General features: G+C 42.3%; 48 protein-coding genes and 3 pseudogenes (1 of these 51 running past the window's edge). 18 read left to right on the forward strand and 33 right to left on the reverse strand.

Annotation, left to right across the window (positions count from 1 at the left end; translation table 11 throughout):
- The coding region (locus tag HUS61_RS04780) for a helix-turn-helix domain-containing protein (protein ID WP_175081354.1) at nucleotides 1-452 on the reverse strand (452 nt) is incomplete at its 3' end.
- Between the two features lie 59 nt (nucleotides 453-511).
- Here HUS61_RS04780 and HUS61_RS04785 point away from each other — a divergent pair.
- On the forward strand, nucleotides 512-763 hold the full coding sequence (locus HUS61_RS04785; protein WP_175081355.1) for a LexA family transcriptional regulator: 252 nt from the start codon (nucleotides 512-514) through the stop codon (nucleotides 761-763).
- Between the two features lie 427 nt (nucleotides 764-1,190).
- Here HUS61_RS04785 and HUS61_RS04790 read toward each other — a convergent pair whose 3' ends face one another.
- The 4 genes from HUS61_RS04790 to HUS61_RS04805 all read right to left on the reverse strand — a co-directional run bounded on the left by HUS61_RS04790 (nucleotide 1,191) and on the right by HUS61_RS04805 (nucleotide 4,963).
- Nucleotides 1,191-2,009: a nuclear transport factor 2 family protein gene (locus HUS61_RS04790; protein ID WP_175081356.1), complete on the reverse strand. Its 819-nt coding sequence runs from the start codon at nucleotides 2,007-2,009 to the stop codon at nucleotides 1,191-1,193.
- A 71-nt stretch (nucleotides 2,010-2,080) separates the two neighbouring features.
- Nucleotides 2,081-2,821, reverse strand: a complete 741-nt coding sequence (locus tag HUS61_RS04795) for a ferredoxin--NADP reductase (protein WP_175081357.1) — start codon at nucleotides 2,819-2,821, stop codon at nucleotides 2,081-2,083.
- Between the two features lie 211 nt (nucleotides 2,822-3,032).
- The gene (gene deoD, locus HUS61_RS04800; RefSeq protein WP_036972525.1) at nucleotides 3,033-3,734 is read right to left on the reverse strand and encodes a purine-nucleoside phosphorylase; all 702 of its coding nucleotides are present in this window, start codon (nucleotides 3,732-3,734) and stop codon (nucleotides 3,033-3,035) included.
- Nucleotides 3,734-4,963 (reverse strand): phosphopentomutase, encoded by a 1,230-nt coding sequence (locus HUS61_RS04805; protein WP_063528418.1) that lies wholly within the window; start codon nucleotides 4,961-4,963, stop codon nucleotides 3,734-3,736. Before HUS61_RS04805 ends, deoD begins: the two co-directional genes overlap by 1 nt.
- Nucleotides 4,964-5,154: 191 nt before the next feature.
- On the opposite strand from HUS61_RS04805, the gene udk reads away from it, so the two are divergent.
- From udk to HUS61_RS04820, 3 genes are all read left to right on the forward strand, one after another.
- Nucleotides 5,155-5,784: a uridine kinase gene (udk, locus tag HUS61_RS04810; RefSeq protein ID WP_054553619.1), complete on the forward strand. Its 630-nt coding sequence runs from the start codon at nucleotides 5,155-5,157 to the stop codon at nucleotides 5,782-5,784.
- 18 nt (nucleotides 5,785-5,802) lie between these two features.
- Entirely contained in the window at nucleotides 5,803-7,026 is a 1,224-nt protein-coding gene (locus HUS61_RS04815) for a NupC/NupG family nucleoside CNT transporter (RefSeq protein ID WP_054563193.1), read from the forward strand.
- Between the two features lie 157 nt (nucleotides 7,027-7,183).
- Nucleotides 7,184-7,915: an ABC transporter substrate-binding protein gene (locus HUS61_RS04820; RefSeq protein ID WP_175081358.1), complete on the forward strand. Its 732-nt coding sequence runs from the start codon at nucleotides 7,184-7,186 to the stop codon at nucleotides 7,913-7,915.
- Here the strand turns inward: HUS61_RS04820 and HUS61_RS04825 are convergent.
- From HUS61_RS04825 to HUS61_RS04890, 15 genes and pseudogenes are all read right to left on the reverse strand, one after another.
- Nucleotides 7,912-8,607: an ABC transporter substrate-binding protein gene (locus HUS61_RS04825; RefSeq protein WP_252950150.1), complete on the reverse strand. Its 696-nt coding sequence runs from the start codon at nucleotides 8,605-8,607 to the stop codon at nucleotides 7,912-7,914. The two genes, HUS61_RS04820 and HUS61_RS04825, sit on opposite strands and share 4 nt — an antisense overlap.
- 171 nt (nucleotides 8,608-8,778) lie before the next feature.
- Nucleotides 8,779-8,988, reverse strand: coding sequence for a cold-shock protein (locus HUS61_RS04830; protein ID WP_119852743.1), 210 nt, complete (start codon nucleotides 8,986-8,988; stop codon nucleotides 8,779-8,781).
- A gap of 253 nt (nucleotides 8,989-9,241) precedes the next feature.
- Entirely contained in the window at nucleotides 9,242-9,946 is a 705-nt protein-coding gene (locus HUS61_RS04835; RefSeq protein WP_175081360.1) for a hypothetical protein, read from the reverse strand.
- Nucleotides 9,934-10,683: an iron transporter gene (locus HUS61_RS04840; protein WP_258535935.1), complete on the reverse strand. Its 750-nt coding sequence runs from the start codon at nucleotides 10,681-10,683 to the stop codon at nucleotides 9,934-9,936. Before HUS61_RS04840 ends, HUS61_RS04835 begins: the two co-directional genes overlap by 13 nt.
- On the reverse strand, nucleotides 10,667-10,987 hold the full coding sequence (locus HUS61_RS04845; protein ID WP_175081707.1) for a cupredoxin domain-containing protein: 321 nt from the start codon (nucleotides 10,985-10,987) through the stop codon (nucleotides 10,667-10,669). The genes HUS61_RS04840 and HUS61_RS04845 overlap by 17 nt, the downstream gene beginning before the upstream one ends.
- 19 nt (nucleotides 10,988-11,006) lie before the next feature.
- A complete protein-coding gene (locus tag HUS61_RS04850) occupies nucleotides 11,007-12,317 on the reverse strand; it encodes an ATP-binding protein (RefSeq protein WP_175081361.1) in 1,311 nt (436 codons plus the stop codon).
- The gene (locus HUS61_RS04855; protein ID WP_063528423.1) at nucleotides 12,317-12,976 is read right to left on the reverse strand and encodes a response regulator transcription factor; all 660 of its coding nucleotides are present in this window, start codon (nucleotides 12,974-12,976) and stop codon (nucleotides 12,317-12,319) included. The genes HUS61_RS04850 and HUS61_RS04855 overlap by 1 nt, the downstream gene beginning before the upstream one ends.
- Before the next feature lie 3 nt (nucleotides 12,977-12,979).
- Nucleotides 12,980-13,627 carry a tetratricopeptide repeat protein gene (locus HUS61_RS04860; protein ID WP_062565412.1) on the reverse strand — a complete coding sequence of 216 codons (648 nt, stop codon included), beginning with the start codon at nucleotides 13,625-13,627 and terminating at the stop codon, nucleotides 12,980-12,982.
- A 20-nt stretch (nucleotides 13,628-13,647) separates the two neighbouring features.
- Nucleotides 13,648-14,424, reverse strand: coding sequence for an SDR family oxidoreductase (locus HUS61_RS04865; protein WP_175081362.1), 777 nt, complete (start codon nucleotides 14,422-14,424; stop codon nucleotides 13,648-13,650).
- On the reverse strand, nucleotides 14,421-15,110 hold the full coding sequence (locus tag HUS61_RS21505; protein ID WP_208855495.1) for a TenA family transcriptional regulator: 690 nt from the start codon (nucleotides 15,108-15,110) through the stop codon (nucleotides 14,421-14,423). Before HUS61_RS21505 ends, HUS61_RS04865 begins: the two co-directional genes overlap by 4 nt.
- 12 nt (nucleotides 15,111-15,122) lie before the next feature.
- Nucleotides 15,123-16,580: pseudogene (locus HUS61_RS04870) on the reverse strand (AMP-binding protein); the annotation flags it as partial.
- Nucleotides 16,577-17,218, reverse strand: coding sequence for a thermostable hemolysin (locus tag HUS61_RS04875; protein ID WP_175081364.1), 642 nt, complete (start codon nucleotides 17,216-17,218; stop codon nucleotides 16,577-16,579). The pseudogene HUS61_RS04870 and the gene HUS61_RS04875, both read right to left, overlap by 4 nt.
- A 186-nt stretch (nucleotides 17,219-17,404) precedes the next feature.
- The gene (locus HUS61_RS04880) at nucleotides 17,405-19,564 is read right to left on the reverse strand and encodes a S46 family peptidase (RefSeq protein WP_175081365.1); all 2,160 of its coding nucleotides are present in this window, start codon (nucleotides 19,562-19,564) and stop codon (nucleotides 17,405-17,407) included.
- 124 nt (nucleotides 19,565-19,688) lie between these two features.
- Nucleotides 19,689-20,573 (reverse strand): GTP cyclohydrolase FolE2, encoded by an 885-nt coding sequence (folE2, locus tag HUS61_RS04885; protein WP_175081366.1) that lies wholly within the window; start codon nucleotides 20,571-20,573, stop codon nucleotides 19,689-19,691.
- A gap of 11 nt (nucleotides 20,574-20,584) precedes the next feature.
- Nucleotides 20,585-21,916, reverse strand: coding sequence for a dihydroorotase (locus tag HUS61_RS04890; RefSeq protein ID WP_175081367.1), 1,332 nt, complete (start codon nucleotides 21,914-21,916; stop codon nucleotides 20,585-20,587).
- A 426-nt stretch (nucleotides 21,917-22,342) separates the two neighbouring features.
- Between HUS61_RS04890 and HUS61_RS04895 the strand changes: the two genes are divergently transcribed.
- On the forward strand, nucleotides 22,343-24,508 hold the full coding sequence (locus HUS61_RS04895; RefSeq protein WP_175081368.1) for a M3 family metallopeptidase: 2,166 nt from the start codon (nucleotides 22,343-22,345) through the stop codon (nucleotides 24,506-24,508).
- Between the two features lie 319 nt (nucleotides 24,509-24,827).
- Complete coding sequence (locus HUS61_RS21860) at nucleotides 24,828-25,133, forward strand: pentapeptide repeat-containing protein (protein WP_404936086.1); 306 nt, start codon at nucleotides 24,828-24,830, stop codon at nucleotides 25,131-25,133.
- A gap of 27 nt (nucleotides 25,134-25,160) precedes the next feature.
- On the opposite strand, the gene HUS61_RS04905 is transcribed toward HUS61_RS21860, so the two are convergent.
- Nucleotides 25,161-29,174, reverse strand: a complete 4,014-nt coding sequence (locus HUS61_RS04905) for a rhombosortase-dependent M36 family metallopeptidase (protein WP_175081369.1) — start codon at nucleotides 29,172-29,174, stop codon at nucleotides 25,161-25,163.
- Nucleotides 29,175-29,301: 127 nt separating this feature from the next.
- Between HUS61_RS04905 and HUS61_RS04910 the strand changes: the two genes are divergently transcribed.
- Nucleotides 29,302-29,796 (forward strand): hypothetical protein, encoded by a 495-nt coding sequence (locus HUS61_RS04910; protein WP_175081370.1) that lies wholly within the window; start codon nucleotides 29,302-29,304, stop codon nucleotides 29,794-29,796.
- Nucleotides 29,797-29,979: 183 nt separating this feature from the next.
- Here the strand turns inward: HUS61_RS04910 and HUS61_RS04915 are convergent, their stop codons facing one another.
- Both HUS61_RS04915 and HUS61_RS04920 read right to left on the reverse strand, forming a co-directional pair.
- Nucleotides 29,980-30,681: a M15 family metallopeptidase gene (locus HUS61_RS04915; RefSeq protein ID WP_175081371.1), complete on the reverse strand. Its 702-nt coding sequence runs from the start codon at nucleotides 30,679-30,681 to the stop codon at nucleotides 29,980-29,982.
- A 52-nt stretch (nucleotides 30,682-30,733) separates the two neighbouring features.
- Nucleotides 30,734-32,389 carry a sensor domain-containing diguanylate cyclase gene (locus HUS61_RS04920; RefSeq protein ID WP_175081372.1) on the reverse strand — a complete coding sequence of 552 codons (1,656 nt, stop codon included), beginning with the start codon at nucleotides 32,387-32,389 and terminating at the stop codon, nucleotides 30,734-30,736.
- Between the two features lie 330 nt (nucleotides 32,390-32,719).
- On the opposite strand from HUS61_RS04920, the gene HUS61_RS04925 reads away from it, so the two are divergent.
- A complete protein-coding gene (locus HUS61_RS04925) occupies nucleotides 32,720-33,907 on the forward strand; it encodes an acyltransferase family protein (protein WP_175081373.1) in 1,188 nt (395 codons plus the stop codon).
- A gap of 58 nt (nucleotides 33,908-33,965) precedes the next feature.
- On the opposite strand, the gene HUS61_RS04930 is transcribed toward HUS61_RS04925, so the two are convergent.
- Nucleotides 33,966-36,830, reverse strand: coding sequence for an FAD-binding and (Fe-S)-binding domain-containing protein (locus HUS61_RS04930; RefSeq protein WP_175081374.1), 2,865 nt, complete (start codon nucleotides 36,828-36,830; stop codon nucleotides 33,966-33,968).
- A 350-nt stretch (nucleotides 36,831-37,180) separates the two neighbouring features.
- Between HUS61_RS04930 and HUS61_RS04935 the strand changes: the two genes are divergently transcribed.
- Genes HUS61_RS04935 through HUS61_RS04955 form a run of 5 tightly spaced genes read left to right on the forward strand, consistent with a single transcriptional unit; the run spans nucleotide 37,181 to nucleotide 42,281 of the window.
- Nucleotides 37,181-38,989 (forward strand): glycoside hydrolase family 3 protein, encoded by a 1,809-nt coding sequence (locus tag HUS61_RS04935; protein WP_175081375.1) that lies wholly within the window; start codon nucleotides 37,181-37,183, stop codon nucleotides 38,987-38,989.
- Nucleotides 38,990-39,037: 48 nt separating this feature from the next.
- Complete coding sequence (locus HUS61_RS04940; RefSeq protein WP_063528520.1) at nucleotides 39,038-39,835, forward strand: putative hydro-lyase; 798 nt, start codon at nucleotides 39,038-39,040, stop codon at nucleotides 39,833-39,835.
- Nucleotides 39,836-39,841: 6 nt separating this feature from the next.
- A complete protein-coding gene (locus HUS61_RS04945; protein WP_175081710.1) occupies nucleotides 39,842-40,573 on the forward strand; it encodes a 5-oxoprolinase subunit PxpA in 732 nt (243 codons plus the stop codon).
- Nucleotides 40,558-41,421 (forward strand): glutamate cyclase domain-containing protein, encoded by an 864-nt coding sequence (locus HUS61_RS04950; protein WP_175081376.1) that lies wholly within the window; start codon nucleotides 40,558-40,560, stop codon nucleotides 41,419-41,421. Before HUS61_RS04945 ends, HUS61_RS04950 begins: the two co-directional genes overlap by 16 nt.
- Before the next feature lie 2 nt (nucleotides 41,422-41,423).
- Nucleotides 41,424-42,281, forward strand: coding sequence for an aminotransferase class IV (locus HUS61_RS04955; protein WP_175081377.1), 858 nt, complete (start codon nucleotides 41,424-41,426; stop codon nucleotides 42,279-42,281).
- 56 nt (nucleotides 42,282-42,337) lie between these two features.
- Here HUS61_RS04955 and HUS61_RS04960 read toward each other — a convergent pair whose 3' ends face one another.
- The 4 genes and pseudogenes from HUS61_RS04960 to HUS61_RS04975 form a co-directional block, all read right to left on the reverse strand.
- Nucleotides 42,338-43,321, reverse strand: a complete 984-nt coding sequence (locus HUS61_RS04960) for a WD40 repeat domain-containing protein (RefSeq protein WP_175081378.1) — start codon at nucleotides 43,319-43,321, stop codon at nucleotides 42,338-42,340.
- A 330-nt stretch (nucleotides 43,322-43,651) separates the two neighbouring features.
- A complete protein-coding gene (locus tag HUS61_RS04965) occupies nucleotides 43,652-43,912 on the reverse strand; it encodes a hypothetical protein (RefSeq protein ID WP_054553385.1) in 261 nt (86 codons plus the stop codon).
- 451 nt (nucleotides 43,913-44,363) lie between these two features.
- Nucleotides 44,364-44,462 (reverse strand): annotated as a pseudogene (locus tag HUS61_RS21865) (hypothetical protein); the annotation flags it as partial.
- Between the two features lie 33 nt (nucleotides 44,463-44,495).
- Nucleotides 44,496-44,873 carry a VOC family protein gene (locus HUS61_RS04975; RefSeq protein ID WP_175081379.1) on the reverse strand — a complete coding sequence of 126 codons (378 nt, stop codon included), beginning with the start codon at nucleotides 44,871-44,873 and terminating at the stop codon, nucleotides 44,496-44,498.
- A gap of 161 nt (nucleotides 44,874-45,034) precedes the next feature.
- On the opposite strand from HUS61_RS04975, the gene HUS61_RS04980 reads away from it, so the two are divergent.
- Together HUS61_RS04980 and HUS61_RS21870 are read left to right on the forward strand one after the other, a co-directional pair.
- Nucleotides 45,035-47,056: a S9 family peptidase gene (locus tag HUS61_RS04980; protein ID WP_175081380.1), complete on the forward strand. Its 2,022-nt coding sequence runs from the start codon at nucleotides 45,035-45,037 to the stop codon at nucleotides 47,054-47,056.
- A 147-nt stretch (nucleotides 47,057-47,203) separates the two neighbouring features.
- A pseudogene (locus HUS61_RS21870) lies at nucleotides 47,204-47,383 on the forward strand (pentapeptide repeat-containing protein); the annotation flags it as partial.
- A 666-nt stretch (nucleotides 47,384-48,049) separates the two neighbouring features.
- On the opposite strand, the gene HUS61_RS04990 reads toward HUS61_RS21870, so the two are convergent.
- On the reverse strand, nucleotides 48,050-49,651 hold the full coding sequence (locus HUS61_RS04990; protein WP_054563156.1) for an isocitrate lyase: 1,602 nt from the start codon (nucleotides 49,649-49,651) through the stop codon (nucleotides 48,050-48,052).
- A gap of 230 nt (nucleotides 49,652-49,881) precedes the next feature.
- On the opposite strand from HUS61_RS04990, the gene HUS61_RS04995 reads away from it, so the two are divergent.
- Entirely contained in the window at nucleotides 49,882-52,056 is a 2,175-nt protein-coding gene (locus tag HUS61_RS04995; protein ID WP_181447677.1) for a malate synthase G, read from the forward strand.
- 197 nt (nucleotides 52,057-52,253) lie between these two features.
- Here the strand turns inward: HUS61_RS04995 and HUS61_RS05000 are convergent, their stop codons facing one another.
- The 4 genes from HUS61_RS05000 to HUS61_RS05015 form a co-directional block, all read right to left on the reverse strand.
- Complete coding sequence (locus HUS61_RS05000) at nucleotides 52,254-52,979, reverse strand: YebC/PmpR family DNA-binding transcriptional regulator (protein ID WP_054553380.1); 726 nt, start codon at nucleotides 52,977-52,979, stop codon at nucleotides 52,254-52,256.
- Nucleotides 52,980-53,109: 130 nt separating this feature from the next.
- Entirely contained in the window at nucleotides 53,110-53,727 is a 618-nt protein-coding gene (locus HUS61_RS05005; protein WP_054563153.1) for an HAD family hydrolase, read from the reverse strand.
- Between the two features lie 124 nt (nucleotides 53,728-53,851).
- The gene (locus tag HUS61_RS05010) at nucleotides 53,852-54,355 is read right to left on the reverse strand and encodes a DUF6702 family protein (protein WP_175081381.1); all 504 of its coding nucleotides are present in this window, start codon (nucleotides 54,353-54,355) and stop codon (nucleotides 53,852-53,854) included.
- The gene (locus tag HUS61_RS05015) at nucleotides 54,355-56,793 is read right to left on the reverse strand and encodes a M1 family metallopeptidase (RefSeq protein ID WP_175081382.1); all 2,439 of its coding nucleotides are present in this window, start codon (nucleotides 56,791-56,793) and stop codon (nucleotides 54,355-54,357) included. Before HUS61_RS05015 ends, HUS61_RS05010 begins: the two co-directional genes overlap by 1 nt.
- Before the next feature lie 271 nt (nucleotides 56,794-57,064).
- On the opposite strand from HUS61_RS05015, the gene HUS61_RS05020 reads away from it, so the two are divergent.
- Together HUS61_RS05020 and HUS61_RS05025 are read left to right on the forward strand one after the other, a co-directional pair.
- Nucleotides 57,065-57,301, forward strand: coding sequence for a hypothetical protein (locus HUS61_RS05020; RefSeq protein WP_054563150.1), 237 nt, complete (start codon nucleotides 57,065-57,067; stop codon nucleotides 57,299-57,301).
- Nucleotides 57,302-57,435: 134 nt separating this feature from the next.
- On the forward strand, nucleotides 57,436-57,671 hold the 5' portion of the coding sequence (locus HUS61_RS05025; RefSeq protein WP_054553375.1) for a hypothetical protein. Its footprint extends 1 nt past the window's final position; the window shows 236 of its 237 coding nt (coding positions 1-236); its start codon is at nucleotides 57,436-57,438; the stop codon is cut by the window's right edge — 2 of its three bases fall inside, at nucleotides 57,670-57,671.

Here is a 57,671-nt window from a genome sequence, read left to right on the forward strand (position 1 = left end):
ATCTTTTTTTGCCATGGTTTTAGTGCATTCTCTTTAAGACGTCTCCGTATTGTTTCATACGAGATACTATCTAAATCTGTTAATGTAACTAATCGCTCTCCAAGTAAAGATAATGTCCATCTAGAGTGACCTGTTGGCGGCCTAGTACAAGCTGTGGCGATTAACGTTGCGTCATCTTTTGCAGAGGTTTTTCTCATTGCACCACTTCGTGCACCTTCATTCATAGCTGCCGCTAGATTCTCTTCAACGAACTGGCGTTTGACTCGAAATACGGTTGAAGAACTCACTTGAACTGCTTCACATATTTGCTCTGTTGTATATCTACAACGGTCTGCTTTTAACAAAATAGCAGCACGCTTGTACTTTCGAACATTGACCATGCCTTTTTTGCAATAGTCTACTAATTCTTGTTTTTCTTCTTCTGATAATTCAACAATATACTTTCGGTTCATAACAATATTAAGTAAGTTTATATGAGTTAAAGGATCGCTGATTAGGGTAAAAGTTCATTATGAATAAAGAAGAGTCGTCACTGTTTACAGCAAAGCAAGGTCAGTATTTAGCATTTATTTATTACTACACAAAAGTGAATGGGGTTGCGCCTGCTGAAAGTGATTTTGAGCGCTACTTTGGAACCGCATCTTCGAGTGTTCATTCAATGATTTCAGTTCTTAAGAAGAAGAAATTTATAACATCAGTTACTGGAAAAAGCAGGAGTATTGAATTATTGATTGAAAAAGATCAGTTACCTGAATTTAAGTAAGGGCAACTGATCAAAATATATGTGAAAGAGTACTAGGCGCTAGGACGCGATGTAAAATCGCTGGTTTCTAGTCTTTAGAGGTCAGATATTAGATGTCAGCAGATCTGTGGTGTTATTTAGGTCGAGTGTTCTTCTCAGCATTCGACCTTTTCACTTTCCAGGTAGGTTGGGTCGAGCGGAGCGACACCCAACATATAGAAGCCTTCAGCGATCAGACGCGCGAAACAAGTTTCACGCCTACATGAAGCAGCGGGTTTATCCCGCGTCATAGGCGAGTTCTGGGTTCTAGGTGCTAGGCGCTAGGACGCGATGTAAAATCGCTGCTACCTCGAAACTCGCTAACTTTACTCTCGCTAACTTTACTCTTGTAGCTCGCTAACTTGTAACTTGACCCCATAAAAAAAGAGCAGCTGGGCTGCTCTTTTTTCTAACGGAAGAATAACACTTTGGTTATTTTGCCATTCTCTATTTTGTAGCTGGTGACGAACTCTGAGCGCTTGTCGACGACTTTTGGGTCTTGTGAACAGGTTTCAGAGAGTTCGTGATCAATCACGATGTTGCCAAGTACAATGCGTTTAATCGGCGATGATTTAATGCACTTTAGCTTTTTAAACATGATGCCGTATCGTGCAATGAGTTTTTCTTTACCGGTGAACATCAACTCATTCGGGAATGTATAAAACTCAACGTTTTCATCGTACATCTTAATAAAAGCATCAATGTTACGAGCATTATAAGCAGCAATCAGCTGTTCAATCACTGCCATTGATTCACGTGACTGACGAGCTTTTTCTTGCTGCTTCGCTGTTAGTGCTTCTTTAGCTTGGTTAACGGCTTTTTCTGCTTCTGCGACGGCTTGCTGTTTTTCGGCAACTGTTTTTGGTTGCTCTGCAGGTGCAGGGGTTTGTGTACCGAGTACTTTGCTATCATCAACTTCTGCAACCGCTTTTAAGGCTGCGGCTGTCGCTTTTTGTTCGTCGCTGCTTGTCGTTGTTTCACTCGTTGCCTTCGCAGCTTCTTCAGCTTTTTCTTCTACTTGAGCGGCTTCTACAGTCGCTTTTTCAGTTTCAGACGCTGATTTTTGCTCTGTAGCTGGCTTTTCTTCAATAAACTCTAAGCTAGGTACGTCCTTCTTTTCGGCTTTTTGTTCATTGCTCGTTTGAGGTTGGGTTTGTTCGGTGGTTTCGTCACTTGCAATTGACTGCCAAGAGAATAATAAACTGATTGCAAAAAATAACGGTTTCATACTTTTCCTAAATGCATCATTCCTGATTTGAGGCGCTAAGGTAGCAAATTCTAGCTATTTGGCATAGTTTTTTACCAATATTGCTCTACTGTAATCTGCCCTGGTTCACGGCGTCTGTTGCGGCTAAAACCAAGCTCTAGCAAAATAGCCGTAGTATCTTTTACCATTTGTGGGTTACCGCAAATCATAAATTGTACGGTATCAGGTACAGTTGGGCGCCCTATTACATCAAATAAACGATGATCTTTAATTACGTCTGTGATCCGGCCATTAAAACCGATTGTGGCTGACTCTCGGCTGACTACCGGTGAATAGCAAAGATTTGGGTACTGCTGCTGTAGCGCTTTAATGCGCTCTTGATAACTTAAGTCCTCATTAAAGCGAACTCCATGCACTAAATGAACATGCTCAAACTTTTGCCACACTTCGCCCTGCTCTAATATTGAAATAAAAGGGCCAAGCGCAGTACCTGTACTCAGCATATAGAGCTGCTCACTGCTTGGTACTTCATCAAGGGTAAAAAAACCTGTCGCGCGGCGCTCTATAGTCACAGAGTCACCCGGCTTTAATTGTGCGAGTTGTTGAGAAAGTTGCCCGTCTTTCACATTAATCAGATAAAACTCGAGGTCGGGATTGTTCGGCGCATTCACATAAGAATATGCACGAGCTACACGTTTATCACCTACTTGCATCGCAAGCTTTGTAAACTGCCCCGCCGTGAATGGCTCAACATCGGCATTAACGATTAAGCTAAATAATGAGTCAGTCCACCATTTAACGTCTTTTACCTTAGCTTCAACCCAATTAGACATACACATCCTCAATTGTTGTTCCTCTATTAAAAGTGGCAACAATTAGTTGAATTTTCAAGTTTTAAAGGGCGGTTGCGAGATGCGGGCAGGATTTTACGCGAGGTAAATAAGTAGCTATAAAAAAAGCCGCATAAATGCGGCTTTGAGGTTAGTCTCACTTCACTTTGGGCGTGTTTCCAAATTTCAGTGAATACGTTACCAAGGAACTTATTTAAATTGATTCTAAAGCAATTTTAACCATTTCGTTAAAGGTGCTTTGACGCTCTTCACTTGGTGTCGCTTCACCAGTGATTACGTGGTCACTTACAGTAAATAGTGCCATCGCTTTTGCGCCATATTCAGCAGCTACGCCGTACATGCCAGCTGTTTCCATATCAACAGCAAGTACGCCTAGCTTGTCTAATTCTTGATAGAATGTGTTATCTGCTTGGTAAAATGTATCGGTTGTAAATACATTGCCTACTTTCGCTTCAATGCCTAATTCTTTTGCTGCGTTTACGCCGTTAAGTAATAAACCAAAATCAGCAATTGCAGCAAAGTCGTAACCACGTACGCGCGCACGGTTTACGTTTGAATCTGTGCTTGCACCTTGTGCAAAGATAACGTCACGGATTTTGATATCGCTACCAATACCGCCACAGGTACCAATACGGATTAGATTTTTAACGCCGTAACTAACGATCAATTCACGGGCATAAATTGACATTGATGGAATACCCATACCAGAGCCCATAATACTAACTGGTTTACCTTTGTAGGTACCGGTAAAACCATACATATTACGAACGCCTGTTACTTGTTTTGCGTCATCTAAAAAGTTTTCAGCAATGTATTGAGCGCGAAGCGGATCACCCGGCATTAATACCGTTTCTGCAAATTCGCCTACATTGGCGCTGATATGAGGAGTACTCATTATTGGTTTCCTTTTTTGTTCGCTAATAGCTTGTCGTTAAAACTATCACCGTATTCAAGTGCAGGAAGGTTAAACCACTGGGCAAGGGTTTGACCTATGTCTGCAAAACTAGCTCGTTCTCCAAGCGGGGTGTTTGTCATTCCCGGTTGGTATGCAAGTACTGGCACGTATTCACGTGTATGGTCAGTACCTGCTGCTGTTGGATCACATCCGTGATCGGCTGTGATAATTAACACATCATCACTATTTAGCTGATTTAAGATGGTCGGTAGGTAATCATCAAACTCTTTTAATGCTTTAGCATAGCCAACTGCATTACGGCGATGACCGTACTTTTCATCAAAATCAACTAAGTTTGTAAAAATCAAACTATGGTCAGGTGCGCTTGCGATTACTTCTGAGGTTTTCTCAAGTAAGTTCATTAGCCCTGGCGCTTTGTGTTTTTGGGTGATGCCTTGGTGCGCATAGATATCGGCAATTTTACCAATACTGATCACTTCACCGCCGTCTTGCGATAATTTATCAAGCAAGGTTGGCGACGGTGGCAGCACCGAATAGTCACGACGATTGCCTGTACGGGCAAAATCGTCACGGCTCGAACCCAAAAATGGCCGCGCAATCACTCTTCCTATGTTCATTTCATCAAGCAGCGCCCGTGCGATTTCGCAAACCTGATAAAGTTTCTCCAGTCCAAATGATTCTTCGTGCGCGGCTATTTGAAACACGCTATCAACTGAGGTGTAGCAAATCGGCATACCGGTTTGCATATGTTCTTCACCTAGCTGTTCTAAAATGGTTGTTCCTGAGGCATAACAGTTACCTAAAATGCCAGGAATGCCTGCGCGAGCAATTAGCTCATCAACAAATTCTTGTGGAAAACACGGCTGTGTATTAGGGAAGTAACCCCAATCAAATAACACAGGTACACCGGCCATCTCCCAGTGCCCTGAAGGCGTGTCTTTACCACTTGATAACTCTTTAGCGTAACCCCATGCGCCAATAGGTGCTTGGCGGTCACTAACTAAACAAGGTTCTTTACCTGCGGCTTCGCATGCATCAGCTAAACCTAAACGGGTAAGATTAGGCAGCGATAAGTGCTCACCTGTTTCTTCTGCGTAGGCTTTAAGTAAATGAGCAAAGGTATTTGCGCCTACATCACCAAACTTCTCTGCGTCAGGTGCTGCGCCAATTCCTAGGCTATCTGCCATTAAGATGAGTGCTCTTGCCATGGGTACCTCGTTATCAATATGTGAATACTTTATATGCTCTTCGAATTTTTGGTACAGGACATAAGTCCTGTTTCATAAAACAGAAACATTATAAATTTGCATCTCTAAGCGAAGCAAAAGAGATTAATCGTGTCTTTTTTGCTATTGTGATCTACCTAACAATGTTTCCTTCTGTGTGGGCGAGAACTTTAGTGACACGAACAATTATAGCTATTGCTGGCGCATCTGCGTCGGGCAAGTCTCTTTTTAGCAAGACAATTTATAACGAATTAGTCAATGAGCTTGAACCGGGCGCGATCGCAGTGATCGAAGAAGATGCTTATTACAAAGACCAGTCGCATTTGCCGTTTGACCATCGAACGCAAACCAATTACGACCATCCTGATGCTTTCGAGCATGAGCTTTTGCATGAGCACTTACTTCAATTGCGCGCTGGAAAATCAGTAGACGTACCAACTTATGACTATGCAATGCATACTCGTAGCGATGAAACGCGCCGAGTGGCACCTGCAAAAGTACTTATCGTTGAAGGTATTTTGCTATTGAGTGATCCGGCACTTCGAAAAGAATTTGATATTAAGGTGTTCATTGATACACCGTTAGATATCTGCCTTATGCGCCGTATGCAACGAGATATGGAGCAGCGTGGCAGAACATTACAGTCCGTTGTTGATCAATATCAAGCGACAGTGCGACCTATGTTTTATCAGTTTATTGAGCCATCTAAGCACAAAGCTGATCTCGTAGTCACACGCGGCGGTATGAATCGCGTTGCCATTGATATAATTAAAAGTAAAATAAAATATTTACTGCAACAATAACAACGGGAAACAGTCAGTATGACAACATTTATGAGCTTAGTAGGCATTGTTGTGCTACTAGGCATTGCTTTTGCGGCTTCTACGAACCGTAAAGCAATTAATTTAAGAACTGTGGGCATCGCCTTTTTACTTCAAGTGTTAATTGGTGGCTTTGTCTTGTTCTTTGAAGTGGGCAAAAACGTACTGGCAAGTATGTCTCGAGGAGTCTCATCAGTTATTGGTTATGCCAATGACGGGATTAGCTTCTTATTTGGCTCACTGGCATCACAAGATACTTTAGGGTTTATTTTTGCGATACAAGTATTGCCCGTTATCGTGTTCTTCTCAGCACTCGTTGCTGTGTTGTATCACATCGGGGTGATGGATTGGATAATCAAGATTCTAGGCGGTGGCTTACAAAAGCTATTGAAAACCTCGCGCCCTGAATCGCTTTCTGCAACCGCCAATATTTTCGTTGGCCAAACAGAAGCACCATTGATTGTTAAACCATTTATCGCCAGCATGACTAAGTCAGAGCTATTTGCGGTAATGGTAGGTGGCCTTGCTACCGTAGCCGGTTCTGTTATGGCAGGTTACGTAACAATTGGTGTAGAGCTTAAATACTTAATTGCAGCCAGCTTTATGGCAGCACCAGGTGGTTTCTTAATGGCAAAAATGATTGTGCCAGAGACCGAAACACCGAAAGAAGATTTAGCTGATTTAGACGTACAAGAAGAAAAACCGGTTAACGTAATTGATGCAGCCGCATCAGGTGCCGCAAACGGTATGCAACTAGCACTTAACGTAGGTGCGATGTTACTTGCTTTCGTAGCACTTATTGCACTTCTAAATGGGTTATTAGGCGGTATTGGTGGTTGGTTTGATCATCCAACATTAACGCTACAAGAAATTTTAGGTTACGTATTCGCTCCAGTTGCATGGTTATTAGGTGTACCGTGGAACGAAGCAGTAATCGCAGGCAGTTTTATAGGTCAGAAGGTTGTAGTTAACGAATTTGTTGCTTACCTCGACTTTATTAATTATCGCGATACGTTAAGTGCGCACACACAAGCGATTGTCACATTCGCGTTATGTGGGTTTGCTAACTTATCATCGATAGCAATTTTACTAGGTGGATTAGGCGGTATGGCGCCTAGTCGGCGAAAGGATATCGCACGCTTAGGGCTCAGAGCAGTGTTAGCAGGATCTATGGCTAACCTCATGAGTGCAGCAATTGCAGGTTTTTTCCTCTCGCTAGCTTAGAAACTTAATGAGATGAGCCGTAGTTGCAAAACAATAGGATAGGACTTTAAGGGGTTAAAGGTCTATCTGACTTGAACGATACTTCACCAAGGGCCGCAAGGCCCTTTTATCGTTTTATGTGCTAAGATTTATTTACTAAGTCCTTTTAAGTACATAAATGAATTATTTTCGACTTTATTTGCTAATTCTTTTCTTAAGTTGGCCAGCACTGTGCACGCCGACCCTAACCGTTGTGACTGAACTGTCACCACCTAACCAAACCCTAATCAATAACCAAGTTGCCGGTGAGAGCACCGAGTTAGTGAAAGCGATTTTTGCCAAAGCTAATTTGAACGCGAATATAGAACTCTACCCTTGGGCCCGTGCTTACAATATGGCACTGAAGAAACCGAATATCTTTATTTACAGTATGGCGAAAACTGCTGAACGCGAAAAACACTTTCATTGGATTGGTGAAGTGGCAACCTACCAAATGGGCTTTGTTAAGTTGAGCTCTCGCAGCGATATAAACATCACTTCAAATGAGCAAGCCAAGCAATATAAGATAGCGGTACAACGTCATGACCTAGCAGCGCAGCGCTTAACAGAGCGCGGTTATACTGTGGTATATACCTCTGATATCAATAAGTCGTATCAGCTGTTGATGTCGGGCAAGGTTGATTTAATCATTGATGATAAGAACTATATTGCGGCTATGGCTGAGCAATTAGCACTGGATGAAGCTCGTTTCAGCTTTGCTCATGCAATCGACTTTTTAACCATGAAAGGCTATCTCGCCGCAAATATTAATAGCGATGAGCGCTATGTAAATGCCCTAAAAGCAGCGTTTAATGAGGTAATGAGCACACCAAAATACAATGCAGTGATGATGCTCGCACAGCGACCTTAATTCGCTTTATATTGCTCAATATATGTCTCTAGTAACCCTTGCTTACTGAGCTTGTCATAACTTGCCTGTAATCGGCTTAGGAGCTCTTCGGGTAATGCCTTATTTAACGCTAGAAAGTTACCAACCGTGCCATTAAGTGGCAACTCAACCAACTTAACCACTTCTCTACCTTGGTGACCATACTGCATTAATTGGTATTTAAACGACAGCTCCGAGCCAATAATGAGCTCTATTTTGTTTTTGAAAAATAAGTTAATACACTCGTAATAGTGACTCACTTTAAGAAGATTTTTATCACCTTCAAAGCCAATGCTTTCTACAAACTTTTCGTAAATGCTATCTCTAACAACACATAAGCTATGATCTTTTACTTGCGATAAGTCGATGGGATTAATGCGGTCATTTGATTGTAAGCGATAAAAAAAGTTACGAGAGGAAGCCATTGGACCAATCCACTTGAATAACTCTTCACGGTCGGGAATACGTGCTGTAGAGACCAGACCTGACAGCGGCTTTTGCTGAGCTAAGTGATACGCCCGAGACCAAGGTAAGAGCTCGAATTGACATTCAATGTCTGCATCAACACACATTGCTTTAACAAACTCGAGGTTTATGCCTTCTAAATGCCCTTTATTTGAGAAGTTATACGGCGGAAATTGCTCGGTGTAGATGGTGACACTATCTTTTGCCAATACTACAGGTGCAAAGCTTAGGCATGCTAACAACAAATATTTTAAGATAATTAATACACTCTAATGACATAGCTGCATTAAATATAGAAATATTCACTAGCTCAGTCAATTTTTAGGCATAAAAAAAGCAAGCCGTAGCTTGCTTCTTCTCAACTTTACTTTTCAGTAAAATTATAGCGGCTTGATGTTGTCCGCTTGAGGGCCTTTTTGACCTTGTGATAGAGTGAACTCTACACGTTGGCCTTCAGCTAAAGTTTTGAAACCTTCAGATTGGATAGCGCTGAAGTGAGCGAAAACGTCTGGACCATTTTCTTGCTCGATGAAACCAAAACCTTTAGATTCGTTAAACCACTTAACTGTACCTGAAACAACGTTAGACATAGTCATATTCCTGATATAAAAAATTAAATATTGCCCGTAGTGGGCGGGTGTAGCAAAAAATCAGATGGAACTTAAAAACTTCAGGACGGTACTACAAGTATTACTTATACAACAACGAAATAAAGATTTATTAATTACACGCTTTTTAGCTACCGCTCACTATATAGAGTTGCCAGAATATGTCAAATACTATCGTTTGCTTAGGCTATATAAACTGGGCACTTGAGCTACTTTAAAGTAACTAAAACAGTCCTTAAAACTCAAACTCAAGTGCTAAACGAAAGCTGTGATCTTTGCCCGATTGACTAAGCTCACTAATAAAACCCGCTTCCCATTTTAACTGGCGTTTAGGGCTAAATCTGTGTAGCCCAATAAAGCCTGGGCCAACCCCAAAAAAGTCCTCTCCCGCATAGATTTCTATCGATGGTTGAAATGCCGAACGATAGCGGTAACGGTACTGCAAGCGAAACTCACTTTCCCACTCGTTTTCAATATCAGCGCCCCATTCATACACTAAAAATGCGTTCATAGTCAGGCTTGTACGGCCAAACTCTTTTTCCCATAAAAACCCAGTTGTTGCTTCGTATGCATCGATATTATGCTGCTTTTCAAGCTCAAATAACGCTCCCCAATCGGCCCACAAACGGCCTTGTTCGACCAACTGCCAACGTAACTCCACTTCATACGAAGATAAACCAAAGTCACCGTTATCATCGCGCTCGCCAACTAAGTAGCCCTCAAGGCTCATGGTGTCGTTAATTGCGCCGCCAAAGCCTGCACGCTGTGCAAGGACATTGCCGCTATCTGTTTGCCTGGATACCAAACGCCACTCAACTTCACGCTCAAAAGGCAATACATAAGGGTGATACACTTTATCAACTACCATGCCATCAGCCTGAGCAACTTGGCTAATACTTAATAAAAACAAGCAACTTAAACTAACTATTAAGAACCGCATACTGGCTCCTTGGTCTTTTTAATTTTTAAAACGTGGGCTAAAGCGATAAACCCCAACGTAGCAATGATATACACCCATAGCGCGGTTTTGCTTGGCGTAGCTTCGTAACCTACTAAGGCTTTTAATACGCGCCCAAGCTCTGAGTTTTCAACTAAAAACCCACGCCAATCTAAATAATTTGAGGTCACATCGAGTAAATCGATCTGACTTGCTAAATCAAGAAATATTAATAGCTTTGCTGTTGCATTTAAGGCAAGCAACACAACCAATGGCTGCTCGCCTACGCGCTTAGCAATACTCTCAAGCAAAAAGAACAACAACACGCCAAAGCTAATACAAATGCCCACACCTAAAGATGTACCCAGTATCAATGGCTCAGCAGCATCTTTACTGTGCCAAAAACTGACTAAATAAATCATATAATGGCTTAAATACAAGGTCATGGTTGCAATCAAGGCCAGCGCAGCCGCTATGCTTCGTTGCTGACAGCTAATTAATGCAGCGATAAAGATCACAATACACAGTAGCATTTGAATAAACTCTAAGCCTCTGTGATCAAATAACTGACTCAGCCAAGCAGCGCCTTGCACAAACACTAAGCTTAGTAGCGTACCAATCACTGCATAAATACTCAGTTGGCGCTGACTTAAAGGCACAATTAAACTCAAAAGCACGGCTAAAATCACCACAGGCAAAAGCTGATTAATGCTCATTAATAAACTAGTTATCAGCATCATTCGCCTCCGTAGCCACGACAGTTCCTCTGGCTGTATTAGGCGAAAATTCACCAAAAAAGTCATAACGCCCAGGGCTGAGTGGTCCGATATAAATGACACTTGTGCGCCCCGGATAAAGCACTTTTTCGCGGTTTAAGTCAAAGCTATCGAACTCTTCTGGCGTGTCATCTTGGTTTTCGATGAGTAAACGTAGCTTTTTATTGGCAGGAACTTTAATTTCAGCTGGGTAAAACAAGTGATCTTTTAAAATCAGCTTGTACTCTTTGGCATAGGCAAGCCAAGACGACATATATAGTAACAACATAGAAATTGCCAAAATCCATTTATTCACTGACATCTCCTTGCATAAAAGAGACACTCACCCGCAAGCCACCAAGGTGACTGTCAGCTAAAGCAATATCAGCGCTATAAATCGAAACTATATGTTCAACAATGGCCATACCAAGCCCGGCTCCTTGTTCACCTGATGGATGTTTATCGCCACCCACACGGTAAAAACGGTTAAAAATACGCTGTTTTTGAGCTTCATCAATACCGGGGCCCGAGTCATCTATTTGCCAGATAAAACGATTGTTTTCGGTTTTCAGAGTAATACAAATCTCTCCCGCAGCTGGGGTATATTTTATGGCGTTACTCAGTAAATTGCCAAACAAAGTAACTAAGGTGAATTCGTCACCGGCGATGATAAAATCATCGCCATCAATGCTAATTGTGTGCTCTTTTTCGTCAATACGATCATAAAGTTGTGAAGCAACCTGCTGGCTAATTTCTAACACCGACACGGGGCTAAATTGCGCTTGCCATTGCTCTGGATAGGTACGCCCCAAAATCAGCATTTGTTCAACGATATTGCTCAGCTTATCAACGCCTTTTTCCATCGCATCAAGCTCAATACTCTCAATTCCTTGAGCTACTAAATTATGCACATTGATTTTTAAACTACTGAGCGGGGTACGCAGTTCATGGGCCGCATCTGAGGCAAAAAAGCGCTCTCGTAAATAAGCACTTTCAACTCGTTTGAATAGATCGTTTAAGCGGCTAATTACGGGTTTTATTTCTTGCTCTGGGGTTTGCCAAGGAATAGCTGTAAAGTCATTTGCTTGACGATGTTTGAGTTGATTTGATAACCGAGTTAGTGGCGCAAGCCCTTGTTTTACAAACACACTAATAAGGAGAGCAAGGATAGGCACACTCCATAACAGCGGCGTCATGGCCGACAAAATCACAGTTTCGGTTAGTGCCACACGTTTACTCAAAGGCTCTGCAATAAGCACCCGCTTATTGCCTTCGCTTAAGCGATACACTTTGACTCGTTGCCCAGCCAAGTTCTCAACACTAAACCCTGTTTGCCACTGACTTTGATTGCTAAGATTTTGCTGCAATGATTTTGAGCTTGAGGCCAAGCTGTCATCAACCCAAACTTGAAACAATAACTGCGGTAAATCACTGGTATAAGCTGGGGTTTCTTTACTGAGTGGCTGCTCGATTAACACATGTGCCAGCGTTACCAGCTCGTTATCGAGCAGTGCTTCAGCCTGATTCATACTTTCACGGTAACCTTTAGTAAATGCCAAAAAGCAGGTTAAGATCACCATAGACAATATAAGTAGAGTCAGCCTTTTACGAATTGACACTAGCGTTTACCCACCACATAACCAATGCCGCGCAAGGTTTTAATAAACTCTTTTGGGAATTTTTTACGCAAGTGATGAATGTGTACTTCGATGGTATTAGAACCCACCTCTTCGCCCCATTCGTACAGTTTACTTTCTAACTGCTGTTTTGATTGCACGCGACCTTGGTTTTCTAGCAAGGCTTTAAGGAGCATAAACTCTTTGCGCGGCAAGTTTACTGGCTCACCTTGAAAGCTCACGGTAAAAGCGGCGGTGTCCATTTCAACATCACCAACTTTTAAAGTGCTGGTTTGTGCTTGGGTCACACGCCTGCTGGCAACCCGAAGACGGGCAAACAGCTCAGCGGGATCAAAGGGTTTTGCTAGGTAGTCATCAGCACCTAAATCAAGCCCCATGACTTTATCATCAATACTGCCCCGAGCAGTTAAAATCACCACGGGCAGGTTTTTACGATGCTTTTTGATGTGTTTTAAAATGTCGATACCATCACCGTCTGGTAGTCCTAAATCAAGGACTACCAGCTCAATTTCATCATTTTGCAGCCATTGCATCGCTGACTTAACGGTCGAACTATGTTCAACACTGTATCCTTGTTGACGTAAAGAACGACACAGGCCTTCTGCCACTAAATGGTCGTCTTCAACGAGCAATAAATGCATAGCTTATCTCTTTATTTTTTTCTCTACCTTAGCCAATAGTTTAGTAATTTCTTGTTGGCGGTAAAGATCTGCTTTGGGTCTTTCAGGGCGCGCTGGCGCTTGCTGTGCAACCAATAAAAACTCTCTAGCTGATTTATACTTGCGCTCGTCATATAGGAATGACGCATATAAATAGTTGCTATCGATACCACGCGGGTTTAGCTCAAGCGCTTGCTTAAACAGTTTTTTCGCTTCATCGTCATCACCAAAACCAATAGGCCAACCTGGTACTTTACCGTATAAGGTTGCAAGGCTTGTGTATGCCGAGCCATCAAGCGCTTTTGGATCTAGGCTTAGCGCTTTTTCAAATTGTGCTTTCGCATCTTTTGCAAGACCTAGCGCGCCTAAGCCCCCTTTTGCACCTGCATAGCTCGATAACACAATACCGTACCAAATATGGCTGGCTGCTTGCTGGTCGTTGGCTTTGCTAAACTCTGCGGTTTCGCTCGCTAACTTTTCGAATGCATCTAACTGCGCATCGTCAACTAATTCGTAATTAACCACTGCCCACTGCTTTTGCACCGAACTTAAATCGCTATTAAAGTCGGCTTTTGCAGGCGCAGCCATGATAACACCTAACATCATTAGGGCTTTTAAATTTAGTTTAGTCATAATCATTCACCTTGATCAATTTAGTTGGCAAAAAAACTTTTAATTTTAGGAAGTTGTTTTGCTATTGCGTTATCAACGAGTGATGGAAATGCGCCGTTAATACGGGCAAATAATGTTTCTGGAAAACCAATAAAACGACGACGTTTTTTTGATTTAATTAAATCTATTAATGCATCAGCCACTTTTTCTGGCGGATCCATGGTGTTACCCAGCTCTTTGTTCATCGCGCGTACTTGCGGCGAATTAATCGCGGTATCGGTGGCACGAGGCGCTAAATACAATACTTTCACATCGCTGTGGCTGAGCTCTCTGGCAAGGGCTTCGGTCATCCCTCTTAGGCCAAACTTGCTTGCGCAGTACAAGGTTTGATACGGATAACCAATGCTGCCAAACGATGAACCAATATTGACAATCGTGCCTTTATTGCGGGTCACTTGTGGTAAAAACAGCTGACACAATTTAATTGGCACATGTAGGTTAATATTTAACAGATGATCAATTTGCTGTTCGCTAATTTCACTAAACCCCTGCATTACATTAACGCCTGCGTTATTGATTAGTAACGTTGCCCCGCCAATCTGCTGAGCAAACTTAGCTAGGTCATCGCGAGATTCACTGTTACTAAGGTCAGCCTGAAAATACTCAGCATCATTGCCACATTCCAATTGCAGTGCAGCAAGTTCCTTCACATTTCGACCAACGAGTAATAAACGCCAACCTTCTTTTGCAAGGCGAAGGGCAATAGCACGGCCAATGCCCCCTGTTGCACCGGTTAGCACACAAACTGGGCTACTCATGCGCTTTGCTCCAAGTCAGCCTCGCTAAAGAAAGGTTCTGAATCGAGGTCACGGAAAATATTGCCGTACAATTTATAAAAACATTTTGCGGCGTGAATGATGGCTTGCTGATCGTCCTCGTTATCAATTTTGTTCATGAGGTTTTCGAAAAACTTCACGTGTTCAATATCAAGTGCACCGTGCGAAGTAAGGTAGGTAAACGCCTTTTTAGGTAAACCTACAACCTCACGGATTTGCCCTGCTGCATTATCGGCTAATGCAATCGAAGTGCCTTCAAGCACATGAACCATGCCAAAGAATGCCAATGGGTTACCGCGATTAATTGCATCGTAGGCGTACGACACCATTAACTCGGTCGAAAACTGTGGGCGAGAATGACGCACTTGCTCTTTATCAAAACCGCATGCTGCAATATCGTTCAGCACCCATTCTTGGTGGCCTAACTCTTCTTCGATGTATTCTGCAACAGCTTCGCGCAGCCACTCTTGTTTATCGCTCAGCTTTGCACCGACTGCCATCAACAGTGGTACAGTGTGCTTAACATGGTGATAAGCTTGCGTTAAGAACGATGCATATTCACTTAGGCTTACTTCACCTTTAAAAACGCGGCCAATAATCGGCGCAGCTAAAAGGTAGTCACGTTCTTTCTGTGTTTCGGCTTGTAATGTATTGAAAAATTGACTCATGCTGGTCGCCTCTTGGTAAAGTGCTGAAATTTCTGTAGCAAAAAATTGATTAATAACATCGCGTTTAGGGCGATTATTGCTGGTTAATAAACCTTGCGTGTGGCTCATAGGCTCTGCCATTCGATGCCACTTTCTGATCTGTGCGTATTCGGGTAGTTGCGCGTTTTGTGCCATAATATGGGCAGCAAGTTCAGCGTCATTCATCGCTTGGTTTGCATAGATAAGCGCGGCTAAAAATGCCTGACCTTCGCCAATCACCACTGCTTGTTGTACTTGGCTGTGGCTAAGCAATAACGACTCTGGCCACTCGGCACTGATATTGCGCCCAAAGCTGGTGATCAGCTGATTTTTCAAGCGGCCCTGAATAACCAAGCGCCCTGCTTGCTCAGTAACGAGATCACCGGTTGCATACCAGTCATCAGCATCTTGTGCTGCTTGACCTAAATACCCCAAAAACAATGAGCCTTTGATATAAAGCTGGCCATTTTCAATTTTGTATTGAATGTGCTTAAGTACTCGCCCTGCGGTGTCAATGTCATCATCATCGCGAGTGTTTAAACTCACCACCGATGACGATTCAGATAAACCATAACCTTGATAAACCGGCAAACCGAGCTCACGAGCTTGCTTAATAAGCGCTTGGCTTACAACAGCACCACCTACTGCAATAAACTTTAAGCTTTTAGGTGCTTGCCAACCTTGCTTTGCAAAAGCCACTAAGCAAGTCAGTAGCTCAGGCACTAAAATAAGGCTGTTTGGCTCAGTACGTTCAATTGCGGCTATTAATTTGTGTGGCTCAAGTAACTGTGCACCAGAAAAACCAAGTTCAGCTAAAGGCACTAAGTTAATCGTGCCACCCGCTAATAGCGGCGCATACACACCGGCTAAATTCTCAAGCAAAACAGGTAGCGGCAGTAAACATAAATGGTTTGGTTTTTCTAAACCAATGCTTTGATAAAGTGATGTTGCCACCTGCAATTGGCTTTCAAGCGATAAACACACGCCTTTTGGTGTGCCCGTTGAGCCAGACGTAAAGGTAATCTTTTGCGTGTTTGCAAAATATGGCACAGGCTGTGTATTACTCAATTGGTAAACATATAAAGGGTAATGCTTACATACATCTACTAACGCCACTAACTTTGCATGCTCACCTTCGTAAGCACGGTCACATACAAATAGCCCTGCTCCGCTATTTTGCAAACCAAACGCTACTTGCTGAGCCGTAAAAAACGTTGGTAGCGGAATAGCCACTCTTTTAAGCTCGCTAAGCGCAGCTTCTAATACACACCAAGCAGGCGTGTTATCTAATTGATAAGCAACACCCTGAGCATCAAATTCTGCCAAGGTAGGTAGCAAGCGAGTCACTTGTTCAGTAAATTCTTGTTTAGTTAGTGAGCGCACACCATCGCTTTTGTGGCAAACCATTAAGGTATCGCTATCTTTATGTGGTAACTGTGTTAACCAACTCATAACGCCTCCAAAAATACAGCAAGCTCACGCGATGACTGCAAATACTGCTGTTTGATATTGAATAAAACTGGGGTGTTTAATACACGCTGATGAGCTTCGTTTAGGTCAACCACACAAATGGTTGGTTGATTGTCGTAATAGCTACCCCAGCTTGCTGGATCTTGTAGTGCTTGTGCATTTGCAACGCCGATTTCTTTGCAATTGACACCCAGCATTTTTAATAGCGCTCTCACTTTACGGGTTGCACAAAACACTAAATAATTTGCTCCTGCTTGATAGAGTGCTTCGTTCATTAAAACAAAATGTGCCAAGGTGGCTTTTCGATGCGTTGAGCATAAATTACCTAGCTCAAAAATGTGCTCACGCTTGGCACCAACAAAGTGCTCAATAGACGCAGGGAGGTATTGTTCAATAAACAAAGGTTGTGATGCAGAGCGAAGGCCTAACGTACATACTTCATCATCAACATTAAGCTCACAAAGAAGCGGCATGAACTGCGAAATTTTCGCGTCATAGGCTGCAGCAAAACCTTGCTTAATATTACGCTCAAGGCGGTCACGAAATTGGCCTCCTTCACGCATGCAAACAAAGGCAGGCTCTTGAACTTGAGTTTGATGTGATTGTTGAACTGAAAGCATAATTGTTCGCTCCACTTAGGTTATGTGTAAAATTTATCGAGCGAAACTTAAATAAAACTTAAGAAAAATTAATTTTTATAAATATTTTTCAACCTTATGAAATTCAGTACTTTTATTTTTATAAAAAACAAAAATGCCAGTCTGTTAGACTGGCATTTTAATGCTTAAATTAACGTTAAACTTAGATTACTTAACGATAGTCATCTCTTTAAGTAGATTTTGAGCATTATCAACTTTATCCATCACCCATAACATGTATCGTGAATCAACGTGAATTGAGCGATTTAAGTTTTCATCATAATCCCAATCACCAATAATGCTTTCGTAAACACCATCAAATAACAAACCAACGAGCTCAGCATTACCGTTTAGCGTTGGTGAACCTGAGTTACCACCTGTGGTATCTACGTTCGATAAAAAGTTAACCGGAACCGTGTTCATACCGCCGGTGTAATCACCATAAAGCTTTTGCTTAATTAACTCGTTTTGTTTCTCTGGTGAGTTGAATGGTTCAACACCGGTGTTTTTAGCAAGTAGTCCTTCTAAAGATGTAAAGGGGGTTGCCACTAAGCCATCTTGCGGTGAATAGCCGCCTACCGTACCGTAAGTTACACGCAAGGTGCTGTTAGCATCAGCATAAACTGGCTTATTAAGTGCCTTGTTATAAGCGATGATTGCTTCCATTAATGCAGGACGAGCAGCTTGCTGTTTACCAGCCAGTTCTTTTTTCGCATCTTCAATATCTTTTGTGACCGCAAAGATTGCATGCGCATACTGAATGAATGGATCGCTACTTTGCTTTAACTGAGCAAGGTCAAGATCTGCCATCCATAAACGTTTGCTTTCATCTGCAAGAACCGATTTAGCATACATATCATCAAGCAAGGCTTTCTGCTTTTGTTTATCAAAACCGTTAGTTAGACCAAGAGCTTTATCAACCTCTGCAACTCGTTCGTCTTTAGGTAATGCAGCATATTGCTCAATAAAGTACAGTAAAATAGCTTTATCAACGGCTTCATCATAACGACGGCTCATGCTTTTTAAACGAGACTCGATACGTGGCATATCACGCTCTTGATAACCACTTTCGCGCTCAGCATCTGGCTTTTGTTTTTCGTAAGCTAAACGGTATAAACGTCGAGCAGTTGAGATCATTTGTGAGCGGTGTACGTAACCTAACATGCGGTCGCGCTGGTTATGCTCTTGCGACTGTGCAACTAGCGCAGATAAATCAGCAAGTACGTGTCCGTATTTGGCTTTGCGCTTACTATCTTCATTGATCCACCCAGTGAGATCTTTTTCGAATTGTTGCTTACGGCTATACATTGACCCTTTATTGAAGCTCTCAATCATTGAGCCATAGTTTTTAATATAGTTGTTGTAACCCGCAATCGTGCTTTCGTATGCGATACGTGCCTCTGAGCCTTCAGGCGCATTTTCTTCAATTAACGAGACATATTTAGAGTTATATTTACGCGCTAATGGGTAAGCTGTGTTAAACACGTAATCAACTTCAGGCGAAATACGGTAACGGTTTGTGCTGCCCGGATAACCGGTAACCATCACAAAATCGCCTTCTTGTACGCCTTGAGCGCTTACTTTTAAAAACGCATCACTTTGGTACGGCACGTTGTCTTCTGAATATTCAGCTGGCTTACCATCTTTGCCAACATAGGCGCGATAGAACGAGAAATCACCCGTGTGGCGCGGCCACATCCAGTTATCGATATCACCGCCGTATTTACCTACGCCCATAGCAGGTGCATACGCTAAACGTACATCTTTAATTTCTAGCGATTTAATAAGGTAATACTCAAGACCACCGTGGAAAGTATACACATTACAGCGGTAGCTCTCGTCTTGCTCACACTCACTAACAAGTGCTTTTTCATTTGCTTGAATTGCATCAAAACGTGCTTTACCGGTTAACTTTTCAGTCCCTTTATTTACTTTATCTGTAACGTCGGTTACTTGCTCTGTTACAAAAACACGAGAACCCGGCGCAGCTGGGACTTCTTCGCCTGTTGTTTTAGCTAAAAAGCCATTTTCTAAAATATTGTTTTCGGTAGTCGAGTTATATTGAATCGAACCATAGGCACAGTGATGGTTTGTGACAACTAAGCCTTTTGGTGAAACAAACGAAGCAGTACAGCCACCAAGACTAATTACCGCATTCATCGGAAACTCTGTTAATTTTGAAATTGACTCTACATCAATGCTCAAGCCTTTCGCTTTTAACACTGATTCAAGCTCTGGTAGCTGGTGAGGTTGCCACATGCCTTCGTCGGCAACAGCAACATTTGCTACAGCGAGACCCACTGCAGCAGCAATAAATTTAAAACGCATAGTCGTCCTTTATATTATTATGTTTATCATTTTTAGCGCTCGTATCATTATCATTGTGAAAATGAATAGCAATATTTTGCGACCGCTAATGTCAAAATTTGTAAACCATTTTAGGTTCATGAACCTAATATTTAGACTCATAAACCACGGCATTGTGGCCATGTAAGCTTTCTTGGTGTTCAACTTTAAATTGGTAATCAGCAATGCTCTGCATGGTTTCGAAGCACAGCTTCAATCGCCTTGCTGCATCTTCGCAAAACAGTAAGTTTTTTGCGTTAAGGGCAGCAAATGCTTGTTCATCTTCACGCTTTACGGCGGTTTGTACTGGGGTGCCTATGGCTTGCTCACATACTGTGATAAAGCCGCTAATGTCAGGTAGCTTTTCACTACTAAACGTGACATCAATATAAGCATAAGAGCGCTGGCTATGGGGAGTTGCAATTGAGCCCTGTTCACTTGCAAGCCAATTGAGTAAAGAGGCTTTATCTATATGCTCATCACTAAATTGCTTATCGACTGCCTCGCTCAAAAGCTGCCTCGATAATGCCGCTGAACACGGGCAGGTGCTACTGTAGGCAACATCGACTTTTAAGTTAATGGTGAGCGATTGCTGCTTAGTAATCGTTAAAACGACAGGGTAAGCATTGTATCCGGCATGATCGCTAAGCAGCGCTGGTTTTAGCTGTGGTAAATCAAATTGCAGCACCAATTTTGCGCCTTTACTTAAGCCTTTTTGTGATGCTAAAACGGCCTGCATAAACTCACTAACACGCTGAGTCGTTAAGCTTTGTTTAGCCAATTGCTGATTAAGTAATAAATATAGACGCGACATATGAATGCCTTTAGCATCGCTATCAAGGCTAACGAACACATCAGCTTTGGTATTCAGGTGCACATCAACATGAGTTTGTGCAAGCTTCAAAGGCAATGCTATTTTTTCCATACCAACCCATTTTAAAGGCGACTGAAAATCTACATTAGAGTGCGAGGTAATATCGGGTAATTGCATATCAACTTCTTTTAACGATTGAATGTTAAGGCCATAGCGGCCTGTTTGTGCGGGGTTACGTGCTGCTCATCAAAGACACACTCACCATTAACAAAGGTATGTGTGATTCGGTTTGAAAAAGTGGTGCCATTGAAAGGAGTCCATTGGCATAAGTAATGTGTGTTTGTATGCTCAACGTGCTTTTCTGCGTTTGGGTCAACCAGGACTAAATCAGCAAAGTAGCCTTCTCTGATAAACCCCCGCTCTTTGATAGCAAATCGCTTTGCCACGTTATGCGCTGTTTTTTCAACGACTTGCTCAAGGCTCAACGCACCACGTTTTACCTGCTCAAGTAACGACAGTAATGCATGTTCGACTAATGGCAGACCAGCAGGTGCAGCGCTGTATTGTTGCTGTTTTTCTTGCCAAGTATGAGGGGCATGATCGGTAGCAATGATATCAATGCGACCATCGCGTACTGCTGAGAGTAGCGCTTGTCGGTCTTGCTCTGATTTTATGGCAGGGTTACATTTAATTAGATTGCCATAGTTTGCATAATCATCTTGGTTAAACCATAAATGATGCACGCAAGCTTCAGCAGTTATGTGCTTTTGCTCTATGGGTGCGTTACTAAATAGCTCTAGCTCTTTTGCTGTTGTAAGGTGTAAAACATGCAGCTGTGAACCATAACGTTTTGCCAGCGATACGGCATACGATGATGATGCATAACACGCTAACTCATCACGAATTAACGGGTGATGATCTATTTGTAACTCGCCATAACGTTTTTCTAAACGGCGCTGATTTTGTTGAATAACTTCGCCTTGTTCACAATGGGTGGCAATGAGTACTGGGCTTTCCCGAAAAATGGCTTCAAGGGCATGAGGGTGTTCAACTAGTAAATCGCCTGTTGATGCTCCCATAAACACTTTAACGCCGCATACATTTTTAGCTTCAAGAGCTTTAATTTCATCGAGGTTGTCTGGGGTCGCGCCAAAGTAAAACGCATAATTCGCAGCGCTCGTTTGCGCTGCTATCGCGTATTTATCAGCAAGTGCTTTTGCCGTGGTAGTCGAAGGTGAGACATTAGGCATTTCCATAAAACTTGTAATGCCACCAGCCACTGCGGCGGCGGATTCACTGGCGATCGTGCCTTTGTGGGTAAGGCCAGGCTCTCTAAAATGTACTTGATCGTCGATCATGCCTGGTAATAGCAACAGACCGCTTGCATCAATTACCTCATCATTGGCCTTGGCACTGATATCTGAGGCAATTTCAGCGATTCGATCACCAACAATTCTTACATCATTTAATGCGCGCTGCCCTTCATTAACAACGCAAGCGTGTTTGATTATGATAGCCATATGACTCCTTGCTTATTCAGCAACATTTGCAACTTATTGTAAAAAAATGCACTCCATGGCAAGATTGATTGCAGACTAAACTGTTACAATATAACATACCACAAAGTTTTTATTTGGACACTGTTATGAGTCAAAAAGATCTATTAGGTCAGGCTATTTATATTTAAGCTGCAAAGTAACAATTGGCTTTCCAATCTTAGAGAATTTTAACGGCTTATCGCAGCCAATAATCACCTTATCGCAACGTATGAGGTCAATTGTAATAAGACACAGTATGCTGGGCTCATTGATCACATGGTGATACCGGCCTCATACAAGTGCATTTTTGTAATTCGTTTTACCCGCTATGCAAATCAAGAGCTCTTAAAACGTATGTACAAGGTTATATCGACACAATTTAATTTTAAAAATGACAAGAGAAAAACTATGAAACACCTAATCGCAACCGCGATCAGTTCTGCGCTGTTACTCACGGCCTGTTCAGAACCGCAAACAACAACATCAACGCCTAAATCAGAGCAATCAGCACCGGTTGCTGCAAAAGAGCAAGCTAACCCATTGTTTGTGAAAAGCGTATTACAATACGAAACGCCTGATTTCAGTGCGATTAAAGATGAACATTTCATGCCTGCATTTAATAAAGGCATGACTGAGCAAATGGCTGAAGTGCAAGCTATTATCAACAATCCAGCAAAGCCTGATTTTGCCAATACGATTGTTGCGCTTGAGAAAAGTGGTGAGCTATTAACACGCACACGCAGTATTTTTTATAACTTAGCGGGTACGGATTCAAACCCGGCACGTCGTGAATTACAAAAAGAGTTAGCGCCAAAATTAGCGGCTCATAGCGACAACATTTTCTTAAATAAAGCACTGTTTGAGAAAGTAGCGGCTATTCACAGCGAAGCTGACAGCCTTGCCTTAACTGCTGAAGAAAAGCGTTTATTAGACGTTTACTACAAACGTTTTGTGCGTGCTGGTGCAAAATTAAGTGCAGAGCAAAAACAACAAATTCGTGATATCAATACAAAGCACTCGAGCTTAACAACTCAGTTCTCACAAAACTTATTAGCGCTGACTAAAACAAATGTTGTTTTAGTGGATGACAAAGCAGAGCTTGAGGGCTTACCAGCAGGTCAAATTGAGCAGCTTGCCAATGCCGCAGCAGAGGCTGGCCATCCAGGCAAATACCTAATTAAGATCACAAACACCACGCGTCAGCCTATTCTGGCAACACTGAAAAACCGCGATTTACGTGAAAAAGTATGGCGTGCATCGGCTGAGCGTGCATTATCGGGCGAAAATAGTAACCGTGATATCGTGGCAGAACTTGCTCACTTACGTGCTCAAAAAGCGAAACTATTAGGTTACGACAGCTGGGCTGATTTTGGTTTAGAGTCACAAATGGCGAAAAAACCACAAGCTGTATTTGATATGTTTGCGAGCATGATCCCTGCATTAATGCAGAACGTCAACGCTGAAGCGGCGGCTATTCAAGCTAAGATTGATGAGTCAGGTGAGCAATTCAAATTACAGCCATGGGATTGGTTATTCTACGCAGAGCAAGTGCGTAAAGATAAATATAACCTTGATGAAAATGCAGTGAAAGAATATTTCGAGTTTAACCGTGTTCTAGAAGACGGCGTATTCTTCACCATGAACCGTTTATACGGCATCACCTTTAAACCACGTAACGATATTCCGGTTTACCACCCTGATGTAAAAGCCTATGAGTTATTTGATGAAAATGGTAAAAGCTTAGCCATTTTCTTTGCTGACTACTTCGCTCGTGAAGGTAAGCGTGGCGGTGCATGGATGAGCTCATTCGTTAAACAATCTGGCCTTAAAGAACAAAAGCCAGTTGTCGTAAACGTTATGAACATTCAAAAAGGCGCGAATGGCGAACCTACGCTTATCAGCTACGATGAAGCAACAACGATTTTCCACGAGCTAGGTCATGGCTTGCACGGCATGTTCTCAAACGTGAAGTACCCGACTCTATCTGGCACCTCAGTATCACGTGACTTCGTTGAGTTCCCATCAACATTTGAAGAAGATTGGGCCATGTACCCTGAAGTTATCGCTAACTATGCAAAACACCATAAAACTGGCGAGCCGATTCCTGATGAGCTACTGAAAAAAGTAATTCAATCACGTAGCTTCAACCAAGGTTTTGATACCCTAGAGTACGTTGCAGCTGCATTACTTGATATGGAGTGGCATTCACTTTCTGCTGATGCACCATTACAAGACATTGAAAAGTTTGAGCAACAAGCGCTTGCAAAACATGGTGTTGATGTACCATTTGTACCACCACGTTATAAGTCAGCCTTCTTCTCACACTCAATGGGCGGCGGTTACTCAGCGGGTTACTACGCTTACATGTGGAGTGAAATCTTAGCGGCAGACGCCTTTGCATATGTTCAAGAGCAAGGTGGTTTAACTCGCGAAATGGGTAATAAATACCGTAAAGAAATTTTAGAAGTGGGTAACTCTCGTGACCTTATGGAATCGTTCAAAGCATTCCGTGGTCAAGAGCCAGATACCTCAGCGTTATTAAAACGCCGCGGCCTAAAAGCAACGGTTCAATAGTTTACCTTGAGCTTTAAGCTATAAGCTATAAGCTATAAGCTATAAGCTATAAGCTATAAGCTATAAGCTATAAGCTATAAGCTATAAGCTCTAAGCTGTAAGTCAGAAATGTGGGGTTATCGAGTATTGATGACCCCACAGCATTCAACCTGTTGACTCTTCACGTAGGTTGGGTAGAGCGCAGCGAAACCCAACGTTAAGAAGCTGTCAGCCTTCAGCTATCAGCGGTCAGACGCGCGAAACAAGTTTCACGCCTACAAAAAGGCGCTAGGTTCTAGGCTCTAGGACGCAATGTAAAATCGCTGCTAAGCTAAGTCGCATCTCGAAACTCGCTAACTTTACTCTCGCTAACTTTACTCTCGCTAACTTTCCCCTCGCTGACTTTCCCCTCGCTAACTTTCCCCTCGCTAACTTTACTCTCGCTAACTTTCCCCTCGCTAACTTTTCCCTCGCTAACTTTTCCCTCGCTAACTTTTCCCTCGCTAACTTTCCCCTCGCTAACTTTACTCTCGCTAACTTTACTCTCGCTAACTTTACTCTCGCTAACTTTACTCTCGCTAACTTTACTCTCGCTAACTTTACTCTCGCTAACTTAAAACAAAAAAGCCCTTACAGCGAACTGTAAGGGCTTTGTTATCACTATTTAAAAGTCTTATTTACGTTTACGGCGACGGCCGATAAGCGCTAGTGGTGCAAGTAGTAGTGTTAAGAAACCAAAGCTACCGTTGCTAGATTTAGTTACTTTCTTCTCTTCTACTGGCTCAGCTTCGTTAGTTACGGCAACAGTGAACTGCTCTGATACAGAGTCTGTACCATCGCTTACTGTTACTTCAAACACTAACTCGTCATCGCTTGAGATAGCACCTGGCGTGAAGCCTAGAGTTGCAGTGTCAGCACCTGTAAGTGTTGCTGTTGTGCCGCTTAGTTGCGTCCAGGTGTAGCTTAGCGTGTCATCACTGTTACGGTCTGACGCTGTTGCCGTTAATGTGCCTGAAGCAGACTCAGAAACAGACTCATCACCCGATACAGAAAGTAATGGTAGTGCGTTATCACATGCTAATGCATCACCAGCAATCACGTTTGAGAAAATTGGTGACGTTACATTGCTAACGGTTACGTTATCAATCCACCAGCCGAACTCACGTACTGCGCTGTCTGATGACATACGGAAACGTAATTTTGCACGGTTACCGTTTAGTTCAGTACCGAAACGAATTGTTTCGTAGTTACCATAAACACCGTTACCATCAACATTGTTACCTGTGAAGGTATCACGATCTTGTAGCGCTTGCGCATCGTTTTCGATTAGCGGGCCATCGTAACCAACATCAAATGTGCCGCCCATTTCAGTAACATCTACCCAGTTACCACCGTTTACGCTGATCTCTACAACACCACCATCCCATTCGTTTTCGATTAGGTAGAAGTGCCAGAATGAAACTTCAAAATCACCAGCAAAACCGATATCAAACTCTCTTGATTCAACCGCAACATCTGACTGGAAGTCATTGTTGTTTAGGTACATGGTTTGCTCGCCAAGACCAAAGCCAAAGCTGTTGAAGAAGTTAACATTACCGCCGGTTGCCATGCTTTGTGTGCCAACCGCTAAGTCATCACCTGTCATTACGTTTTCTTTCCAGTCACGTAATGAAGCGCCTGCTACTTCCATATCGTCAGCAGTTTGTGAGCTAACTGGTGCTTTATCTTCAAAGTCCATGTTCACAAGGTAAGATACTGTATCGCTTGCAGCTTCAACAATCTCGTCATCAGCAGAAAGCTCTGGGAATGACACTTCGATTTCAAGTGTATCAGCAGTGCCTGCATCATTTAGTGTAAACGTGATAGGTGCGCTTGTTTGTGAAGCGTACGGGTTTGTATCGTCAAATGTGATTAAACCATCATTTTCGAACGTTACATCGTGACCACTAACAACCGTTAACTGTGCTTGTGTACCCGTTAGTACTTCACTACCTGTGTTCATGATGCTAACAGTTAATGTGCCTGTTTCACCTTTGTCTAGCACGTTATCGTTTGAACAATAACCTAGCTCTGCACCGTTGTAGTTTGGATTCATTGCCACATCTTTGAATGTGAAGCTAGCAAGTTTCATTTTGTCAGATTCAACAACACCTGTTAAATCTGTGCTGAAACGCTCTGGTGCTTCAGCACCTAAGCCCATACCACGCTTAGCAAATGCACCTAAGATTAGTTTGTAATCTTCTGGGTCAACTGCGTACGCTGCTGCTAAGATTGCATCACGAGCTTCTGTATATAGCGGAGCAACCGGAGTTAGCTTGTAACCAGCAACTAAGTAGTTAGCCATGCGGTTTTGTGCTTCTTCAAAGCCGTGCTCGTTGATAAGTGCTACATAGCTTTCCCAAAGCATAGTTGCCCAAATTTCACCTGCTGCGTGTGGTGAAGCAACACTTGTTGGTGCAATACCTACATCAGCACCTTCATTTTCAGTAATGTGGCGGAAAGACAGCGGGTTTACTTCCATATTTGTTGAATATGGAACACGACGAATACCATAGTAGAAATCTTCTACGAATGTACCGCTACCGTAAGCTTTTTGGAACTTGTCGTTACCAGGGATGTTAATGTCATCAGCTTTAGCAATGAACATCAGTGAGTGGAAATCACCCCAACCTTCGCCCATCGCACGGCCTTGGAAGTTGATAAGACCTGATGAGTTACCCACTAAACGGTTACTGATATAGTGACCCCATTCGTGAGCAATAATACCGTTATCTAACGTACCGTCTTTTAACGTTGCTTTGTTGAACATATTAACAGTAACAGTGTCGCCTGCAGCGATACCATCGTAAAGTGCGTGACCGTCAGCATAGTTCAGACCCATGTTAGGAATGATAACTGCATCGTCTTCACCGCCCATTGGCGCTGGCTCATCTGTATCTGGGTTGTTGTTTACAACGATAGCACCAATGGCACCCGCTTCTTGAGCGTGTAATACTTTTGCTGTGAAGTTACAAGAACCACGATCGACTAGCGCAATTTTGCCAGCTAGTTCAGCTGCATTTGTTGCAGGTTCACAACCGTCTGTAACGCTACCAGAATCTACATCATTGCCATCAACTAAACGAACAACTTCGCCCGCGATATCAGCAAATTGCATTTGACCAAAGCCAGATACTTTAGAAGACTCAAGTAGACCAATTGTTTCATCTGATGTTACAACCACACCGAAATCTACACCCACTTTCGCATCTTTCGAGTTGTATAAGTACATTTGCATGCGTGGGCTTGCACCGTCAGCAGGTGTTGCCATATTAGCGTTATTTAAACCGCTATTATCTTGCGCTTGTGCTTCGATTGGGTCGCCTTCTACACCACCACGGCCGTAGTTTGATACTTGTGCAACATTTGATGTTTCGTCAAAACCATGGTCATAGAAGAAATCGTGTAAGAAGTTGTTCATGTAGAACAAGTTAACGATCGCCGCTTTACGGTTGTCGTAGCTGTTTGCTACTTGATCAACTTGGTAAGGGTAATCGAATGTGTAATCTGATGTAGTTTCAGCAGTGAAGTCACCTTCTGTGTAACCTTGAGGTGCAATTACATCAGCATAAGCAAATACGTTGTTACCTGATGTTGTTGTAGCGTCATCAGCAAGCCACGGATCCATCGTGCTTAATTTTTTGTAGTAAGACAAGCTTACAAGTGGTGCATCTAGGATTTCAGTTTCATCAATTTGATCTGGACCATCAGCTGGGATCACGTCACCGTGTGGACCTTCCCACGGGTAACCATCTTCGTCAGCCCATACACGGTAGTTAAAGTCTGCCGCGTGTGCTTTTAAGTCTTTCTTAAAATAAACTTTGCTGTTTTGTGCGCCAATAACGTAGCTGAAGTAATCGCTTTCTAGGCTGTTTTTATCAGCAACTTCTACTTCAACATAGTATGCAGATTGCAGCTCACCCGCCACTTCAAAGAATACTTTCTTAGCACGTGGCTGACCTAATACAACTTTGTCACCACTTTGGTTAGACACAGTGTACTTAACATAGTCACCTTGCTCAGTTGATTTAGTTAAAGACACATTGATATCAGCAAGTTCTTTAATTGCACGTTTAATGCTTTGCTCAGCACCAACAAACTCAGCAAGTGGCGCGAACGACTGCGTTGCATTTGAACTTGTGTTAGCGAAATAGCCAGAACCTGCAACTAGGTTATATTCTTTATCCATGATCAGGTTGTATTCACGGTTGAATACTTCAATGTCATGAACTTTTTGCTTGTATTTAGCTGTGATTGAGCCAAGCTTTTGCTCAGATAAATCTGCTAATACAGCGCTTGATACACCTTTTTTAGCTGTGCTAACACCTGTTAAGGCATTTAAATAAAAATCTGCAGCGTAAGCATTACGTTGCTCAGGAAGCACCATTGCCATATCAGGCTTCGCTTGACCTACTGCATTCCATAAGAACGTAGCTTTACCTAATTGCGCATCGAAAATAGATTTGTGACCCGAAACAGTGCGACGCTCAGCTAATGCACGTTGCTGAGATACTTGAGGATTAAATTGTACTTGAGAGCTAACGCTTGAAGCATTATAAAAGCGAGTTTGTTCACTTGCCTGTACTTGAGATGATGCCAAGATAGCCGTTACCATGGTAGCAACTGCTGTTACTTTGAATTGAGACATTCCTTACGTTCCCTATTGTTATATTTTTATTTTCGGTTAACAATCATAACCAAGCCCAATGTACCCAATACAGCAATTAAAAAATAGAATTAATTGTAAACAAAAGTAACAAACAAACAGGATTGAAATGAAACAAACAATTAAAATACAAACACTTATACTAGCATTAGTACTAGTATCAGGCTGTCAAAAAAATGAAATAAGCGAGCAAAATACAACACAGCAGCCAACAACCAGTTCACAAAAAGAACAAAATTCAGTTAAGGATGTTAAAAAAGCAGTCGAAATCAACAAGCAAAAATCGACAAATGCTTTTAGTAATAATGGCGAAAAAATTACCTTTGATGCACCGACTTTAACCAAGGGCACAGAAGTCTTTAATCACGCAATGCAAGAGCGCGGCATCACAACGGGTGCAATATACTTAACGCTAAAAGAAAACAGCTTACCAGTAGCGCTTAGCAGCCAATATACGCTGAAAAAAATGACCAACAAAAGCTATCGCTACCTTGCTGAAAAAGACACTGATTTATTAAAAGTGCAAAACGCTTTTAAACAAAATGCCAATGTCGATGTTGTTGAAATTAAAGTTGATTATTCGCCGATAAAAGAGGTGATGTAGGTTGGGTAGAGCGCAGCGAAACCCAACATGAAGAAGCTGTCGGCCTGTAGCAGCGGGTTTATCCCGCGTCATCAGGCTCTAGGCCCTAGGTTCTAGGACGCGATGTAAAATCGCTGCTACCTCGCATCTCGTACCTCGAAACTCGCTAACTTTACTCTTTCCCCTTGTAACTCGCTAACTTACCTACTCCACCACAAAATCAAAATAGGTGGCGGGATATGCTTGCGGTTGGTAGGTAAAATGCCACCATTCCATTGAATAAGGGGCGAAACCGGCCTCAATCATCAGGCTTTTAAGTTTATATCGATTGGCTTTTTGCTCTGCACTAATGCGCGGGTCGTCGGTGTTCGAAAGAGTGTCGAACATATCAAACGGTGAGCCCATATCGAGCTCTTTGCCTTTTGCATCAACTAACGTTAAATCAATCGTTGAACCACGGCTGTGACCCGATTTAGCGGCAATGTAATCACCAAGTAACTTGTCTTTGCCTAAGTTTGGATAAAACTCAGCTTTAGTGCGGGTATCTTCTAAATCGTTAACCCAACGCACAAAGTGATCAACGGCGCGCTGCGGGCGATAACAATCAAATATTTTTAAGCTCAGGCCTTGGGTTTGCGCTGCTATTTGCACATTTTTAAGAGCCGTAGCAGCAGTGCTATGCAATAAACATTTAGGTGCGTTGTAACCATCAACTGGTTTGCCAACAAAATTATGATGACCAAAATAACGGATATCTAACACAGCATTCGGTAGCAAAGCCCCTACATCCACAAATTCGCTACGTTTATCATCGCTTGGGGTAGCACAAGCAGCGCTTGCACTCATAAGCGCAATACCTAACAAAGAAGTGGATTTAGTTAAACGAGCCAACAAAGTGAATGCCATTTTGATTTTCCATAAATAACTTAATAGCATCCACTATTGCACATTAAATAACTTATTCCAAGATTGAAGGCTCAGAAACTGGAGCAAGATCTTGGCTATATGTGGCATCGACAACTGAGCGGTTACGACCGGTTTTTTTAGCTTGATACAAAGCTTGGTCAGCAAGCTTAAATACTTCATCAATGCTTAATTGCTCAATTGGCCAGCCCGAAATACCAATCGATACATTAATGCAGCCAACCGGGTCAATGTAGCTTTCTGACACCCGCATACGTAAACGTTCAGCCAGTTGATACGCACGTTTTGCTTCCACTCTTGGCATGATCACAATGAATTCTTCACCACCGGTACGAGCAACCACATCACTATCACGAGTAACATCTAACAAAATTTTAGCCAACGACTGAAGTACTACATCACCAATGTCATGACCGAACTCGTCGTTAACCCGTTTAAAGTGATCGATGTCGATAGCCAATACAGCAAAAGGGCAACGTTGAGCGATCAAATGGCTAATTTGCATATCAAGGCTACGACGATTATGCAGACAAGTGAGGGGATCAGTTTGCGCTTCTTGGCGCAATAGCCCTATTTTACTTTGTAATAACCCTACCCCTTTTAACATGGCTTTTCTGAGTTCATTACTTTCAAAGTACCATGAGCGAATTTGTGTCAGCTCAAGTGACGTTGAAGGGCGATCTAAAGTATTTGCAGTTTCGGCTAACTGCCTTAAAGGCTGAGCAATTAAACGTGCTAACACCCAAATCAATATAAATGTGAGTACACCTATTGGAGCGGTTTTGATAAACACTTGCCACATTAAATCATCAAGCGGAGCAAGCGTGCTTTCGAGTGGGCGCTGAGTGACGACTCCCCATGGAGCAACTGTCATAGGAGCGTAGCCTGCAAGCATCTCAACGCCTTTGCTGTTGGTAACAAGCTGGGTGCCGGCGTTTCCTTTTAGTACTTCTTCAATTACTTGGTTATCAAACACTTGTTCACCAATACGGCTTTTATCTGGGTGATAGAGTAAGCGATGGTTTTCATCAACCACATACAGATAAGAGCCATCTTGATAATAATGAACTTGCAGCAATTCATTTAAAATGCTGGCACGTTTTAAGTACAAAGTGCCGCCAATATAACCAATGAAGTTACTTTGCTTATCGAATAAAGGCTGCGACATAAAAATCAGTAAATTGCCTGCCATCGAAATGTACGGCTCGCTGATCATTGGAGTACGATACGACAAAGCCGCTTTAGTGCCAAAGCTATCTACTTTACGGTTTTGTAGTTTCAATGACTTTGGAGAAACGCCTAAAATATCGCCTTGTGCATTAACAATAATGGTCGAATTAAAACTATTGGTTTGTAGCCTTAGTCGGTCAGCCTCAGAATTAATTAAGCCTTGATTATTAAAATCGTCTTCAAGTATTTTTCCAACATAAGCAAGCTGTTGCTGAGCAGTCAGTAAAAAGTTATCGGTCGCCGACACCAACTTAGCGGCGTATGCTTTATGGTTATTTAGGGTTTTATCTATTAGTTGTTGCTTCTGAACTTGATAGCTCGAGTAATAACTATTTAGAAAGGTAATAAGCGTTGTAGAAAACGCTAACACTAAAATTAAGCGGCGTAGATTTAAACCACGACTAAGACTATTAAGCACGATATTTCTCACATACAGGCCCAAAGTCCATATCGGGTACATCTAATACCTTTATACTAGCAAGATGTTCTGTGTACCTCTATAAAACTTTTGTCATAATTTGATTTAGCGCAAACAAATGAGTGCAATTACTCTAATTAATTAAAGTAACTCTGTTTAAAACTTCAGCTACCAAGCGCTCGTTGAATATGAACAACATCAAAGTTACTTATCAACAACCCTCGCAACTTAACATATTGAATTTAATGAACTATAAACTTAAGGCAGTTAAAATAACGACTAATACGTACGATTTATATTGTTCAAAAAGCAGCTTGCTTTGATGTAATAATTTATTACACTGTAAAAACAAAATAACAATAAAGTTTTCCTATGCGTCACCACTGTGCTGAAATCATCAACAAACTCCCTTCACATCGCCTCATGGCGTTAGATGTAATGCGAGGCTTGACTATTACTGCCATGATATTAGTGAATAACCCAGGTAGTTGGGGAGCGATGTATTGGCCTTTGAAACATGCACAGTGGCATGGTTGGACACCAACCGACTTAATTTTTCCGTTTTTTATTTTTATTGTCGGCATGTCTATCACGCTTTCAGTAAATAGCTTGCGTGCTAAAGGGGTCACTGCTCAACAAATACTAAAATCAGGGGTTATCCGTACCATTAAACTCATTGCCCTCGGTTGGTTTTTAGCCTTGTTTTATTACAACTTTCGAGATCCTTCTTTTAGCTGGCTTGATGACAAGTTATTGCAGTTGCGTGTGTTGGGCGTGCTGCAACGTATCGGTTTGGTCTATTTAGTTGCTCTGTGTTGTTATCTCTATTTATCGCCTAAGAAAATAGCCATTACTTGCATCGCTCTTTTATTGTTTTATGGCGCTGCCATGCTTTATATCCCGTATACCTTGCCAAACGGCGAGGTAGTCAGTGGCTTATGGTTACATGGCAATAACTTAAGTGCCTACATAGACAATGCCGTATTTGGTAGTCATCACCTGTATTATGCCAGTGCTAAGCCACTGCCATTTGACCCTGAAGGGCTATTTTCAACATTGCCAGCCATTGCAAGTACGCTTAGCGGCATCTTGACTGCGGTTTATTTAACTAAGCAACCCGATCTTAAAAAACAAGCCCGTACACTTATTTTTCTGGGTACATTAGCTGTTATTGCCGGCTATGCTATTGAACCAATAACGCCTATCAATAAAGCGTTATGGACGCCAAGCTATGTACTACTCAGCTCAGGGCTTGCAGCGATTTTCTATGCACTGTGCAGTGCTATTTTAGATATTTATAAGCTGCGTAGTTGGGGCGCTCCGTTTATTGTATTTGGTGCAAATGCGATATTATTTTTTATGTTTGCAGGCGTGTTTGCACGGCTATTAATTATGATCCCGCTTGGCGATAGCAGTTTAAAAGGCAGTATTTATGGCCTAATACAATTAGTGATCAGCAATGATTACCTCGCTTCTTTTAGCTTTTCACTGCTGTTTTTAGTGGTGTCTTATGGTGTGATGTACAGCTGCTACCGCAAAGGCATTTTTTGGAAAGTGTAAGCTTTAAAATAGATGAGCCAGTCAATCACTGGCTCATCAAATTAGCAATTACGCCCTGTTATATTGCATGGCTTTGTTTATCGAGTAGATACAAAATTGACTGATAACTGATGCCACCGTGTTCAGTTAAACCAATTTCGCAACTACGGCTATTAGACACACCCCGACTACAGTTTTTTGGTACTTGTTGTTTAAGGGTTTTTAGCGCGTTGCCATTGAGCTCTGGTAAGTTAAAGCCCTTATCACCGGCAAAACCACAGCACTCAATATCAGCTGGAATAATCACTTCATTACTACATGCCTTGGCAAGTGATACTAGGCTTTGCTCTTTACCTAATCGCTTAGAACTACAAGTAACATGGAGCATCACCGGCTCATTTACGGGCGTGACTTGCAAATTAGGCAGTAAATGCTGGGCTGCAAAATCAGCACTTTCATAAATTGTGAGTGCCTTATTTTGCGCAGCATTAAGAGTAGTAAGTGCACAAGGGCTGGCATCAAAAACAATGGGATATTGGCCATTATTTGAAAGCGTCTCGAGCTCAGTAAGTAATTGCTCACTTTTGTTTTTAAACTCTTTATTAAAGCCTTTGCTAGCAAATGGCATACCGCAACAAAGTGAATCTGCTTGTTGCGGAAGTAGCACTTCATAGCCTGCTTTGGCAGCGAGTGAATAAATAACATCTAGCAGTGGGCGTTTATCATCGGCAAGTTTATCAGCCGCAAAAATCCGGCTTGCGCAGCTTGGCATATACACCAACTTTTTCGCTTGTTGGGGTTGTTGAAGCTTTCTATTAATTGGTTGCTCAGCCCTTGGCCATGCCGAGTAATACAGCGGTGTACCAAGTAACTTATTAGCAGGTTTACTCAGGCTTCTTAGGTTACTGCTGCCGATTGCTTTTTCGAGCACCTGCATCACGGTTAAACCAAACCGTGCACCCGTAGCAACAACCGCAAAATGCTTGCTAGCAAAGCGTGATAATGACCGCGCAACCTTGCTTGATGAGGCTTGCTTTGCTCTGAGCGATTTTATAAATTCGCCCGTGTTAATCCCCACCGGGCATTTAAGACCGCAAAGACCCGTAGCCGCGCACGTATCAATTCCAAGGTATTTAAAGTCGGCCTCGATAACACTGAGCTTTTGATTTAACTTCTGTTTGCTTGCTACATCATCGGTTGTTAGCAATTGATTGTGTAGCTCTGTGCGGTGTCGCCATAAAGTAATACGCTGCCTCGGTGTTAAGCTAAGCCCTTTTGATGGGCAAACCACTTCGCAAAAGCCACATTCAATACAGGTATCGATAATATCATCACTTTTTGGCATGACTTTTAAATGCTGAGTGTGGGCATTTTTGTCGTGATTAATAATAACCCCAGGGTTAAGAATATTTTGTTTATCGAATAGGGCTTTAAGCGCAACCATCACCGCAAAGCCATCATCTCCCCATTCGGTGGCAACAAACGGTGCCATGTTACGTCCAGTGCCATGCTCAGCTTTTAATGACCCTTTTAGTTCAACCGCCACTAAGTTCGCCACATCAGCCATAAATTGTTCGTACCGGCTTACTTGCTTTGGTGTATCAAAAGCTTGGGTAAATACAAAGTGCAGATTTCCGGCAAGTGCATGGCCAAAAATAATGGCTTCATCATAACCATATTTGATAAATAATTGATGCAGCGCATTCACGCCCTCAGCTAATTTATCAAGGGCAAAGGCAACATCTTCAATTATCACAGTAGTGCCAGTTTCGCGCACTGCGCCAACCGCAGGAAACGTGCCTTTACGGATATTCCAAAGTGCCGCATTACGGGCGCTGTCTGCTGAAAACTCAATCGCTGCCAGTTGGCTTTGCTTAAACTCGGCAAGAAGTTGCTCAGTGCTCTTAGTGAGCGCATCGAGAGCCTGTGCATTTTCAGCTCTTAACTCAATTAACAGTGCCGCTGATTGCTCCGGATAACTAGCCACTTCTTTTGGCATGATGGCATGCTCGGACACCGAGATCAGAGCACGTTTATCTAGTAGCTCAACAGCAGCAACATCAAGCTCACTAAGCCTTTGTACCAGCTCACACACCTTGCTGATATCGTCAAAAATAAAGAAACCTGTATGTTTGTACTTATGCTCAACCACAGTGTGGTAGGTGATATCGGCGATAAAAGCTAACGTACCTTCAGAGCCAATAATGAGGTGCTTAATGATTTCGATTGGATCAGAAAAATCCAGCAGCGCGTTTAGACCATAGCCTGTGGTATTTTTTAAACGATATTTATGGGCGATGCGCTCACTCAAATCAGGGTTTTGCTTTATGCTATCAACTAGGCTCATTAGCTCATCAACCCAAGGGCTATGGCTTTGCAAAAAGGCATTACAGCTTTGGCTATCAGCCGTATTAAGCACTGTGCCATCGGCAAAAATGAGGGTCATATCTTTTACTGTGTGGTAGCTGTTTTGCGCCACTCCACAACACATGCCTGATGAATTATTTGCCGCCATCCCGGCTATTTTGCAGCTATTAATAGAAGCAGGATCAGGGCCAATTTTTTTACCAAACGGGGCTAATACTTGATTTACTCGAGCACCGATGATTGCCGGTTGTAAGCGGATTGCCTCAGCGTCATCAAGGATTTCAAACTTGCTCCAACTATCACAAAGTAAAACTAATACCGAATCGGTAATTGCTTGCCCAGATAAACTCGTTCCAGCGGCGCGAAATGTGATGGGTACGTGTTGCTCGTTGGCAGCAATGATCACCTGCCTTGCTTGATTTTGATTGCTCACTAATACAATTAACTCAGGTATTAATCGATAAAAGCTGGCGTCTGTCCCGTACGCATAACGGCGCGAGTAATCTTCTATTAATGCTGACTCTGGTAAAAAAGGTTTAATTTGCTGTTTAAATGCGTGTAATCGAGTTAAAGCCATCTCGCCCCCAGGCTTGTCATATTTACGCTGATGATTATGGAATATATTATTACTTTAAATTGTACTAAAAAGCGACCCATTAAATTGATAAATTATCAACTTGCCACGCTTTTAATAAGTATAAAGGTTTGGTTATTTAAGCCTATTAGCCCTATTTGGTGATCTAACTTAGCTTTTTGCAGTCGGACTCAAAAACCGCTAGGGTAGCAAAAAAATACTGTATTTATATTTAAAAACCCATTAACATCAAGAATAATTTATTCTAAAAACTAAATAAGCGTTTTGCTTTGGAGCTTGCTGTGTTAAATAAGTTTGCACTATCGTCACTGGTTATCGGATTAGGATGTTTCATGCCATTACAATCATCATTTGCTGAGTCTGCATTAACTTTAAAACAACAGTTAGGGCAAAAGCTCATGCTTGACCTACGTTATTACTGCGAGCAAGACCCGGGTGAACAAAAATGCCGTACACCGGTGACAGAGCTGCCGGCCGATTTAGCGAATATCATCACTAAACATAATATTGGCGGGGTGATTTTATTTGCAGAAAATATCGATACCGTGCCGCAAGTGATCAAACTTAATAATGACCTACAAAAAGCCGCTGCTAAGTCAGAGTTAGGCTTACCGCTGTTTATTTCGATAGACCAAGAAGGTGGCCGAGTTGCCCGTATACCTCGTGATGTTGGTACGTCGTTTACCGGTAACATGTCGATTGGCGCAACCTATAAAGAACATGGTACCCACTTCGCAACTGAATCTGCACGCATAATTGCCGACGAGCTATTGGCACTGGGTGTTAATGTTAACTATGCCCCCACGGTCGATGTAAACATGAACCCAGATAACCCTGTTATTAACGTGCGTTCTTACGGTGAAGATCCGCAATTGGTTGCAAAACTAGGTGGTGCCCAAGTGGCAGGGTTTGAAAACAACGGCGTTATTTCATCGTTAAAGCACTTTCCGGGGCATGGCGATACCAATGTAGATAGCCACACAGGCCTGCCAAAAGTAATGCATGATAAAGAAACCATTTGGCAGCAAGATCTCCCCCCTTTTAAAGAAATTATTAAAAACCAACAACCGGGTATGATCATGACTGCACATATTCAATACCCTGCCCTCGACGACAGCACGTTTGTCAGTAAAGAAGGCAAAACCATGATCAAACCTGCAACGATGTCACGCAAAATCATCACCGACTTATTACGTGATGAACTTGGTTATCAAGGTGTGGTGATCACAGATGCCCTCGATATGGCGGGGATCAGCCACTTTTTTGAACCAATTGAAGCGGTAGTAAATACCTTTGCAGCGGGTGTTGATATTGCCCTGATGCCAATCGAAATCAGAAGCCCTAAAGACTTAGCAGTACTTGAAGCTCTGATTGAGCGATTAGAGCAAGAAGTACAACGTGGCACGTTAAATGCCAACGAAATGTGTGCGTCTGCAACACGTATTTTAAAACTTAAAGAAAAGTTTAAACTTACCTCTTCACTTGATGACAAGGCAGCCATCAAAAAAGCGCAACTTTTAGTGGGTGATCAAAGCCATCGAAAAGTAGAAGCGGAATTAGCATTAGCTGCTATCACCGAAGTGAAAAACGAGAAAAACACCCTACCGCTTAGCATTAAATCGGGCAGCAAAGTGCATATTATTATGCCAGATACCCGCAAATGCTATGCTTTGCAGCAGGCGTTAATTGATAACACCGATAAGCTAATCAGCTTTAGCTGCACAAGTTTGCAAGGCTATGAGCCGCTTGCAACATTAAAAGAAATTAACGAAGCAGACATAATTATTGCCGCTAATGCGTCACCAAAACAAAGTGCTGTTGAAGTCGGCGGGATGGATGATTTAGCTGATAACCCTGAGTTTGCAATTGCTAAAGCAGATCAATCAGCGGCATTAGAGTCATTGTTAAAACAAGCAAAATTAGCCCATAAAAAGACCGTATTTGTCAGCTTACGAGCCCCTTACGATATTGCCCAATTTGGAAAATTTGGCGATGCTGTACTTGCCACCTATGCTTACAATATAGATGTAGATACAGATGAAAAGATTGCTGGCCCTGCTTTTACAGCGCTGGCAAACGTTTTACTAGGGAAAGCCCCTGCTAAAGGGCAGCTGCCCGTTACTATTAATGACTTAAACTGAGTGTTATTGTAGCAACAATGGGCAAGTGTTAATTTCAAGGAGAGTCACATGCAAAAAAATGCATCTTTAACCACTCCAGCGGCTATTCGTAAAATGGTACGTGAGGGTGACTACACTGGCAATACATCGGGATTTGCACCGGGCTTTGTGCAAGCTAATTTAGTGATTTTACCTAAACAATACGCGTTTGATTTTTTGCAGTTTAGCCAAGCAAACCCGAAAGCTTGCCCAATCATTGCAACTAGCCGTATACCGGGCGTTACCGATATGCCAACTGTTGGTGAAGACATTGATATTCGTAGCGACTTACCCCGTTACCGCGTCTTTAAACAAGGCCAAATGGTTGAAGAGGTTACCGATATTACGAATCATTGGCGCGACGATTTAGTCACCTTTTTAATTGGTTGCTCGTTCTCATTTGAAGAAGCGCTGATTGCCGCGGGTCTTGAGATCAGAAACATCAGCGAGCAAAAAAATGTGCCAATGTATGTGACCAATATGGCTTGCCAGAGTGCAGGGATTTTTCACGCCAATATGGTTGTGAGTATGCGCCCAATGAAACCTGCCGATGCCATTCGCGCGATCCAAATTTGCAGCCGTTTTCCAAGTGTACATGGTGCGCCTGTGCATTTTGGCGACCCTGCGGCAATTGGCATTAAAGATATCAACAAACCTGAGTTTGGTGATGCGGTGACCATTAAAGAAGGCGAAGTACCGGTATTTTGGGCCTGTGGTGTTACTCCACAAGTTGCAATTGCCAACGCGGCACCTGATTTTTGTATCACGCATAGCCCAGGGCATATGCTGATCACTGATATTCCAAATAGTAAAATGGCAGCGTTATAAATGACGATGAAACTAAACTGTGACCTTGGCGAAAGCTTTGGTATGTGGAAAATGGGCTTAGACGAGCAAGTTATGCCACATATTGATATGGCAAACATTGCTTGTGGCTTTCATGCTGGCGATGCCGATGTGATGGCAAACACCCTAGCCCTCGCCAAGCAGCACAAAGTAATGGTTGGCGCACATCCAAGTTACCCAGATAAGCAAGGCTTTGGTCGCCGCTCAATGGCTATGAGCGAAAAAGAGCTGACCAATTGCCTGCATTATCAAATTGCTGCAATTGATGGTATGGCTGCAATACATGGTTTAACGCTTGAATACGTTAAGCCACATGGCGCATTGTATAACGACATGATGAGTGACGAACAAACGCTGAATATTGTTATGCGCGCAGTGGCAAGTTATGCAAAGCCATTAAAATTAATGATTTTAGCTACCAACCAAGCAGCCAAACACAAAGTACAAGCAAAAGAGCTTGAACTAGAACTCATTTTAGAAGCGTTTGCCGACCGCCAGTACACAGACGAAGGAAAACTTGTTGCGCGCTCTTTAGCGGGCAGCGTACACGACAAACCGGCGTTAATGGCACAGGTAAAACAGTTAATTGCACACGGCACAGTTACAACACGAAGTGGTCAGCAGCTGACACTTAATGCCGACAGCCTGTGTGTACATGGCGATAATGAAGCGGGTATTGCGCTCATTCAAGAGATCAAAGCACTATGTCAGCAAGTCTAAGCGACGCAGCGCTCAGCCAACAAATTGAAACCATGATGGTTGAACAAAACCCGCGTGGTATGCAGCATTTATACGCAAAACAACTAACGGGGACGTATTTACGCGCGGCAAAACATCTTTATAAAGCACAAGGCACTGTGTTGATAGGTACTGGCTTTGCGGTCAACAATACCTTCGAAACCGATGGTCCGGTTGGTGCAATTGCTCTTTACAAGGTACTCGAAAAGCTTGGTAAACAGCCCATTTTGGTCACTGGCAACCCCCTTTACAGTGCCCTAAAAAATGACTTTAACTGTTTTGAGCTACCAATAAATAGCATTGATAATGCGCACACTTTTAGCATTAAAGCCCTTGAGCAGCTAAAACCTGATTGTGTTTTATCAATAGAACGCCCGGGGCTTAATGAGCATCAGCGTTATTATAATATGCGCGGTATTGATATTTCGGAGCATTGCGGCTGCTTTGATTTTTTTGTAACAGAAGCACCTTGCCCCACCATAGCGATTGGTGATGGCGGTAACGAAATAGGCATGGGTAACCTTGCACAGCATATGCTAGCGCTAAACATCACTCCTTGTTTAACTCCTTGCGATGAGCTGTTACTCGCCGATGTATCTAACTGGGCAGCATACGGACTCATTGCCTTTTTAAGTCGCTGGTATAACACCGATTTGCTGGCTGATATTGAGCCACTCAACATTTTGCATTACCTAAGTGAGCGCGGTAGTGTCGATGGCGTCACCCATAAAAATGAGCTCACCGAAGACGGCCTGCATGCAATGCATGGTCAACAATTAATAACTCGGCTTCGCCAACTTGGCGGCTTTACGACAGAGAATGAGGTTTAACAATGGGCACTGTATACCTAAACGGTGAATACCTTGGCGCTGATGAAGCAAAGATTTCACCAATGGATCGCGGCTTCTTATTTGGCGATGGCATCTATGAAGTGATCCCATCATACCAAGGCAAAATGCTTGGCTTTGGCGCACATATTGAGCGTATGAATAACGGTTTAAACGAACTTGAAATTAAGCTCGATTACAGTGCCGATACATGGCGTAAAATCTGTAATGATTTATGCGAGAAAAACAAAGGTGACAACCTAGGGATTTATTTGCACGTTAGCCGCGGCGCCGACACTAAGCGTGCCCACGGTTACCCAACTAATATTACCCCGACCGTATTCGCGTTTGCTTTTGAAATTCCAGCAGAGCCAAAAGGCGAGATCGACAATGCAACAACTTACACTGTATCGCTTGAGCAAGACCGTCGCTGGCAACGCTGCCATATTAAATCAACGGCACTGCTTGGCAACGTGATCCATTACCAGCACGGTGCAGCAGCAGGTAACAAAGAAACCATTCTATTTAACCGCTTAGAAGAAATAACCGAAGCTAGTTCAAGTAACGTGTTTATTGTAAAAGAGGGTGTGATCAGTACGCCACCACTTGATAACCAAATTTTACCGGGGATCACCCGCTGGTTAATCCTCAATATTCTTCACAGTTACAGTGACTTTAAAGTGCAAGAGCGCATTATTAGTAAAGATGAGTTACTTGATGCCGACGAAGTATGGATCACCAGCGCCACTAAAGAAGTTGGCCCAGTTGTAAAAGTAAATGGCAAGTTAGTTGGCGATGGTAAACCTGGTGCAGTTTGGCAACAAGTGCAAAGCTTGTTTACCAAGCATAAGTTTGATTACTAATTTAATCGCACTCAAAAACAAACGCCTACTCAGAGTAGGCGTTTTTGTTTTAGCTGTTATTTAGTGCTTATTTTATCAAATGGCCAAGCTTGCAATAGCCCATCACTGGTTTCTGAATATAGTTGCTTACCATCGTAAGCCACACTCAGAACCGACGTTCGCTGGCGCTGTTGTTTAGCTTCGTATTCAGCGATTAGTTCACCATCTGCAACGCGGTATAAACGCATCTTCATTTTTGGTGAGCCCGTTAATAGCCATTTATCTTGATTGATAAATTGCGATGCAGTGAATTCAATAAAGTTAGAGTATGAGGCCACTTCTGATAGCTCTTTTTTATTAGCTAAATCAAAGAATACACGATCATCAACCGAGTCAATTGCAAAGCCCAAGCTTGCTGTTTTATTTAAAGTAACGTGATTCACTCTAGTCGCTAAACGCTCTTCAAAGCGAGTGCTACCATCACTTGTTGACCAAAGCTTAACGTACTTGTCGCTTGAGCCAGTAAACGCCCACTGACCATCAGCCGATAACGCCACGCTATTAATATCTAAACGATGAATATCAAAACGCTTAGTATCACCTGTACGGGTATTTATCACCTCAGCCTTGCCGCTACGATAAGCGATAACCAAAGTATCGCCTACGGCTGAAATAGCGATGTCTCTAGCGATTTCTTGCCCGGTAAGCCAAGTACCAATACTACGCCCAGTGCGAGTATCGTATAAAGTCACCGATAATCGATTTGAAATGAAAAAACGAGATTTGTTAGCGCTAAAGCCCGCAAGCTCAACATGTTCAGCGCCCTGCCCTGTTATACAATCGTATAAACGCGCTTCTAACTGATTATCCCAAACGCACACCTCAGATTGGGTTGCCACTAACGCGTGACTCGCATCCTCGGTTAGCGCCGTGGCACTTAGTAGCTCATTGCCATGGGCAAATTCACTACTAGCAGGGGCAGTAAACACCTCACCTCCATCACAGCCCACAAGGCTTAGTGCAAATACACAGCACAGAGGTTTAAACAGTTTCGACGTCATGATCATTCTCAATTTTTATAATTATTTTTGTATTGGAGCAGTGTAATGAAAATAAGCGGAAGTTGGTAGGGGAACTGGCTGTCAGCTTTCAGCCGTCAGCCATCAGATTAAAAGTCGAGGTGCGAGATGCGAGGTGTGAGATTCGAGGTTCGAAATGCGAGGTACGAGATGTGAGGTAGGAGGTGCTTTAGCGCCGAACAACAACTGCCTCATCACTACTTAAGATAACCCCACTACTTTCTTGTAGGCGTGAAATTTATTTCGCGTGAAGCGCTGGCAGTTGTGCGATGCAGCGGCGCGCCATGCGAGCATGACGCCTACTCAAAACGATTATTGGTCTGTTCTGCTCACGATTTCGTAGCCTTCAGCTTCATAATCATTGATGCATTTTTGAAATTTATTTTGAAGTTTTATTTCGTCAAAAAAGCCTAGTGAGTATGCATCACACTTTACTTTCATATGTTCACTGTTTTCCAAAACCGCATTTAGTTTGAGCTCAGCAAAACCAAATTTATAGGCTAATTCTGTGAACTGTGAATACAGAACTAAAAGCAGTACAGCAAGAAGGGTAAGCGTTAGCGTATTTTTCATTTTTATTTCCTTTAAAAGAGTTGGTAAAAAGTCTGGAGCAATTATCGAACCAACAATATAACCTCATATAAATCAATACAATAAAGTATTCACGCAAAAGCATAGTTGATATTTCCACCAATAAATAGTGAAAAAGACAACTATTTCCTAAATAAATACAACTTAGGAGTGATGCGTGTTTTTAAGGCGCGAGGGCAGAGATGCGAAGTACGAGATTCGAGGTGCGAAATGCGAGGAGCAAGGAACGAAGTGCGAGGAAGGAGGTGCTTTAGCGCCGAACAACAACTGCCTCATCACTACTTAAGATAACCCCACGATTTTTGTAGGCATGAAATTTATTTCGCGCGAAGAGCCGGTAGTTATGCGATGTTACTGGCATGCCATGTAAGCGTAGCGCAAAGTAAAATTAAGAGTTACGCGACATAAAGCTACATAGGCTAGGCCCTGTTTCCTAGAGCCTAGCGCCTGTTAACTTTACTCTTTCTAACTTTACTCTTTCTAACTTTACTCTTTCTAACTTTACTCTTTCTAACTTTACTCTTTCTAACTTTACTCTTTCTAACTTTCCCCTTGCTAACTTTTTTTACCCATGCGTAAAACAAAACACATTAAGTTTGTTACCGTCTAGGTCCCTAAAGTATCCCGCATAAAAGCCGGGCATTTCACGTGGGCCGGGGGCGCCTTCATCTGTGCCACCTAATTCTATGGCTTTTTTATAAAAGGCATCTACTTGGGCTGGGGTTTCGACTGCTAGAGCAACCATAGTGCCGTTACCCACTGTAGCTTTTTCATCGTTATAAGGTTTGGTAACCGCAAAACCGGGCTTATCTTGACCTGTGCTCCATGCGACAAAGCGGTCAGTTTCTAAAAAGCGCTCGGCGTTTAGAGTGGCGAACAATTCATCGTAAAACTTTACTGCTTTAGCTAGGTTGTTAGTGCCTAACATGATGTAACCTATCATTGTGTGCTCCTTACGTTTAAAAGTGTCTGTACTCAACATAAAAGGGAAATGACCATCTGTCTATTGATTTCTCCATTCATCGCAATGGACTATATTTCTGATGGTTGTTACTTTATAACAGGTTAACAGCCCTAATTTCTGCTCACTAACAAGGAAATAAAATGAAGTTTAAAACGTCTTTAGCACTGCTTGCAGCAGCTAGCTTTTACAGCCATGCAGGAGCTAGCAATACCTTTCAACTTGAAAATGTTTTTGATCTTGAATACGCCAACCAAATAGAAATGACAAAAAATGGCGATACAATTTACTTTGTGCGTAATCGCATGGATATCAAAAGCGACCGTAAAGTCAGCAATATTTGGTCAGTAAACCCAGATGGTAAAACCATGCTACCACTAACGTCTGGCGTGCATATGGATTACTCTCCGGTATTGTCACCAGATGAAACTCGTTTAGCGTTTATTTCTACCCGAGATGGTAGCAGCCAAATCTATGTGAAATGGTTAAAAACCGGTAATGTAGCAAAAATTAGTAACCTAACGCAAAGCCCTGGCGGATTAACTTGGACACCAGATGGCAAACAATTGGTGTTTAGCCAGTTTGTGCCAGCAAAATCAGCAAGCCCAGTATCTTTACCGGGTAAGCCAGAAGGCGCTAAGTGGGCAGAGCCAGCTAAATATATTGACGATACCTATTACCGTGCCGATGGCGGTGGCTACTCTGAAAAAGGTTATCGTCACTTTTTTATTATCAGTGCAACGGGCGGCAATGCACGTCAATTAAGCTCTGGTGATTTTGATCACGGCGGTGCTATTAGCTTTAACGAACAAGGCGATGCGTTTTATTTTTCGGCTAATCGTTATGAAGATAATGAATTACACCCAACTGAATCTGAAATCTATAAACTTAGCTTAGCGGATCGTTCAATTACCCAAATAACAGACCGTAAAGGCCCAGATTCACGTCCTAAAGTCTCTCCAAATGGTCGTTACCTGGCATACACAGGCTATGATGATAAAAAGACTAACTATGAAAACAGCGACATTTATTTACTTGATTTAAAATCAGGTAAAACCTCAGTACTAACTGCTGATTTAGACCGTAGTGTCGAAGATATAAAATGGGATGATAGTGGTAGCGGCCTTTATTTTAGCTACGATAGCGAAGGTAAAACACACCTAGCTTACCAGCCGCGTAGTGGTAAACATAAGGTAATTACCTCAGAGATTGGTAGTGTCGCCTTTGGTCGTCCGTATTCAGGTGGTGATTTTGATGTGAGCGAAGATGGTGAAGTTGCATTCACACTCGCAGATACACAACGCCCAGCTGATGTAGCATTAATTAAGCGCGGTAAAACCGCGCGTTTAACACAATTAAACGAAGATGCGCTGGGTGACAAAGAGCTGGCTAAGGTTGAAGAAATTTGGGTTAAATCAAGCCACGACGGTTTGGCTATTCAAGGTTGGATTGCTTACCCACCGGGTTTTGATAAAAACAAAAAGTACCCACTTGTTTTAGAGATCCACGGCGGCCCTGTTGCAAACTACGGTCCTCACTTTAGCCCTGAAGTACAATTATACGCAGCCAAAGGTAATGTTGTACTTTATATGAACCCGCGCGGCAGTGACTCATACGGTAAAGAGTTTGCGCAAACAATTCATCATAACTACCCAAGTAATGACTTTGATGACTTAATGACTGGTGTTGATGCTGTCATCAATAAAGGCTTTATTGATGAAAGCAAACTATTCGTTACCGGCGGTTCAGGTGGCGGTGTTTTAACTGCATGGATTGTGGGTCATACAGACCGCTTTGCAGCAGCTGTTGTTGCTAAACCTGTTATCAATTGGATCAGTTTTGTACTAACTGCTGATTTCTACCCTTTCTTTGCTGACTATTGGTTCCCAGGTAAGCCATGGGACAATATTGAGCATTATATGAAGCGCTCTCCAATTAGCTATGTGGGCAATGTAAAAACACCCACTATGCTATTAACCGGTGAATCAGACTATCGCACCCCGATTTCTGAAACCGAGCAATTCTACCAAGCGTTGAAGCTACAAGGTGTTGATACAGCGATGGTGCGTATTCCTAATGCCTCACATGGTATTACCGCTCGTCCATCAAACCTGATGACCAAAGTCGCCTATATTCAATGGTGGTTTGATAAACATAGTAAGTAGTTGCGAGTTAGCAAAACATTGTGGCGCGATTTTATATCGCGCCATATCCGAAACGTCATTTAATAAAACCATAACGCGGGATAAACCCGCTGCTACTTTCCCCTTTCTAACTTTCCCCTTTCTAACTTTCCCCTTTCTAACTTTCCCCTTTCTAACTTTACTCTTGCTAACTTTACTCTTGCTAACTTTACTCTTGCTAACTTTACTCTTGCTAACTTTACTCTTGCTAACTTTACTCTTGCTAACTTTACTCTTGCTAACTTTACTCTTGCTAACTTTACTCTTGCTAACTTTCCCCTTTCTAACTTTACTCTTGCTAACTTTTGAATCTCAATCTGATAGCTGACGGCTGAAAGCTGATAGCTCTCTTTTCCTGTAAACCCCCTTTACAGTCACAATGTGAGTAATTCCTTACATACATTTTTCAAATATCGGACATTAATCCAAAAGCAGTTAGTAAAAAATCGGTTTATAGCCAAAATCAGTAACTTGAGTTAGTAAAAAATCGGTTTGTGCCGCTAAAAACCTAGCTTCAGTTAGTAAAATTTTGGTTTGTGAGGATGTTGAGTTGGTAAAAAATCGGTTTATAGCTTGGGTGAGTTAATAAAAAATCGGTTTGTAAATCGCAAGATTTTACAAAACAGCATTAAATTGCCGTTTATATGACCTAATTTTAGCCATTCTAGAGGCTGTGCTCTGCCAATAAGCCCTAAATTAAGGCTCATGAGGCGGAGGTAGTTAAATCCTGATCTAAAATTCTTAAGCTGGTAAATGCGTGATCTGTATTTTTATAAAGCTAGTAAATGGCTGATCCAAGACTTGGTTAAGGAGTGATCCGAGATGCGAGATGCGAGGTTCGAGGTTCGAGGTTCGAGGTTCGAGTCTGATGGCTGACGGCTGAAAGCTGATAGCGAAAAAAAGCGAAAAAGGGCCCGAAGGCCCCTAACAACATTATTGAATAGCTATAAAGGAATATTACATTTTACAACTTGGTTAGAACTGGTTCATGGTATTTGCTTCACCACCGGCTTTAAGCGCATTTTCACCAGAGAAGTACTCTTTATGAGTATCACCAATGTTAGAACCTGCTAGGTCTTGGTGTTTCACTGATGCTTGCTCACGGCGGATTTCTTGACGTTGTACGTCGCGAACATACGCTAGCATACCTAGGTCGCCGAAATAGCCTTCTGATAGAATATCAGTGCTTAGCGCCGCTGTATGGTAAGTTGGTAGCGTGATTAGGTGGTGGAAGATACCCGCTTCACGTGCACCATCTTTTTGGAAGTTTTGTACAAGTACGTCTGCTGCCGCTGCAAGCTCTGTGTCATCCATTTCTGGCGCCATTAGTGCTTTATTGTCATCGATGCTTGGGTAAGCAGATAGGTCTTTACCTTGTTCTTGCCACTCAGCATATACTTGCTCACGGAATTTAAGTGTCCAGTTGAACGACGGTGAGTTGTTATATACCAGCTTAGCATTTGGTACTTGCTCTTTAACGCGGTTTACAAGCTCAGCGATTTGTTTAACGTTTGGCTTTTCTGTTTCAATCCACAGTAAGTCTGCGCCTGATTGTAAGCTTGTTACACAGTCAAGAACTACGCGGTCTTTCTCTGTGCCTTCACGGAACTGGTATAAACCATTATCTAAACGTGTTGGTTTGCAAAGCTGACCATTCAGCTTCATTGCTGTGTCGCCTTCATTTAAGTCATCTACACTGTTTACTGGTGTTGTTTCAAGGAACGACGTGTATTGGCTAGCAAGGTCGCCAGGTGTTTTAGATACAGGCACTTTTTGAGTAAGGCTTGCACCTAATGAGTCAGTACGAGCAACGATAATACCGTTATCAATACCAAGCTCTAAGAATGCGTAACGAACAGCGTTAATTTTTGCTAGGAAATCTTCATGCGGTACAGTTACTTTACCAGCTTGGTGACCACATTGTTTTGCGTCAGATACTTGGTTCTCGATTTGGATAGCACATGCACCCGCTTCAATCATCTTTTTAGCCAGTAAGTAAGTTGCTTCTTCGTTACCGAAACCCGCATCGATATCAGCAATAATTGGCACAACATGGCTTTCGAAGTTATCGATTTTATTTAGTACTGCTTGAACATCACCGCCGTTTGCTTTCGCTTCGTCTAGGTCTTTGTAAAGGTGGTCAAGTTCACGTGCATCAGCTTGCTTTAAGAAAGTGTAGATTTCTTCGATTAGCGCTGGAACAGATGTTTTTTCATGCATACTTTGGTCAGGTAATGGACCAAACTCAGAGCGAAGTGCCGCAACCATCCAGCCACTTAGGTATACATAGCTGCGTTTGGTTGTTTTGTTATGACGTTTAATTGCCATCATCATTTGCTGTGCAGTGAAACCATGCCAACAACCTAATGATTGTGTGTATTGGCTGTGGTCAGCATCATAAGCTGCCATGTCTGCACGCATAATGTCTGCAGTGTATTGAGCAATGTCTAGACCCGTACGAAAACGGTTTTGTAAGCGCATACGGCTTGCGTATTCAGGGTTGATTGACTGCCACGTTTTGCCTTGTGTTTGACATAAAGTAGCTAGGTTATCGGTTTCGCGTTGATATGTTGTCATAATAAAAATCCTTCGAACGGGTTATCTATTTTTTGTTAGTGAGAGTGGCTACTTGGCGTTTGCTTCGTAGCGCTTAATTCAACATTAGGCGGATTTTTTGGATTTAGTAAATTTATAGTTGTTATTGCCACTATATTTTTAGTGAATGGCAAATAGCCTGCTTATTAGCCTTTTTTACGATATGGTTGAACCATGAATGATCAAATTAAGCTCGTTTAAAGGACATTATTATGACCACTCTCTCACTTAACGGTTTAAGCGTTGATCAACAACTCGCACAGTTTGTTGAACAGCAACTTTTACCTGGAACAGGCATTAGCACAGACACCTTTTGGCAAGGTTTTGCTGATATCGTCAATGAACTAACGCCAATCAATCGTGCGCTTTTAGAAAAACGCGAACAACTACAAGCTAAGATTGATGACTACCATAAGCAGCAGCCGGTATGGGATGCGGCTAACTATCAAGCATTCCTTGAAGACATTGGCTACCTCGTTCCTGAGCCAGCTAGCTTCAGCATAGAAACAGAGCAAGTAGAGCCTGAAATCGCAAGCACTGCTGGGCCGCAGCTTGTTGTGCCAGTAAGCAATGCACGCTTTGCCTTAAATGCAGCAAATGCACGCTGGGGCTCTTTGTATGATGCGCTATACGGCACTGATGTGTTAAGTGAAGACGACGGCGCTGAGAAAGGCTCTACATACAACCCTGTACGTGGCTTTAAAGTGATGGCTTATGCCCGCCAGTTCCTCGATAAAGCATTGCCTTTAGCAAATGGCTCACACATCGAAAGCACCAGCTATTCGGTGGTAAATAATGAGCTTTTAATCACATTACGTGACAGTAGTCAGGTTCGTTTAGCAAATCCTGAACAACTTATTGGCTACCAAGGTGAAGCGCAAAACCCAAGCGCTATCTTATTGAAAAATAATGGCTTACATGTAGAACTGCAAATTGACCATCATCACCCAATCGGCCAAGCAGATAAAGCAGGCCTTAAAGATGTACTACTAGAAGCAGCCCTTACAACAATTATGGACTGTGAAGATTCTGTTGCTGCCGTTGATGCCGAAGACAAAGTAAACGTTTATCAAAACTGGCTTGGTTTAATGCAAGGAAATCTTGTAGAAGCATTTAACAAAGGCGGTAAAACCATTGAACGCCGTTTAGCACAAGACCGCCAATACCAAGCTTTAAGTGGTGAAACAATCACGCTAAAAGGCCGTAGCATGATGTTTGTGCGTAATGTTGGCCACTTAATGACTAACCCAGCTATCCAAGATAGTGAAGGCAATGACGTGTTTGAGGGCATTATGGATGCCATTATCACCAGCACTGCAGCACTTCATGACTTAAAAGGTACAAGCAGCCTTAAAAATTCAACAGCTAATAGCATTAATATTGTTAAACCAAAAATGCATGGCCCAGAAGAAGTGGCATTTACAAATACTCTATTTACGCGTGTGGAGCAGCTGTTAGGCTTACCAGCAAACACCATTAAAATGGGTATTATGGATGAAGAACGCCGTACATCAGCTAACTTAAAAGCCTGTATTTTCGAAGCTAAAAAGCGTGTTGTATTCATCAATACCGGCTTCTTAGACCGCACTGGTGACGAAATTCATACTTCGATGCAAGCAGGTGTGGTACTGCCAAAAGGCGCTATTAAACTTGAACCTTGGATCAGCGCATACGAAGACCGCAACGTAGATATTGGTCTTGCAACTGGCCTTAGTGGTAAAGCACAGATTGGCAAAGGCATGTGGCCAATGCCAGATAAAATGGCGTTAATGATGGAACAAAAAAGTGGTCATCCGAAAAGTGGTGCAAATACCGCGTGGGTGCCCTCTCCTACTGCTGCAACACTGCATGCCATGCATTATCATGATATTGATGTATTTGCTTGTCAAAAAGCGCTTATGGACCGCAAAGAAGCAAGCCTTACCAGCTTACTCACTCCGCCGCTTATGAAAGATGCCAGCAGCTTAAGCAAAGAAGATATTCAAGCCGAACTTGATAACAATGCTCAGGGTATTTTAGGTTATGTTGTGCGTTGGATTGACCAAGGTATTGGTTGCTCAAAAGTACCAGACATCAACCATGTCGGTTTAATGGAAGACCGTGCCACACTGCGTATTTCAAGCCAGCACATGGCCAACTGGCTGTATCATGGCGTTTGTTCTGAAGAGCAAATTAGAAAAACCATGGCACGCATGGCGAAAGTTGTTGATGGTCAAAATGAAGGTGATCCGGCCTACAATAATATGGCTGATTCAGCCGAAACTTTAGCACAAAGCGTTGCTTATCAAGCAGCTCTAGCCCTTGTATTAGAGGGAGTTAAACAACCTAGTGGCTATACTGAACCATTATTGCATGCGTTCCGTATAAAGTATAAGTCGTTAAATTAGCCACTACACAACTCCCCTTCGAGTTTCATGTGTCGTTCATAGCAGCCCTAGGGCTGCTTTTTTTTGACTAATATCAATTGAACTCATAACGACAGTGAATAGCCATCATTCATGGCATAATAAAAATCTATTAAAAAAGGGGCATTTGTTACCAAATGCCCCTTTTTACGTACTAAAACGTACTAATTATTTAAAAATTAGTTTTTGACAATCGCATTGTGATAAACGTTTTGCACGTCATCACAGTCATCAAGCATAGAAATAAACTTTTCAAAGTTTGCGATATCATCTGGATCAGTGATGTCAGTATGAACTTGTGGAACAAACGTGATTTCGTCTACTTCAAAGTTAATACCTTCAAATGCTTCTTCAAGAGCAGTTTTTGCTTTGTAGTACTCAGTATGTGGAGCGAAAACTGACACTTTGCCATCTTCTACTTCTACATCAGTTACGTCTACATCAGCCATCATTAGCGCTTCAAGTACAACTTCGTCGTCATCACCTTCAAAGCCTAAAACAGCTAAGTGATCGAACATATGCGCTACACAACCCGGTGTGCCAATTTTTGAATCTGTTTTTGTAAACGGTAAACGTACATCTTTGATAGTACGGTTAGGGTTATCAGTTAAACAGTCTACTATTACCATACAGTTACCCGGGCCATAGCCTTCGTAACGTGCTGGAGAATAGTCTTCCCCTGCTCCACCGGCAGCTTTTTTGATTGCATTATCGATTACGTGTGCTGGAACTTGGTCTTTTTTTGCACGCTCAATAATACGTTTTAGCGCTTGGTTAACTTCTGGATCTGGTTCGCCATTTTTAGCAACAACGTAGATTTCTTTACCGTACTTAGAATTTACTTTAGTTTTTGCATTGGCTGTTTTAGCCATGGCGTTTTTGCGGACTTCAAATGCTCTGCCCATCTTATGCCTCTATGAATACATTTGATAATTGCCGATATTTTAGCAACTCATGACGGCTTGGGCTAGTACTAGGACATTTTGAAAAATAAAAAACTAACAATTACTCAGGAAAAATAAAAAACAAGGCTATTTAACATAACACCTTATTTTCTTGGAATGAGTCAACCAAAGTAGGTAGTTCTGAAAAATGATGCATTACATAATCGGCCTGATTCGCATACTCAGGAATTTCATCTGGTGCGTACAAGCAAGCACGCATATTGGCATTATGCGCAGCCTGAATATCAAATAAGTAATCGCCAACATATAGTAACTCAGACTGATCAAGCTCCCATAGTGTAGCAATCGCATTCAAGGCACTTGGATCAGGCTTAGCTGGCGCATCAGAGCGAGTCAGCACAGTTTCTATTGGTAAGGGGTTATTCTTTAATTTAATAGCAGCTGCACGGTCGTAGTTACGAGTTACAATCGCCATCGGGATGTTATTTTCTTTAAGCCTAGTAATTGCATCAGCAACACCTGGCAATAAATGAGCGTGTTGTGCATCTATGAGTTCATGCTGATGAACTATGTTCATCGCCTCTTCACGCATGTAAGGCGAAGGTAATGATGCAATGTAAGCAAGTAAGTCATTCTCAACAGGACAGCCTACCTGCGCTTTGATAAGCGAAAAATCCAACTCTGATGAAACCAAAGTACCATCTAAGTCAAAGATTACACCACGTATATTGTTGTCATGGATAGTCATATAAATCCCTGTATATGAGAGTTGGGAAAATTTTGAAGCCCATTAATAAGATAGTTTACGAAATGGGTTAATTAAAGGATCAAAGGATTAAAAAAGGAACTTTTTTAATCCTTTTGGATTGCTATTATTCTGGATTGACCGACTCAAACCTTGCCTCAAGCCAGGTATCATCTTGGCTAAACGTCAGTGTTTTTACTTTTCCTTTGCCTTCAATGTTTACCATATTCACTTGTGCTGGCCATAGGTCACGAAGTGCTCCGTTGCTCATACGAATGCCATGAATTCCTTCAGGTATCGTGACTTCTTGATAAACCCAAAAGAATTTACCATCAACTTGCGCACCCACATCTTTAAGTTCAAGTGGTTTGCCACCTAAAGTTTGTAGAGCAATATGTGACTCAACATAATCAGCAAAACGCTTTTGATCTTCTTTATTACTTAAGATATCAGCATTGCCGTCAAACAAATGTTCAACGGCGTGCTCTGTATCATGTAAATAAAAACGATGCATCAGCTCTATGTTGTTGGTGCGTTTATTAAACAGCACCGTTGTCACAGATGCTTTTAACTGGTGCGCCATGGTTGGCGCACTCAGTAATAAAGCAAGAATAATGGCTGCAAAGCGCATTATTGTTGCTCCTGGGCATCTTTATCGTCGTCTTTTTTCAGCTCAGTTTTAATATCTTGCATGATATCGCGGCTAACTTTCGCTTTACTCTTCTCACGTTTGTACACTTCAATGCGTGATGGAATAATACGACGCGGGTAGTTGTTGTTTTCTACATCAACATCCGCTGTTTCCCAGCTTGGGTCGACTGTTACAGACACTAGGTTTTTACCTTTTTCTGTAACAATTAGCTTTTGTACATGCTTGTGGTTACGACGCCAGATTTCAGCCGGAATGTACTGCTCTTCTTTCGTACCATCTTCATAAGTAAGCTCTAATAAGATAGGCATGACTAAGCCACCTAAGTTTGAGAACTCAAGTACGTAGTAGTTTTTATCTTCTTTGATTGCACGCTCAAACGTTTTACGTTCCCAAGGCTCTAGACCTTTAAGGAATTTGTTATACGCGTTGCGCTCTTTGTTAGTTACTGTGAAGCGGTCGTTTTCGTCGTAGAAGTCAGTTACGTCTGGGTTTTCTTCAACCCACAGTTTTTTGCCTTCTTCTTTATTACGTTTTACGAATAACGGCATTGGCTTATCAGCTTCAATATCACGCAAACGATTAAAGTCGATATCAGGGTTTTTGGTATCTAAACGAAGTTGGTAAACCTTGTCTAGCGAGATATCAACGTGATCTGTAGTGTAAAACCAACCACGCCAGAACCAATCAAGGTCAACACCTGATGCTTCTTCCATAGTACGGAAGAAATCAGCTGGAGTAGGGCGCTTGTACTTCCAACGCTGTGCATATTCTTTAAATGCAAAGTCGAATAACTCACGGCCAAGGATCACTTCACGTAAAATGTTAAGTGCAGCAGCAGGCTTAGTATAAGCATTTGGGCCTAAACGTAATACGCTGTCTGACTGTGTCATAACCGGCACTTGGTTTTCAGACTTCATGTATGCAACAACATCGCGAGGCTCAACACCCCAAGGAATTGTGTGGTCCCATTCACGACCAGCAACACCATCTAAGAAGCTGTTAAGACCTTCATCCATCCACGTCCATTGACGTTCATCAGAGTTAACCACCATAGGGAAGTAAATGTGACCTACTTCGTGGATAACAACGCCGATTAAGAAACGCTTTTCTGCTTGTGAGTAAGTACGTGTACCGTCGTCTTGTAGGTCAGTACGCGGGCCATTGAAGGTGATCATTGGATATTCCATACCACCTACAGGACCATTTACAGACTGAGCCACAGGGTAAGGGTAGTCAAACGAGAAGCGCGAATACACTTCCATTGTATGAACAACAGCTTCAGTAGAGTACTTTTTCCAAAGGTCGCCACCTTCTTTCGGGTAGAAAGACATTGCCATTACTAACGGCTGATCTTTACCGCCTTGATGATAGCCTTTTGCGTCCCACATAAACTTACGTGAAGAAGCCCACGCAAAGTCACGTACGTTTTCAGCTTTAAAGTGCCATGTTTTAGTTTTGTTTGTGCCTTCTTTCTCGTTTTCTAACGCTTCTTCTTCAGTCACGATGAAAACAGGGCGCTTAGCATCTTCAGCTTGTTCAAGACGCTTACGTTGTGTGCTAGTCAGAACGCTGCTTGGGTTATCAAGCTTACCTGTTGCCGATACGATGTGATCAGCAGGTACTGTAATTTCTACATCGTAGTCACCAAACTCAAGAGTGAACTCACCGCTTCCTAAGAAAGCTTTGTTAGTCCAGGCTTCATAGTCAGTGTATGCAGCAAGACGAGGGAACCACTGCGCTAATAAGAAGATATCGTTACCATCTTCTTCAAAGTGTTCATAACCTGAACGTGCACCAACGGCGTCTTCTTCAACAATGTTAAAGGCGAAGTCCATGCTGAACTCAACGTCTTTACCCGGTTTAAGCGGCTCGTTTAAGTCGATACGCATTAAGGTATCTACTACAGTAACTTTAAGCTCTTTTCCGTCTTCGTCTTTAACATTGGCGATTTGATAACCCAGCTCGTTGTCGGCCATGAATTGCTGACGACGTAACTGACCTAGGCTCAATTTAGTTGATTTTGGCTGAGGGTCACCTTGCAATGTTTTACCATTGAAAGTTGAAGTCATTTCTGCAATTGAGTCAGATTTAAAGATATTTTGGTCTAGTTGTAACCAAAGATATTTTAAGGTGTGCGGCGAGTTATTTTTGTATTCGATAGTTTGGCTTGCTGTTAAGCGGCGTTTCTTTTCATCAAGCTTTACATCGATGTCGTAGTTTACTTGCTGTTGCCAGTAATTTTCAGCGGGTTCACCGGCTGCACTACGGTATACGTTTGGAGTTGGAAGTGCTTCGTCTAGCTGACGGAACTTGTCAACGAATGAGCCTTTAGTTTGCTCAACAGATGACGCCATCACAGCTGAAGATACTGCTAAAGGCAATACCAAAGCACTCAATTTGAGAACTGCTTTTTTCATTGTTAATCCTGTAATTAATTTGCCAGCGTACCATCGCAAACTGCTAACAAAGTTGCAATAAAATAACGATAAAGTGCGGGATTTTTCGGGTAGTATTCGATGTTTTATTGAAGACCTATTTTTCACAAAAAAATTGCCTTAATTAACACCTTGTAAACCCCCTTTACAAAACACTGGTTAATTTTAGTTCAGCACTAATTCATCCCAAAGTATTACAGTTAATCATTAGATACTCTGCTTAAATTCTAGTTAATGATGAAAGGGTGATTAGATGAAGTTTTATATTGTAAAAAAAGACTCTCGTTTAGCAGCCATTCCTGCTCAAGAATCAATTCTAAACGAGTACAAAGAACGCGGATTTGAATTTGTCGAAGTGATTGCAGCCTGTGATGAGTCAGATGCATTATCTCGCACGAACCCGAGTGTAAATGGGTCTAAAAAGTGGCTAATTTACCCGACTGCACTGGTAATTTTATCCTTAATTGCCATTATTTTTGCAATAAATTAAATTTTGCGACATTTGCTATTGAAATTTACTGCCATTTGTATTTAAAATCGCCCACTTTTTTGATTTTGGGGTCTGCGAAGCATGCATTTTAAACCCCAAAATGTTTGGTAATCAGCATAGAATTCGGTGAGCGTATGGATTTCTATATCCTAAAAAAACAACAAGAACTAATTGCAATTCCAGCGGACGAACAAAATTGTAAACAGTACCTAGATTCAGGGTATTTTTATATCGACAAAGTAGCGGCATGTAATGAAACAAATGCCCTTAAGATTTTACAAGCTAAGCAAACTAAAGCGCTTAAAGTACCTATGATAATGGCATTGTTAGCATTGCCTATGGTGGTTTTTGCTTGGTATAGCTTAAGTTA

Origin of the sequence: Pseudoalteromonas sp. 0802, from assembly GCF_013350085.1 — a bacterium.
In the GTDB taxonomy this organism is placed as follows: domain Bacteria; phylum Pseudomonadota; class Gammaproteobacteria; order Enterobacterales; family Alteromonadaceae; genus Pseudoalteromonas.

Bases quoted from the DNA above. Each gene is read 5' to 3' on its own strand.
- HUS61_RS04880 (WP_175081365.1), bottom strand. From the start codon at position 19,564: ATGCGTTTTAAATTTATTGCTGCTGCAGTGGGTCTCGCTGTAGCAAAT.
- HUS61_RS04815 (WP_054563193.1), top strand. From the start codon at position 5,803: ATGACAACATTTATGAGCTTAGTAGGCATTGTTGTGCTACTAGGCATT.
- HUS61_RS04980 (WP_175081380.1), top strand. From the start codon at position 45,035: ATGAAGTTTAAAACGTCTTTAGCACTGCTTGCAGCAGCTAGCTTTTAC.
- HUS61_RS05000 (WP_054553380.1), bottom strand. From the start codon at position 52,979: ATGGGCAGAGCATTTGAAGTCCGCAAAAACGCCATGGCTAAAACAGCC.
- folE2 (WP_175081366.1), bottom strand. From the start codon at position 20,573: ATGCAATTACCCGATATTACCTCGCACTCTAATGTAGATTTTCAGTCG.
- HUS61_RS04925 (WP_175081373.1), top strand. From the start codon at position 32,720: ATGCGTCACCACTGTGCTGAAATCATCAACAAACTCCCTTCACATCGC.
- HUS61_RS04785 (WP_175081355.1), top strand. From the start codon at position 512: ATGAATAAAGAAGAGTCGTCACTGTTTACAGCAAAGCAAGGTCAGTAT.
- HUS61_RS04915 (WP_175081371.1), bottom strand. From the start codon at position 30,681: ATGGCATTCACTTTGTTGGCTCGTTTAACTAAATCCACTTCTTTGTTA.
- HUS61_RS04960 (WP_175081378.1), bottom strand. From the start codon at position 43,321: ATGACGTCGAAACTGTTTAAACCTCTGTGCTGTGTATTTGCACTAAGC.
- HUS61_RS04845 (WP_175081707.1), bottom strand. From the start codon at position 10,987: ATGTTGTTACTATATATGTCGTCTTGGCTTGCCTATGCCAAAGAGTAC.
- HUS61_RS04895 (WP_175081368.1), top strand. From the start codon at position 22,343: ATGAAACACCTAATCGCAACCGCGATCAGTTCTGCGCTGTTACTCACG.
- HUS61_RS04905 (WP_175081369.1), bottom strand. From the start codon at position 29,174: ATGTCTCAATTCAAAGTAACAGCAGTTGCTACCATGGTAACGGCTATC.
- HUS61_RS04995 (WP_181447677.1), top strand. From the start codon at position 49,882: ATGACCACTCTCTCACTTAACGGTTTAAGCGTTGATCAACAACTCGCA.
- HUS61_RS04805 (WP_063528418.1), bottom strand. From the start codon at position 4,963: ATGGCAAGAGCACTCATCTTAATGGCAGATAGCCTAGGAATTGGCGCA.
- HUS61_RS05020 (WP_054563150.1), top strand. From the start codon at position 57,065: ATGAAGTTTTATATTGTAAAAAAAGACTCTCGTTTAGCAGCCATTCCT.
- HUS61_RS04875 (WP_175081364.1), bottom strand. From the start codon at position 17,218: ATGCTTTCAGTTCAACAATCACATCAAACTCAAGTTCAAGAGCCTGCC.
- HUS61_RS04945 (WP_175081710.1), top strand. From the start codon at position 39,842: ATGAAACTAAACTGTGACCTTGGCGAAAGCTTTGGTATGTGGAAAATG.
- HUS61_RS04955 (WP_175081377.1), top strand. From the start codon at position 41,424: ATGGGCACTGTATACCTAAACGGTGAATACCTTGGCGCTGATGAAGCA.
- HUS61_RS04930 (WP_175081374.1), bottom strand. From the start codon at position 36,830: ATGGCTTTAACTCGATTACACGCATTTAAACAGCAAATTAAACCTTTT.
- HUS61_RS04950 (WP_175081376.1), top strand. From the start codon at position 40,558: ATGTCAGCAAGTCTAAGCGACGCAGCGCTCAGCCAACAAATTGAAACC.
- deoD (WP_036972525.1), bottom strand. From the start codon at position 3,734: ATGAGTACTCCTCATATCAGCGCCAATGTAGGCGAATTTGCAGAAACG.
- HUS61_RS05015 (WP_175081382.1), bottom strand. From the start codon at position 56,793: ATGAAAAAAGCAGTTCTCAAATTGAGTGCTTTGGTATTGCCTTTAGCA.
- HUS61_RS04975 (WP_175081379.1), bottom strand. From the start codon at position 44,873: ATGATAGGTTACATCATGTTAGGCACTAACAACCTAGCTAAAGCAGTA.
- HUS61_RS04830 (WP_119852743.1), bottom strand. From the start codon at position 8,988: ATGTCTAACGTTGTTTCAGGTACAGTTAAGTGGTTTAACGAATCTAAA.
- HUS61_RS04920 (WP_175081372.1), bottom strand. From the start codon at position 32,389: ATGTACCCGATATGGACTTTGGGCCTGTATGTGAGAAATATCGTGCTT.
- HUS61_RS04990 (WP_054563156.1), bottom strand. From the start codon at position 49,651: ATGACAACATATCAACGCGAAACCGATAACCTAGCTACTTTATGTCAA.
- HUS61_RS04855 (WP_063528423.1), bottom strand. From the start codon at position 12,976: ATGCATTTATTGCTCGTTGAAGACGACCATTTAGTGGCAGAAGGCCTG.
- HUS61_RS04965 (WP_054553385.1), bottom strand. From the start codon at position 43,912: ATGAAAAATACGCTAACGCTTACCCTTCTTGCTGTACTGCTTTTAGTT.
- HUS61_RS04835 (WP_175081360.1), bottom strand. From the start codon at position 9,946: ATGCGGTTCTTAATAGTTAGTTTAAGTTGCTTGTTTTTATTAAGTATT.
- HUS61_RS05005 (WP_054563153.1), bottom strand. From the start codon at position 53,727: ATGACTATCCATGACAACAATATACGTGGTGTAATCTTTGACTTAGAT.
- HUS61_RS04795 (WP_175081357.1), bottom strand. From the start codon at position 2,821: ATGTCTAATTGGGTTGAAGCTAAGGTAAAAGACGTTAAATGGTGGACT.
- HUS61_RS04865 (WP_175081362.1), bottom strand. From the start codon at position 14,424: ATGAGTAGCCCAGTTTGTGTGCTAACCGGTGCAACAGGGGGCATTGGC.
- HUS61_RS21505 (WP_208855495.1), bottom strand. From the start codon at position 15,110: ATGAGTCAATTTTTCAATACATTACAAGCCGAAACACAGAAAGAACGT.
- HUS61_RS04790 (WP_175081356.1), bottom strand. From the start codon at position 2,009: ATGAAACCGTTATTTTTTGCAATCAGTTTATTATTCTCTTGGCAGTCA.
- HUS61_RS04860 (WP_062565412.1), bottom strand. From the start codon at position 13,627: ATGACTAAACTAAATTTAAAAGCCCTAATGATGTTAGGTGTTATCATG.
- HUS61_RS04910 (WP_175081370.1), top strand. From the start codon at position 29,302: ATGAAACAAACAATTAAAATACAAACACTTATACTAGCATTAGTACTA.
- HUS61_RS04890 (WP_175081367.1), bottom strand. From the start codon at position 21,916: ATGGCTATCATAATCAAACACGCTTGCGTTGTTAATGAAGGGCAGCGC.
- HUS61_RS04940 (WP_063528520.1), top strand. From the start codon at position 39,038: ATGCAAAAAAATGCATCTTTAACCACTCCAGCGGCTATTCGTAAAATG.
- HUS61_RS04820 (WP_175081358.1), top strand. From the start codon at position 7,184: ATGAATTATTTTCGACTTTATTTGCTAATTCTTTTCTTAAGTTGGCCA.
- HUS61_RS05010 (WP_175081381.1), bottom strand. From the start codon at position 54,355: ATGCGCTTTGCAGCCATTATTCTTGCTTTATTACTGAGTGCGCCAACC.
- HUS61_RS04935 (WP_175081375.1), top strand. From the start codon at position 37,181: ATGCCATTACAATCATCATTTGCTGAGTCTGCATTAACTTTAAAACAA.
- HUS61_RS04840 (WP_258535935.1), bottom strand. From the start codon at position 10,683: ATGATGCTGATAACTAGTTTATTAATGAGCATTAATCAGCTTTTGCCT.